At 35.8% G+C, this 57671-nt stretch carries 54 protein-coding genes, 2 pseudogenes and 3 riboswitches (1 of these 59 running past the window's edge); of the genes and pseudogenes, 43 read left to right on the forward strand and 13 right to left on the reverse strand.

Going from position 1 to position 57671, the window contains the following annotated elements:
• The first annotated feature begins 357 nt into the window (after positions 1–357).
• Both D2K40_RS06265 and D2K40_RS16355 read left to right on the forward strand, forming a co-directional pair.
• Positions 358–960 (forward strand): transposase, encoded by a 603-nt coding sequence (locus D2K40_RS06265; RefSeq protein ID WP_308422899.1) that lies wholly within the window; start codon positions 358–360, stop codon positions 958–960.
• A 309-nt stretch (positions 961–1269) separates the two neighbouring features.
• Positions 1270–1422, forward strand: a complete 153-nt coding sequence (locus D2K40_RS16355) for a hypothetical protein (RefSeq protein ID WP_162879150.1) — start codon at positions 1270–1272, stop codon at positions 1420–1422.
• A gap of 256 nt (positions 1423–1678) precedes the next feature.
• Positions 1679–1765: riboswitch (cyclic di-GMP riboswitch) on the forward strand.
• A 378-nt stretch (positions 1766–2143) separates the two neighbouring features.
• Positions 2144–2230: riboswitch (cyclic di-GMP riboswitch) on the forward strand.
• Positions 2231–2499: 269 nt separating this feature from the next.
• Here the strand turns inward: D2K40_RS16355 and D2K40_RS06270 are convergent.
• From D2K40_RS06270 to D2K40_RS06280, 3 genes are all read right to left on the reverse strand, one after another.
• Positions 2500–2886 carry a hypothetical protein gene (locus D2K40_RS06270; protein ID WP_162879151.1) on the reverse strand — a complete coding sequence of 129 codons (387 nt, stop codon included), beginning with the start codon at positions 2884–2886 and terminating at the stop codon, positions 2500–2502.
• Between the two features lie 244 nt (positions 2887–3130).
• On the reverse strand, positions 3131–4156 hold the full coding sequence (locus D2K40_RS06275) for a DUF3048 domain-containing protein (RefSeq protein WP_162879152.1): 1026 nt from the start codon (positions 4154–4156) through the stop codon (positions 3131–3133).
• Between the two features lie 186 nt (positions 4157–4342).
• The gene (locus D2K40_RS06280) at positions 4343–4945 is read right to left on the reverse strand and encodes a hypothetical protein (RefSeq protein WP_117154064.1); all 603 of its coding nucleotides are present in this window, start codon (positions 4943–4945) and stop codon (positions 4343–4345) included.
• Between the two features lie 261 nt (positions 4946–5206).
• Positions 5207–5299, forward strand: a riboswitch (cyclic di-GMP riboswitch).
• 155 nt (positions 5300–5454) lie between these two features.
• On the opposite strand from D2K40_RS06280, the gene D2K40_RS06285 reads away from it, so the two are divergent.
• The 12 genes from D2K40_RS06285 to D2K40_RS06335 all read left to right on the forward strand — a co-directional run bounded on the left by D2K40_RS06285 (position 5455) and on the right by D2K40_RS06335 (position 14166).
• Positions 5455–5799 (forward strand): DUF192 domain-containing protein, encoded by a 345-nt coding sequence (locus D2K40_RS06285; protein ID WP_117154066.1) that lies wholly within the window; start codon positions 5455–5457, stop codon positions 5797–5799.
• A gap of 19 nt (positions 5800–5818) precedes the next feature.
• On the forward strand, positions 5819–6004 hold the full coding sequence (locus D2K40_RS06290; RefSeq protein ID WP_117154068.1) for a Flp family type IVb pilin: 186 nt from the start codon (positions 5819–5821) through the stop codon (positions 6002–6004).
• 80 nt (positions 6005–6084) lie between these two features.
• Complete coding sequence (locus tag D2K40_RS06295) at positions 6085–6600, forward strand: A24 family peptidase (RefSeq protein WP_117154070.1); 516 nt, start codon at positions 6085–6087, stop codon at positions 6598–6600.
• Positions 6597–6980, forward strand: coding sequence for a TadE/TadG family type IV pilus assembly protein (locus D2K40_RS06300; RefSeq protein WP_117154072.1), 384 nt, complete (start codon positions 6597–6599; stop codon positions 6978–6980). Before D2K40_RS06295 ends, D2K40_RS06300 begins: the two co-directional genes overlap by 4 nt.
• A gap of 9 nt (positions 6981–6989) precedes the next feature.
• Entirely contained in the window at positions 6990–7907 is a 918-nt protein-coding gene (locus D2K40_RS06305) for a pilus assembly protein TadG-related protein (protein ID WP_117154074.1), read from the forward strand.
• 9 nt (positions 7908–7916) lie between these two features.
• Complete coding sequence (gene cpaB, locus D2K40_RS06310) at positions 7917–8591, forward strand: Flp pilus assembly protein CpaB (protein ID WP_117154076.1); 675 nt, start codon at positions 7917–7919, stop codon at positions 8589–8591.
• Positions 8592–8609: 18 nt separating this feature from the next.
• On the forward strand, positions 8610–9407 hold the full coding sequence (locus tag D2K40_RS06315) for a CpaE/TadZ family protein (RefSeq protein WP_117154078.1): 798 nt from the start codon (positions 8610–8612) through the stop codon (positions 9405–9407).
• 330 nt (positions 9408–9737) lie between these two features.
• Positions 9738–9902 (forward strand): hypothetical protein, encoded by a 165-nt coding sequence (locus D2K40_RS16360; RefSeq protein ID WP_162879153.1) that lies wholly within the window; start codon positions 9738–9740, stop codon positions 9900–9902.
• A gap of 109 nt (positions 9903–10011) precedes the next feature.
• Entirely contained in the window at positions 10012–11448 is a 1437-nt protein-coding gene (locus D2K40_RS06320; RefSeq protein WP_117154080.1) for a TadA family conjugal transfer-associated ATPase, read from the forward strand.
• The gene (locus tag D2K40_RS06325; protein ID WP_117154082.1) at positions 11445–12413 is read left to right on the forward strand and encodes a type II secretion system F family protein; all 969 of its coding nucleotides are present in this window, start codon (positions 11445–11447) and stop codon (positions 12411–12413) included. Before D2K40_RS06320 ends, D2K40_RS06325 begins: the two co-directional genes overlap by 4 nt.
• A gap of 4 nt (positions 12414–12417) precedes the next feature.
• A complete protein-coding gene (locus D2K40_RS06330; RefSeq protein WP_117154084.1) occupies positions 12418–13338 on the forward strand; it encodes a type II secretion system F family protein in 921 nt (306 codons plus the stop codon).
• A gap of 159 nt (positions 13339–13497) precedes the next feature.
• Positions 13498–14166, forward strand: coding sequence for a copper homeostasis protein CutC (locus tag D2K40_RS06335; protein WP_117154086.1), 669 nt, complete (start codon positions 13498–13500; stop codon positions 14164–14166).
• Positions 14167–14255: 89 nt separating this feature from the next.
• Here the strand turns inward: D2K40_RS06335 and D2K40_RS06340 are convergent, their stop codons facing one another.
• A complete protein-coding gene (locus tag D2K40_RS06340; RefSeq protein WP_117154089.1) occupies positions 14256–15170 on the reverse strand; it encodes a DUF7916 family protein in 915 nt (304 codons plus the stop codon).
• Between the two features lie 88 nt (positions 15171–15258).
• Positions 15259–16716, reverse strand: a complete 1458-nt coding sequence (nagE, locus tag D2K40_RS06345; RefSeq protein ID WP_117154091.1) for an N-acetylglucosamine-specific PTS transporter subunit IIBC — start codon at positions 16714–16716, stop codon at positions 15259–15261.
• A 489-nt stretch (positions 16717–17205) separates the two neighbouring features.
• On the opposite strand from nagE, the gene nagA reads away from it, so the two are divergent.
• The 13 genes and pseudogenes from nagA to D2K40_RS06410 all read left to right on the forward strand — a co-directional run bounded on the left by nagA (position 17206) and on the right by D2K40_RS06410 (position 30099).
• Positions 17206–18399 carry an N-acetylglucosamine-6-phosphate deacetylase gene (gene nagA / locus D2K40_RS06350; RefSeq protein ID WP_117154093.1) on the forward strand — a complete coding sequence of 398 codons (1194 nt, stop codon included), beginning with the start codon at positions 17206–17208 and terminating at the stop codon, positions 18397–18399.
• Positions 18396–19134, forward strand: a pseudogene (gene nagB, locus D2K40_RS06355) (glucosamine-6-phosphate deaminase). The gene nagA and the pseudogene nagB overlap by 4 nt, the downstream one beginning before the upstream one ends.
• 65 nt (positions 19135–19199) lie before the next feature.
• The gene (locus D2K40_RS06360; RefSeq protein WP_117154095.1) at positions 19200–19925 is read left to right on the forward strand and encodes a GntR family transcriptional regulator; all 726 of its coding nucleotides are present in this window, start codon (positions 19200–19202) and stop codon (positions 19923–19925) included.
• Positions 19926–19951: 26 nt separating this feature from the next.
• Positions 19952–20848 (forward strand): N-acetylmuramic acid 6-phosphate etherase, encoded by an 897-nt coding sequence (gene murQ / locus D2K40_RS06365; RefSeq protein ID WP_117154097.1) that lies wholly within the window; start codon positions 19952–19954, stop codon positions 20846–20848.
• Positions 20849–21277: 429 nt separating this feature from the next.
• Positions 21278–21643 (forward strand): CidA/LrgA family protein, encoded by a 366-nt coding sequence (locus tag D2K40_RS06370; protein WP_229666672.1) that lies wholly within the window; start codon positions 21278–21280, stop codon positions 21641–21643.
• Complete coding sequence (locus D2K40_RS06375) at positions 21640–22338, forward strand: LrgB family protein (RefSeq protein WP_117154099.1); 699 nt, start codon at positions 21640–21642, stop codon at positions 22336–22338. The genes D2K40_RS06370 and D2K40_RS06375 overlap by 4 nt, the downstream gene beginning before the upstream one ends.
• Before the next feature lie 94 nt (positions 22339–22432).
• The gene (locus tag D2K40_RS06380) at positions 22433–22702 is read left to right on the forward strand and encodes a DUF2642 domain-containing protein (RefSeq protein WP_229666670.1); all 270 of its coding nucleotides are present in this window, start codon (positions 22433–22435) and stop codon (positions 22700–22702) included.
• 439 nt (positions 22703–23141) lie between these two features.
• Complete coding sequence (locus D2K40_RS06385; RefSeq protein ID WP_117154101.1) at positions 23142–24389, forward strand: dicarboxylate/amino acid:cation symporter; 1248 nt, start codon at positions 23142–23144, stop codon at positions 24387–24389.
• A gap of 159 nt (positions 24390–24548) precedes the next feature.
• Positions 24549–25475, forward strand: a complete 927-nt coding sequence (locus D2K40_RS06390; protein WP_117154103.1) for an ABC transporter ATP-binding protein — start codon at positions 24549–24551, stop codon at positions 25473–25475.
• On the forward strand, positions 25468–26436 hold the full coding sequence (locus tag D2K40_RS06395) for an ABC transporter permease (protein ID WP_117154105.1): 969 nt from the start codon (positions 25468–25470) through the stop codon (positions 26434–26436). Before D2K40_RS06390 ends, D2K40_RS06395 begins: the two co-directional genes overlap by 8 nt.
• 89 nt (positions 26437–26525) lie before the next feature.
• Complete coding sequence (locus tag D2K40_RS06400) at positions 26526–27221, forward strand: response regulator transcription factor (protein WP_117154107.1); 696 nt, start codon at positions 26526–26528, stop codon at positions 27219–27221.
• Between the two features lies 1 nt (position 27222).
• Positions 27223–28608: a sensor histidine kinase gene (locus D2K40_RS06405; protein WP_117154109.1), complete on the forward strand. Its 1386-nt coding sequence runs from the start codon at positions 27223–27225 to the stop codon at positions 28606–28608.
• A 93-nt stretch (positions 28609–28701) separates the two neighbouring features.
• A complete protein-coding gene (locus D2K40_RS06410; protein WP_117154111.1) occupies positions 28702–30099 on the forward strand; it encodes a sodium/glutamate symporter in 1398 nt (465 codons plus the stop codon).
• A 66-nt stretch (positions 30100–30165) separates the two neighbouring features.
• On the opposite strand, the gene D2K40_RS06415 is transcribed toward D2K40_RS06410, so the two are convergent.
• Complete coding sequence (locus tag D2K40_RS06415; RefSeq protein ID WP_117154113.1) at positions 30166–30402, reverse strand: HPr family phosphocarrier protein; 237 nt, start codon at positions 30400–30402, stop codon at positions 30166–30168.
• Between the two features lie 389 nt (positions 30403–30791).
• Here D2K40_RS06415 and D2K40_RS06420 point away from each other — a divergent pair, with 389 nt between their 5' ends.
• The gene (locus D2K40_RS06420) at positions 30792–33575 is read left to right on the forward strand and encodes a glycoside hydrolase family 3 C-terminal domain-containing protein (protein ID WP_117154115.1); all 2784 of its coding nucleotides are present in this window, start codon (positions 30792–30794) and stop codon (positions 33573–33575) included.
• 94 nt (positions 33576–33669) lie between these two features.
• On the opposite strand, the gene D2K40_RS06425 is transcribed toward D2K40_RS06420, so the two are convergent.
• Positions 33670–34416 carry a DeoR/GlpR family DNA-binding transcription regulator gene (locus D2K40_RS06425; RefSeq protein ID WP_117154117.1) on the reverse strand — a complete coding sequence of 249 codons (747 nt, stop codon included), beginning with the start codon at positions 34414–34416 and terminating at the stop codon, positions 33670–33672.
• A gap of 171 nt (positions 34417–34587) precedes the next feature.
• Between D2K40_RS06425 and D2K40_RS06430 the strand changes: the two genes are divergently transcribed.
• The 8 genes and pseudogenes from D2K40_RS06430 to D2K40_RS06465 all read left to right on the forward strand — a co-directional run bounded on the left by D2K40_RS06430 (position 34588) and on the right by D2K40_RS06465 (position 43197).
• Positions 34588–35295, forward strand: a complete 708-nt coding sequence (locus D2K40_RS06430) for a ribulose-phosphate 3-epimerase (protein WP_117154118.1) — start codon at positions 34588–34590, stop codon at positions 35293–35295.
• Entirely contained in the window at positions 35296–35856 is a 561-nt protein-coding gene (gene hxlB / locus D2K40_RS06435; RefSeq protein ID WP_205417563.1) for a 6-phospho-3-hexuloisomerase, read from the forward strand.
• A gap of 45 nt (positions 35857–35901) precedes the next feature.
• Positions 35902–37068: a mannitol-1-phosphate 5-dehydrogenase gene (locus D2K40_RS06440; protein WP_117154119.1), complete on the forward strand. Its 1167-nt coding sequence runs from the start codon at positions 35902–35904 to the stop codon at positions 37066–37068.
• A gap of 36 nt (positions 37069–37104) precedes the next feature.
• A complete protein-coding gene (locus tag D2K40_RS06445; protein WP_117154120.1) occupies positions 37105–37542 on the forward strand; it encodes a PTS sugar transporter subunit IIA in 438 nt (145 codons plus the stop codon).
• 158 nt (positions 37543–37700) lie between these two features.
• Entirely contained in the window at positions 37701–39140 is a 1440-nt protein-coding gene (locus D2K40_RS06450; protein WP_117154121.1) for a PTS mannitol transporter subunit IIBC, read from the forward strand.
• Between the two features lie 70 nt (positions 39141–39210).
• Positions 39211–41217: a transketolase gene (gene tkt / locus D2K40_RS06455; RefSeq protein ID WP_117154291.1), complete on the forward strand. Its 2007-nt coding sequence runs from the start codon at positions 39211–39213 to the stop codon at positions 41215–41217.
• A gap of 299 nt (positions 41218–41516) precedes the next feature.
• Positions 41517–41918 (forward strand): annotated as a pseudogene (tnpA, locus tag D2K40_RS06460) (IS200/IS605 family transposase); the annotation flags it as partial.
• Positions 41911–43197: an RNA-guided endonuclease InsQ/TnpB family protein gene (locus tag D2K40_RS06465; RefSeq protein WP_117154123.1), complete on the forward strand. Its 1287-nt coding sequence runs from the start codon at positions 41911–41913 to the stop codon at positions 43195–43197. The pseudogene tnpA and the gene D2K40_RS06465, both read left to right, overlap by 8 nt.
• A gap of 106 nt (positions 43198–43303) precedes the next feature.
• Here D2K40_RS06465 and D2K40_RS06470 read toward each other — a convergent pair whose 3' ends face one another.
• Entirely contained in the window at positions 43304–46309 is a 3006-nt protein-coding gene (locus tag D2K40_RS06470; protein WP_117154125.1) for an efflux RND transporter permease subunit, read from the reverse strand.
• Positions 46310–46612: 303 nt separating this feature from the next.
• On the opposite strand from D2K40_RS06470, the gene D2K40_RS06475 reads away from it, so the two are divergent.
• Positions 46613–46807 carry a YwbE family protein gene (locus tag D2K40_RS06475; RefSeq protein WP_117154127.1) on the forward strand — a complete coding sequence of 65 codons (195 nt, stop codon included), beginning with the start codon at positions 46613–46615 and terminating at the stop codon, positions 46805–46807.
• Positions 46808–46915: 108 nt separating this feature from the next.
• Here D2K40_RS06475 and D2K40_RS06480 read toward each other — a convergent pair whose 3' ends face one another.
• Together D2K40_RS06480 and D2K40_RS06485 are read right to left on the reverse strand one after the other, a co-directional pair.
• A complete protein-coding gene (locus D2K40_RS06480) occupies positions 46916–48181 on the reverse strand; it encodes an L-lactate MFS transporter (RefSeq protein ID WP_117154129.1) in 1266 nt (421 codons plus the stop codon).
• A gap of 164 nt (positions 48182–48345) precedes the next feature.
• Positions 48346–49023 (reverse strand): CPBP family intramembrane glutamic endopeptidase, encoded by a 678-nt coding sequence (locus D2K40_RS06485; protein ID WP_117154131.1) that lies wholly within the window; start codon positions 49021–49023, stop codon positions 48346–48348.
• Between the two features lie 183 nt (positions 49024–49206).
• On the opposite strand from D2K40_RS06485, the gene D2K40_RS06490 reads away from it, so the two are divergent.
• The 5 genes from D2K40_RS06490 to D2K40_RS06510 are packed head-to-tail and all read left to right on the forward strand — an operon-like array spanning position 49207 to position 54199.
• Entirely contained in the window at positions 49207–50136 is a 930-nt protein-coding gene (locus D2K40_RS06490) for a hypothetical protein (protein ID WP_117154133.1), read from the forward strand.
• A 36-nt stretch (positions 50137–50172) separates the two neighbouring features.
• Entirely contained in the window at positions 50173–50832 is a 660-nt protein-coding gene (locus D2K40_RS06495) for a DUF4129 domain-containing protein (RefSeq protein ID WP_117154135.1), read from the forward strand.
• A gap of 1 nt (position 50833) precedes the next feature.
• On the forward strand, positions 50834–51967 hold the full coding sequence (locus D2K40_RS06500; RefSeq protein WP_117154137.1) for a DUF4350 domain-containing protein: 1134 nt from the start codon (positions 50834–50836) through the stop codon (positions 51965–51967).
• Positions 51964–52893: an AAA family ATPase gene (locus D2K40_RS06505; RefSeq protein ID WP_117154139.1), complete on the forward strand. Its 930-nt coding sequence runs from the start codon at positions 51964–51966 to the stop codon at positions 52891–52893. Before D2K40_RS06500 ends, D2K40_RS06505 begins: the two co-directional genes overlap by 4 nt.
• Complete coding sequence (locus D2K40_RS06510; RefSeq protein WP_117154141.1) at positions 52847–54199, forward strand: DUF58 domain-containing protein; 1353 nt, start codon at positions 52847–52849, stop codon at positions 54197–54199. Before D2K40_RS06505 ends, D2K40_RS06510 begins: the two co-directional genes overlap by 47 nt.
• On the opposite strand, the gene D2K40_RS06515 is transcribed toward D2K40_RS06510, so the two are convergent.
• Complete coding sequence (locus D2K40_RS06515) at positions 54171–55160, reverse strand: stage II sporulation protein M (RefSeq protein WP_117154143.1); 990 nt, start codon at positions 55158–55160, stop codon at positions 54171–54173. The genes D2K40_RS06510 and D2K40_RS06515 overlap by 29 nt on opposite strands.
• 103 nt (positions 55161–55263) lie before the next feature.
• On the opposite strand from D2K40_RS06515, the gene D2K40_RS06520 reads away from it, so the two are divergent.
• A complete protein-coding gene (locus D2K40_RS06520) occupies positions 55264–56073 on the forward strand; it encodes an RDD family protein (RefSeq protein ID WP_117154145.1) in 810 nt (269 codons plus the stop codon).
• A 41-nt stretch (positions 56074–56114) separates the two neighbouring features.
• Here the strand turns inward: D2K40_RS06520 and D2K40_RS06525 are convergent, their stop codons facing one another.
• Positions 56115–57476 carry a PFL family protein gene (locus D2K40_RS06525; protein WP_117154147.1) on the reverse strand — a complete coding sequence of 454 codons (1362 nt, stop codon included), beginning with the start codon at positions 57474–57476 and terminating at the stop codon, positions 56115–56117.
• Positions 57477–57491: 15 nt separating this feature from the next.
• Positions 57492–57671 carry the 3' portion of an ACT domain-containing protein gene (locus tag D2K40_RS06530; protein ID WP_117154149.1) on the reverse strand. It continues 93 nt past the right edge of the window, so 180 of the gene's 273 nt are visible here — the last part of the coding sequence; the start codon falls outside the window, past its right edge; it ends in the stop codon at positions 57492–57494.

The following is a 57671-nucleotide window of genomic DNA, read 5'->3' on the forward strand; positions in this document are numbered from 1 at the left end:
GAAGAGCTCCATTATAAGGTTCTGTGATAGATGAACTTTTTAAAAAATGATTTTAAGAGTTTTAATTAAGGTCGGTCTTTTTTAGGTGCAAATGAGAGTTGACTTATTTACCATTATACGCTGTCACTTCCCGGATTTTGTCGAATGATTTTTTTGCTAGGTCATTAAAACTTAAATCCTTATGTCATTCAATCTTTGGTATTTTAATTACTGGCTAAGGAAAAATCAATTATGTGGTTCTCTCTTAATCTTAAAAAAAGCTTTTCTTTCTTTTACAAGGTTTAAGCTTTCTTGCTATGCTCTAGAAAACATATAAGAAGTTATTAAACTAGAGCACTTAAGGAAAGTGAAGTGATTGTGTTGGGGAGAAAACCACGTATTTGGATGCCGGATCAATTTTATCATATAGTAGCCAGAGGAAACCGTCGTGAACCACTCTTTCATGATCCCGGTGACTACCATATATTTTGCTATATCATGAAACAGGTTTATTTAAATAATGCGTTTGAACTCGCGTCATTTTGCTTAATGACTAATCATTATCATTTGCAAATTCGATCTGTGGATCAGCCGCTGTCAAAAGTTATTGGGCTTTTTAATAAAAGGTATGCTGATTATTATAATACAAAATATAGTGTTACTGGTCATGTGTTTGAAAAGCGATACTTTGACTCTGTTATATTAGATAAAGAGGGTATGCTTAAAGTTAGTCGATACATTCATATGAATCCAGTTGAAGCGGGTATGGTAGATATACCTGAACAGTATCCTTATAGTAGCTACCAGACCATGTTCTCGGATGATAAGAGAATCACCATGCCATATTTTGATGTCAAACTAATTTTGGGTTATTTCTCAGGTAATAACAGAATCGAAAATGTACAAGCTTATCGAGCTTATATGGATGGAGTCGAACTTGAAAATAGTGGTGCCTGTGGTCACTTCTCAGATTTTGTCTAATAAATATAATTAACTGAAAGAAGCTTTTGTGGGGTTATCCCTTTCCACAAGGCTTCTTTTTTATCCCGGTGTAATCGTCCGTAAAACTCCCACTTCAAAACATCGAGAAAAATCAAAGTTGTTTAAGTGGGAGTAAACGGACGCTAACACTCCGAATGGTTCAGCTAACAATCAGTGGGGGAAGGACAAAAACCCCCACTGATTGAAGGTTCACTTTATGGGAAGGAGAAGCGTGTTAAGAAAAACCTATTTTAATGAGTAAAGTCAATTTTGTGTGGGAAACTTAATGTTACTAGGAGGCGATAGAAAATGATAAACGAAGATTTTGAAAAACTAATTAAGTACCAGGAAAAAGAAAAATCGAGCTATTTAGGTAATGGAGAACGTGGAAAGAATTTGGATCCTCAAACCAATAATCGAAAAAATGCCAATAAAAATCCTGGAGCATCCGGTCGAAACTAAGTAGGGCGTCAATAAAAAATGGATTTAAATATTTAAATGAAACAAACAAGATTGTTTCAGGATTTGGCGCCTTTGTTAAATGAACACTATTAAGAAAGAAGCATTTGTGGTCCCTCTCTGCAAATGCTTCTTTTTGTATTTATCGACAAAAAACGGGAAGTGACAGGCACCAAGGCCCGTAAAAAAATAAAATAAGAGTGTTTGTCGAATGTGTTGTTTGTTGGCGATATCTAAATATAATAGATTATATAATACAAATGGACAAAGGCAAACTCATCGAAAGGTGAGGACGCAAAGCTATGGACCTAAAGCTCTGTCAAGCTATGGTAGCCAAGTTACCGAAGATAATAGATCTAATGTAAATGATTGTTATTCTAAAGTTTCTAGGAGGCGAATTAGTATGATGGAGTTTTTTAAACGAATCGTTAAATGCCGTATTAGAGGAATTCATAAGATTAGTATAAGCAGTGGCATTTGTGTTAGATGCAATTATAATTCAAATGAGCACCATTAAAGAAAGTTGAGTCCTTAATTGCCCGGCTATCGCTACTGAATTTTTGTCGAATAATCTTTTTTGGAAAAAAGAAGGTTAAGTGAATTTACCGCTCTCTGCTGGGCTTTGTTTCGTATTTCTAGTGATTACTCATTCCGAAAAAAATGAGAGTCTTTGTCGAATCTGTTGATTTATAGGAAAAAATAACTACAATAAGCTATAGGGATAATTAGAAAAAGGCAAACTTATCGAAAGATGAGGACGCAAAGCTAAGGACCTAAAGCTATTTTTAGCTATGGCAGCCTAGTTACCGAAGTTAATAATAATTTATTATACGGAAGTTTCTAGGGGGCGAATAGTTTGGGTGAGTTTTTAAAACGTATTATAAAGTGCCGGATCAGAGGAGTACATAAAATTAGTATAAGTAGCGGCGTATGTGTCAGATGCAATTATAATTCAAATCAAAAACATTAAATAAAGTAGAGAGTTGCTATATAATTAGTAACTCTTTTTTATCGTGAGCGCGGACTCAAAATAATCGACAAAAAGCGGGAAGTGACAGGCACCATCCCCGCTTTCGTCTTTTAATATCTTTTAAAAGCTAGTCTTAAATTGCTCTTGTTGTTGTTACTTGGTTCTTTTGTAACTTTTGCGAAAATCTTTTGAAAAAGTGTTTCAATTTCTGGGTATTCAGCTTCTGTAAGAGGGTTTACTTTAGCTAAAGAGCCATCCTCTACAATACCTTCTACTAACATATACGGTTCTTCTTGTTTGTCCTCACGCTTAAGTGCCATAAATTGACGATTGTACCGAACGAAATTACATACTACCATGTACTTTACACATGTATTCGGCTTGCTCGGATCACCAACTTGTATTAAAGCCGGTTCATCAAAAAGCGGTTTATCTAATCCATTTCTTTTTCGTTTATAGTCGCTGAAATCAATAACATTGTCTTTCGCTGACATCATAAACTCTCCTCACTTTCTGGATTAGTCGTGAATAAATGAGACACTATAACTAGAAGGTATTAGAAGCTTATTTTTATTATACCATTTTATGCTTGAATAAGTTCGAGATATTACTATTAAAGGTGATAATCACCTATATTCAATTTAACTCCAATAAGGTCCACCATCTATTAAAAAAATATCCCAGCTAAAAATACTGGGATATTTCCTGCGCAATAATTAGTTGAATTTGTCGTTACGTGAACTAGTAAGAAACATTGCCTTTTTTACTAGCATTCACTACTTGGATCCAAGTCTTTCCTGGTGTTAAGGAGATAATCTCATCCTCTACATAATAGCGTATCTTGTTATCTTCATATTTCCAGGTACCTTCTACAACTTCACCATTAGAGAAGTATACTGCTTCTCCTTGTGTTGTTAGAGTTATATCAATTCTGCCTGATGAGTCACCAGGAATAGCTTGATGTGCTGCATACATAACGACCACGTTACTCACCTCAATTTGGTCGCCGGTTTCTCGGTCAACATGTGCAGCACCTTCTAAGGAACGCTGATAAATATTTTCTTCAGAAACATAATCATACGTTATGTGTGTGAAATTATTATAGGTAATGTTCAAAGCTTTTGCTGGAGAGGCATCACTATAATCGGTCTCTTTATTAAATTTAAACTTTCCGTTGATAGGTTCCATTTCAAAATCACGTAATTGATTTGTGTGTAGATAAGCGTTATGTGGTGCATATCTACTCGAGTCTCTTCTAAAATATGTTCCATTTGTCATGCCATCTATTGAAGGGACAGAGAGACTCTTTAACCTGTCATAAGCTTGTGGTGAACCGCCGTAATGAATGTAAGGTACATTCCATGATTCTACAACCGGTAAATAGTAATGTCTAGAACTTCGAACTGGTCCAATTTTATCAGGAATATCATCATTAAAAATAGCTAAAAAACGGGTAACATTACCTTCAACTTCCATCTCGTAAACAATATCTGCATTAGCTAATCCTGTGTGAGGACGTGCGTTAGGTGAGTTCTCAACCATTACAGCAAAACTATTTGATTCGGTGTCATCCTCATCAATAGGTAATCCGGTTGTTGTAGAAGTAGGGCCTTTAGGTTCTTGTACCACAGGTGGAATTTCTTTCGTTTCTTCTTTTATGTCAGCAGCTTTATGTACAAGTTCACTGGTTTTTAAAGTTTCCTGTTGATTACAACCGATAAGTATTACTGAGACTGCTAACATAATTAGTATGACTTTTGTTTTCATCTGCATCCTTTCCTTTCTTCATTTTTTCTGTAAGTTTTAAAGATAGATCGAATAATATTACTCTATACTTGCAATTCTATCATGAATCTACGCAAGATGAATATATTTCTCAAACAACCGACATAAAAAAGAGTAATCACCCTAATTGGTGATTACTCTGTTATCTGGTCACTTATATCCAAAAAATCAATTATAATAATCCAATGCTTTATTAAGGATGGAAGTTTTACTCTCATTTTTTGTCTTTTCATACCGTTCTTTAAATTCAGTCGCTGCATCTGGATCGTATCCATTCGCGCTCAGATCTTCCTGCAGTGCGCTGTATAGTTTGTCGAATGCAACATTTGTATTTTCTTCTAATTTTTCAGCTGCTGATTTGTATTTAATAAAAAATGAGTAATAGGCAATTTTTTCTCCACGTTCTTTTTTCTCTTGGAATTCATTAAATGCAGCAAGTAACAAATTGTTTACTTTTTCAAGTGTTTGTAACTCTAGACTTTGAAAAGCATCTCTATACTGTTGTTTAATCTCTTTCTCGGTTAATTGAGATGAAGGAAGGTTTACTTCTACATTCTCTTGCACCGTTTGACTATTCACCTCAGAATTAGGCTTTTCACTAATAGTAGATTGTTGAGCTAATTTAGGTGTTTCAATCGTATACTTAGACTCAGTGATATTTTTAACTCTTGGATCTTGTGGCATTTCATTAACAGAAAGGAGCGCCCATCCTCCAATCACAATAACGAATATAAGTCCTATGAAACTAAATAAGAAAAACAATTTTTTCATCTATGACAACCTCCAAATTAAAAATAAGACCTTCCTATTTAACGTAACCATATTCAGGAATATTCATACTTTTGAGGTATTTAAAATCTAAGTTACTTTCAAAAAATCCACCATTTAAAATAGGAGTATATCTAAATACCTATATTCCGTGAATTTATGTAGAAATTAGCTTGAAAATAGAGTAGTTTGTATCATTTCATCTTGTTGGAAAGTGTATTATTATGAAGTCAAGAGATCAGACGAATAATAAAATATTCTGAATCTCGATAAAGGCAAAGCTTGGCGCAAGCCAGTGACGCAAAGCTATAGGGGCTATGTGGATTATGATTACCACATTGCTAGCCAGTTACCGAAAGATCAGGGAATAGCAGAATCTATAAATAGAATGACTCGGGCAGTTGACCTATTCGTCATACTTGTTTAGAACATTCATTTTATAGAAAACTACTATTAAAATCCCCGCTTTCGGTGAAGGCGGGGTTATTTTGTGTCTAACGGAGGTGAAGTCTGTGAAGCTAGTTAACCTGAGCAATGATCAGGAAATTGCAGGTACAGTTAATGTAGCAGATAGCTTTTTAAAAAGATTAAAAGGCTTAATGTTTACAGAAAAACTAGACTCAGGTAATGGCTTATATATCAATCCCTGCCAATCCGTCCATACGTTTTTTATGAATTATGCAATTGATATTATTTATCTTAATGAAGAAAACGTTGTAGTTGCAATTGATGAAGAGCTCGTGCCAGGTAAAGTCGGGAGTCGATTTGTCGACGCAAAGTCAGTGGTGGAATTACCGTCAGGGACCGTTAAAGTCACGGACACAGAAATAGGAAACAAACTAGCATTTATTATATAAGGAAAAGGAGAGATTTATTATGTTGAACAAGTTAAAAGGCTTATTTTTAGAAGAAGAAGGACAAGGTATGACGGAGTATGCGATTGTACTAGGAGTAATTGCTGTTGGTGCTATTGCTGTATTAATAACTTTTGGAGATACAATTACAGCGTTCATTACAGATGTAACTGGTAAAATCACAACTGCAATCACTCCGGCACCATAAGCATTTGAATAATCAAAAATAGCTTTACATAGCGTAAAGCTATTTTTGTAATTAAAACCAAAAGAAAGGGGAGCATTGATGTGTTAAATGGATTATTGATCATTGTGTTAATTATTAGTGTTATAACAGACTTAAGAAATAGAAAGATCTATAATAAAGTTATTTTTCCATCATTGTTCCTTGCCTTTCTACTAAATGGCGTTTTTTCTGGATTCTCAGGTTTACTTGATAGTTTCTTAGGGTTTATAACCGGACTTGGTATTCTTTTGATTCCATATCTGATGGGCGGCATGGGAGCAGGTGATGTCAAACTGTTAGCATTAGTTGGAGCGGTTAAAGGCGCATCATTTGTATTTGTTTCAGCGATCTATATGGGTGTTTTTGGGGCAATCATTGGTTTAATCGTTTTGTTGTTTCGTAAAGGTTTCTTTAAGCGGTTAAAAGCAATGTTTCTTTCACTATGTGGCATCAGATATGGTTTGAAAATGACGGTTAACCTTGATAAAGATGGGTTACAAGCAACGATTCCGTATGGGGTTGCCATTGCTGGTGGAGTTTTCATGACATTTGTGTTTAATGGAGTGATTACGCCATGATTCATGAGGAAAAAGGACAATCTATTGTCGAGTTTGTGTTAGTAATCCCAATCCTTTTACTATTATTAATCGGTATTGTAGATATCGGGAGGTTAACGTTTGTCTATGCATCTCTTCACTTTGCTGGACAGGAATCGGTGCGTGTGGCGGGTTTAGGGGGAACAGATGAAAAGATAACAAATAGAGCTTACGAGAGTTTTTTTGTAGGTGATCCAACAGAACTAAACATAAACCCCTCTCTTCTACCAGGCGAACGTAAGTCTGGAGAATATATAACTGTAACATTGGAATACCCTTATACTCCTCTCACACCGTTTGTTAGTTCCCTTTTTTCAGAACCAATTAATCTTACTGTTGATTCAACTATTCGAATAGAGTGAGGGATCTACATGAAGAAAATTAAACAGCTTTTCACAAAACAAAATGGTAGTGTACTTGTACTTGTAGCGTTTGCATTTACCGGAATATTAGGAATGACGGGCCTTGCAATTGATGGGGGCATCGTATATATGAATAAAGCGGAATTACAAAAGATAGCTAATGCAGCAGTTTTATCAGGTGCTCAGGAACTAACATCAGATGGAGGAAACGTGAAAATTATTGCCCAGGAAGTAATTGCGCAACATGATGAAGCGGATACACTTCAGTCAACCGATGTAATACAGACAGAAATTGAACAGAGTGTGCGAGTTAGTTTGAAGAAAACAGTTCCACATTCTTTTTTGAAATTATTTGGTGTCCAGTCTGCTGATGTACATGCTGAAGCCAAAGCAGGCCTTGGTGTGATGGGAAGCGCTATTGGTGCTGCGCCATTAGGTATTGATGAAAGTCTTGAATTAGTCTACGGGGAAGAATATCCATTAAAAGTTGGTTCAGGAGATTCGGATACTGGTAATTTTGGTATTTTAGCTCTAATTGGAAGTGGTACTAATAATTATGAAGATGCACTAGAAAACGGATATCAAGAAGAACTAAAAGTTGGTGATGTGATTTATACGGAATCAGGTAACAAAATTGGTAACACACCAACAATTATCAATAATAAAGCAGCAAATAGCTGTACAATCAGTGACCGAGATTGTGAGAGAATACTATTAGTTCCTGTTTATAAACCATACATTGACGACGGAGGTAAAATTAAGCAAGTTAAAATTACCGGATTTGCTTATTTTTATGTTTTGGAATTCGTTAGTGATGGTTTGGGAAAGGGATCAATTAAAGGGAAGTTTATTAAAAGAACTGGTACTGGTTTTACGACAGCTGGTGCAGTAGATAAAGGTGCTTATAGTATCAAACTAATGGAGTAGGTGAGAGATATGCGTTCTAAGTTCGCATTCCTTTTAGCAATAATAATGGGAATCATAACAACAATTCTATTTTTTAATTATACAAAGCAACTTGAAACAGAAGAGGTCGTTGAGCAGGAAACGATTCAAGTCGTGAAGGCGAGCGAAACAATCCCAGAAGGGCAAGTTATTACTACAGATTTACTTGATCTGGTCACTGTAACAAAGGAAAACATCCACCCAAAAGCAGTCATAGAAACTGCAGAGGTTAAAGGTAAGTATGCAGCAGCAGTGATTGAACAAGGTGAAATACTGTTAAACCATCGAGTGAAAAGCCAACAGGAAGAGAAAGTACTTGTTTCTCGTAAAGTAAAACCTGGTTTTCGTGCTGTATCAATAGGTACACCTCGCGTGCAATCAGTAGAGTCAGTTACTAACTTAATAGAACCTGAAGATTATGTAGACATTGTTTTTACAGAAATAGATGAAAATGAGGAAGTCCAAACGGAACAGATCTTTTCCAATATCCGTGTGCTTGCTGTTGGGCGAAAAATGAACACCCCAATAAATGAGCAGTCAACCTATGTAGAGTACAGTGCAGTAACGTTAGAAGTAACCCCTAGTGATGCAATAAGATTAATAAATGCTTCCAACAGAGGGATGATCCACTTCACATTACATCCGAGTATCAAAGAGGAAGAATAGGATCAAGGAGGTAGCGTGATGGTAGACGCTGAAAAAAAACTCAAACAAAAAATGATCGCGGTATGCAGTGCAAAGGGTGGAGTCGGTAGAACGCTACTCTCTGTTAACTTAGCAATCGCTTTAAATAAAAAGAATTTAAACGTTAGTCTGCTTGATAGCAACTTCCAGTTTGGTGATGTTAGCTTGGTAATGGATTTACAGCCGTCTTTTACAATAAAAGATGTAATCGAAGAGTTAGCACGAATAGATAAGGACTCAATCGAAAATTATGTAACGTCACATGCATCTGGGGTAAAAGTATTACCTGCTCCTGATAAACCCGAATATGCGGAGCTAATTACAGATGAAGCTTCATTAAAAGTGGTTGATTTAATACGCCAACAATCTGATTACCTTGTTGTTGACACAGGTGTAGGTATTGTTGATCAGAGCTTAGATATAATTGATCAAGCAGACCAAATCTTGATCGTTACTAACTTAGAAATGACCGCGTTAAAAAGTACCAGATTAATGTTAGAAACGTTAGAGAAGTTAGGTTTAAGTGATAAAGTTGTTTTAGTAGTTAATCGGTATGATATGGAAAGTTTGATTAAAGCGGAAGATGTACCAGATATGATTGGTCATAAAAAAGTAATCTACTTACCAAATAATTTTAAGATTGCATCGCAGTCATTAAACTTAGGTGTACCTTTAGTAAGTGGACAGCCCAAATCGAATCTATCAAAAGCAATCTTCAAAATGGCCGAAACCTTACTATCTGATCAAGATGTCACCATGCCTAGTAATGTAAAGAAAAAAGGATTGTTTAGAAAATAGACTTTTTTGAGATAGTGTTATGTATGACAGAGTTTAAAAAAGCTGTGCATTAAAAAGAAACTCTAGACCCGCTCCTCAAATGAAATTGCCTCGCTTTCCGTGGGCAGGGCTTTATGATGGGGCGAGTAATCGCAGGCCCAAATAACGCTTCCGAGTGGATCTTCAGCTCGCGCTGTTCCCACAGGAGTCTCGCCAATTTCATTTGATACGCTAGATAGTGCAAAAAATAAATAATAGTTTATCACAAAGTAAAGCACAGACATGTCACTGCGTTTTATGTCTTAAACCTTTTTATAAAGAAATGCGCTATTTAGCGAAGGAGGCAAATGGATGACACTCCTTGAAAATACAAACCGATTTTCTGCGTGCGATGTCAATTCAAGAAGCTTTCCTTGTCCAGTGGGAACAGCTCAAGTCGAAGATCCACTTGGTGAAGTGTTTTTCTTTACCAAGTTAGCTGAGACTGAGCCCACGGAAAGGGAATCCATTTGGTGACGTAGCGGGTTAGTAACTTACGTTACTGATTAATGGAGATTTTATTTCAACTTCGTATATTAAAAAAATAGTTTCTTTAAAACATCTAAAAATAAAAGGGGACTTAGCTATGAGTCTTTTAAGCCGTATTCAAGAGAAAAATGGTGAGAAGGTACCTGCTACAAAAGTAGAAAATACCAGTAAACCAATTCAACAACCTGTTACAACGAGTCAAGAAGTTCCGAAAGAGAAAGTGCAGAAAAAGCAAGCTCCCCCTAGAAAAGCAGTGCCATCTAAAGCAGACGAAAAAAATAGACAATTGAAGCAGCTTCTTCATAAACAAATTTTAAACGAAATTAAGGAAGCGGATGATATTGAAAGCATCATTCCTAAAATAGATGAAATGGCAATTGAAATTATTAAAGAAGATGAATCATTTCGTGGTACGACAGACCGTAAAAGAATAGTTGATGAAATGATTAATGATTTAACTGGGTTTGGGCCAATCAACCCGCTTCTGTTAGACGAAGATGTCTCAGAGGTTATGGTTAATGGACCAAATCAGGTTTATTGTGAAAGGAAAGGAAAACTAATTTTAACAGATGTGACATTTCGAGATAATGAGCATGTAATGCATGTAATTGAAAAAATAGTTGCACCACTTGGTCGTCGGATCGATGAAAGTAGCCCGATGGTAGATGCGCGATTACCAGATGGATCGCGTGTAAATGCGATTATCCCGCCGTTAGCGTTAAAAGGACCGACGATAACAATTCGAAAATTTTCCGAAGATCCTTTTGTGATTGATGATCTTGTCCATTTTGGAACATTATCACAAGAAATGGCTGTCTTTCTAGATGCTTGTGTAAAAGCAAGTTTGAATATGTTTGTTAGTGGTGGAACAGGTTCAGGTAAAACAACAACACTTAATGTGCTATCCAATTTCATACCAAGTGATGAACGAATAGTAACGATTGAGGATGCAGCTGAGCTCCAGTTAGGGCAGGATCATGTTGTATCATTGGAATCACGCCCACCTAATATTGAAGGAAAAGGTGCAATCACCATTCGAGATTTAGTTCGAAATTCTTTAAGGATGCGACCTGATCGTGTTGTTATTGGTGAGGTTCGTGGTGCTGAAGCATTAGATATGTTACAGGCAATGAACACAGGACATGATGGATCCCTTGCAACTGGTCACTCTAACAGTCCGCGTGATATGATTTCCCGGTTAGAGACAATGGTATTGATGGCAGGAGTTGATCTTCCTGTTAAAGCGATCAGGGAGCAAATAGCTGGGGCAATTGATGTAATTATTCAACAATCGCGTTTAAAAGATGGATCAAGAAAAATCACCAAGATAACCGAAGTGCAAGGACTTGAAGGGGATATTATTGTATTACAGGATATTTTCAGTTTTGAACAAAAAGGTTTAGATGAAAATGGAAAAGTAATTGGTAAGTTAGTACCGACTGGTGTTCGTCCGAAATTCTATGAACGTCTCGAATCTTCGGGTATAACGATCCCTACAAACGTGTTTACAGAACAAGAGGAGTGGTTAGTATGATGAATCTAGTATTCTTACTTTTTTTTCTAACCATGTTCCTCCTGTTTTTATCAATTTTTATGCGTTTCAGTTCTACAAAAGGGCAAGTGATTAACAAAAGAATTGATCAGTATTTTTCAGGGGAGCAGCAGAAGCAAGAAGTTCCAGCAAAGAAAGTACGCTTTCGTTTGAACTTAGATCGCACCAAAAAAAGTGTGCGAAAAAAAATGTTAACCAAAACTAAAAATAATAAATTAGAAATAGTGTTGTATCGAGCGGGTGTCCCGTTAAAACCAGAGGAATATATTATCTTTAGGTGGATTTCTATTCTGCTTAGCACAGGCATACTCTATCTAATTGTGGAAAATGTTTTTATAATGCCTGTAGGTGGATTGATTGGCTATCTTATACCGAACATTATTATTCAAAAGAAACAACGCAATCGGGTTAAAGCTTTTAATGATGCTTTGCCAGAAATGATCTCATCGGTTGTTGGCGCGCTTAAGGCAGGATTTAGTTTTCCGCAAGCACTGAAATCTGTTGCAGAAGAGTCTGATTCCCCAATGAAAGAGGAGTTAGAAACTGTTTTACGCGAGATGCAGTATGGGACGCCAACAGAAGAGGCATTAAATCATTTGTATGAACGAATGCCTAGTGAAGATTTAGATTTAATGATTCAAGCGATTATTATTCAACGCCAAGTAGGTGGAAATTTAAATACCGTTTTAGAAAAAATCGTTAAAACAATTAGAGATCGGATTCATATTCAAGGGCAGATCAGTACACTCACAGCACAAGGAAGAATGTCTGGTATGGTTATTGGTTTACTACCGGTAGCTTTAGGTTTTTTTATTTATTTAATTCAACCAGAGTATATCGGTCTATTGTTCACACACCCGCTTGGGATTACGATGTTAGTAGCGGCGGTCATTTCATGTTCTATCGGTTACTTCCTTATCCAAAAAATAACGACAATAGAGGTGTGATGGGATGCTTATTGTGACATATACACTAACTGTTATGCTTTTGATCATAGGGAGCATTGCTTGGCGAAAAGAAAAGAAACAGCAAATTAAAAGCAGGATTTCATCAGCTTTTCAAACAGATCTACAAAATGAGGTAGTCAAACCTACTGATGAGATAAAGCGTCTCTCTTTCTCAAATCGAATTTTGCAGCCGATTATGAAACAATTAAAACAAACTTTTAACCAAAATATATCAAGTGAAAAGCGTGAGAAACTTGAAATGAAGTTACTTCAAGCTGGTACTCCATTAGGACTAACCCCAGTTGAGTATCGTATTGTGCAATTAGCAATCATTGTCCTGCTTCCGCTTATTTTTGGCTTGTATGGCCTATTACTTCAAATGTCAGGTGGCGCTATTCTATTTTTTGTTCTGTTTGGTTCACTGATTGGTGGCTATTTACCAAGATTTTATTTGAATCAGAAGACTGCTAAAAGAAACAAATTAGCACTTAGAGAACTACCAGATTTTTTAGATTTATTGACTGTTAGTATGGAGGCCGGATTAGGTTTTGATGCTGCATTAAGTAAAGTAGTAGCTAAAAACGATGGTGTATTATCCAAAGAATTTCAGCGTTGTTTAGAAGAAATGCGCCTAGGTAAAACAAGAAGAGAATCTTTATCAGGTGTGAGGAAACGTTTACTGATAGATGATATACATTCATTGATTGGCAGTATTCTTCAGGCAGAGCAACTAGGGATTGGTATGGTACAAATGTTAAATGTGCAGTCACTTGAAATTAGAGGGAAGCGCAAACAACGTGCCGAAGAGCAATCAATGAAAGCACCCATTAAAATGCTATTTCCACTTGTTTTATTTATCTTTCCATGTATCTTTATAGTGATACTCGGACCGGTTGTGATTAACTTGGTAGAGACACTGCTGTAGCGAAATTATACAATTGCAAGATGCTGTTCCACTTGTGTTTTCATGTATGAAAAGCACATATTTGCTATCTAACAACATTGTTTTGAACTTTTTCTTTTCATTCAGGTAAACTAAAGTCAGAAACTATGAGTTGGGGAAGGAAAAGGAGTGGTATCTGTTATGATAGTGGAAGTTATTGCTACAACTGTTGAAGATGCTATTGTTTGCGAGTTAAATGGTGCAGACAGAATTGAACTTATCTCGAGTATCAAAGAAGGCGGGTTAACCCCTAGTTATGGGCTAATTAAACAAGTAGTGGAACAGGTGGAAATACCGGTTCATGTCATGGTAAGACCTCATAGCTATTCCTTTTGTTATAGCAAGCAGGATATAAAAATAATGCTTGAAGATATCAAGCAGATTCGAAAACTTGGTGCAAGTGGTATTGTAGTGGGTGCGTTAACTAAAGAACATCAGATTGACATAGCAACTGTAGATAGACTTCTATCGGAAGTAGGTGAATTGAATGTTACATTTCACCGTGCATTTGATGAAGTATTAGATCAAGAAGTAGAATTAACCAAGTTGTTCCGTTTTTCTCAGATTAATAGAGTATTAACATCAGGTGGAAAGCCAAATGTGATAGAGGGTGCCGCTCAATTACAAAAGCTGGTACAATTGACGAATGATAAGCAACTCACTATTCTTGCAGGCGGTGGAGTAACGCATAAAAACGTAGATTCACTTATTGCTAAAACTGGGATAAAAGAAGTGCATGTGGGTTCTGGTGCTCGATTTTCTTCTCAAGCGCAAAATCCAATAGATCCCAATCTTCTAATGCAATTTTAGACTTATGTTATCACAGGGAATAAGCAAAAGGTGCTTAGGTGGTTAAACCACGAGAAGCACCTTTTTAAGATGTTAAATTATCATTACTGTCAGCGATTAATGGAAGCGGCCATTCTAATGTAAGTATGGCGTTTTCCTCTAATGGCTATCGAGTAGTCCATGATATTTTCTGGGATAGCAATGCCAGTGAAACCTGCATCACCAATATGGTGGATGTCAGCACCAACCATCTTATTTTGTAAGGCTATTTGTCGTATGGTATTAGGATCTGCCCCTTCTTGACTAGTTCCAATAGTTAACATTGCTAATGCACCAGATTGATGAACCAGTGATACCCAATGATGAGCTTGTTCAACTGTGATTCCTGGAACAGTTCCTGGTGAAGGTATTAAAATGACATCTGCACCCGCTTTAATGAATGCTTTAATAGTTTCTTCGTTAAGGATTTCATGTCCAGCTTCCCCTTTAACACCTGCCCCATGCATTTTTCCAGCGATAATAAAAGTCTCGTCTTGAAGGATCTCTTTTGCTTTATTGATAGCTTTTAAGATTTCATCATTTGTTACACCTGTTTTTGGGTTTCCAGTTAAGCAAACAAAATCTAGCCCTGCTTTTTTAATTTTTTCTAATGAATCTGAGGTAGCAATACGACCTTCTGGTAAAGAGAGTAGAGTTTCGGCAGCCATCGCATCAACATCTACTGGTTCCAAATTAACACCAATAGGTCTTCCGGTTAATTCTCTCAACCTATTAATAACTTCCTTGCCAGCTGCATCCACCCCTTTTATTTTGGGGTTATTAATGTCAAACATATTAAGCAGTAATAAATCAGCACCGAATGCCGCTGCTAACTCTGGATTAGATATCTCTGGGTAGAGAGGTTGAACTGGACAAACAATCTCAGAAACAATCGTTCTTCCTTCACTTGCTTGAATGGATTGTAAAAGCTGTTTTCCATATAATGCTTTAAAATCAGATGCATAACAATTTAAAATTCGTTTCAAATTACTCACCTCATTTGTAATTCTTTGTTATTAAAAAGTTCCCCAGTTACAATTGTAATTGGGGAACTTCCTGTAACTATTATCTAATTTAGTTTTTTCTAATTTTTTGAATCTCATCAGCAACGAATTGAACTTGTGTGCCAACTATTACTTGAATGTTATTTGCACCTACGACATTAATTCCAGGAACTCCAGTTGCTTTAATTTTATTTTGATCAACTGCATCCATATCTTTTACTTCTAGGCGCAAACGTGTAACACAGTTATCAACAGAAACAACATTTGCATCTCCGCCCAAACCATCGTAAATTTCCTTAGCCATTGTTGCTACTTCATCTTTATCAGCTGATACTTTGTCATCTTTGTCATTGTTTACAGCATCCATATCTTCATCTTCTCGACCAGGAGTTTTAAAGTTAAATTTTGTGATCAAGAAACGGAATAGGAAGTAGTAGATTAGAGCAAATACTACACCTTGTAATATCAACATATAAGGCATGTTGGCAAGTGGAAGTCTTGAGCTTAAGACAAAGTCAACAAAACCAGCACTAAAACCAAACCCTGCTGTCCATTCAAATAAAGAAGCAATAAATAATGATACACCTGTTAATGCGGCGTGCACAACATAAAGTGCAGGTGCTAAGAACATGAATGAGAATTCAATTGGCTCTGTAACCCCTGTGAAGAATGAAGCAAAGCCTGCTGCTAGTAATAATGAAGCAGCTTGTTTCTTCCTTTTTGTTTTAGCTGTATGATACATCGCTAAAGCAGCGGCTGGTAGACCAAACATCATTACTGGGAAGAAACCGGCTTGATACATTCCAGTCACACCTTTTTCCCCAGTTCCAGCCCAGAAGTTACCAATATCATTAATGCCAGCAACATCAAACCAGAACACTGAGTTTAATGCATGGTGTAAACCTGTAGGAATTAATAGTCTGTTAAAGAATCCATATAACCCTGCGCCAGCTGCGCCTAAATCACTGATTGATGTACCGAATGAAACTAAACCTGAATAAACAACTGGCCAAACATAAAATAATACTGCTGAAGCTACAAGCATAGAAGCTGCACTCATGATTGGTACGAGTCGTTTTCCACTAAAGAAAGCGAGTGCGTCTGGTAACTTAACATGACTAAAGCGATTATACATAATAGAAGCAATAATACCAGAAATAATACCAACAAAAGCGTTTTCAATTTTACCGAAAGCAGGATCTACTGCTGATGCGTCAACACCTTGTAATAAGGCAACTGTTCCGGTTGAAAGTAAGGTTGTTGTTACAAGGAAAGCAACTAAACCACTTAATGCGGCTGAACCGTCTTTATCTTTTGACATACCAAGTGCAACACCGACAGCAAAAAGGATCGGAATGTTATCAATAATCGACGCACCGGCTTTAATTAAAAAGGCTGCTATAACACTTCCAGATCCCCAACCTGAAGGGTCAATCCAATAGCCAATACCCATTAAAATAGCTGCTGCTGGTAACACTGCAACCGGTAACATTAATGAGCGACCGAGTTTCTGAACATAATTCATCATTTGACATGACCTCCTATAAATAATTGATAAAAAAGTAATACGTTAAAGCATTTGACAATTAATACACAATCTGAGATAAGTACTACAATTAAGATAATTGCAAAAAAATACACTACTAAATTCCAACTCATCTCCTTTCATGTAGTTATGTTAATCAATAAATCCATAATAGCACAACACTGTTTAAGTTGTCTATACCAATAATAGATGTTTTTTTATTTTTATTAGGGTGAATTGATTAAAGTTTCGTTCTGCAAAGAGTTGGAATCCTAATATAACTATATTCATTAGAATAGCTTTAATGACAAATACTTGTACTGTTTTAGAAAAAGAGATTAAAGAACTCCTTAAGATCATATAAAACACTATTTAGTTGTATATACCAATTAGGATTATATGTGTTAATGTTAATTAAACACAAAGTTATCTAGACAACTATACAATAAAGTGGTATTCTTATTTTATATTAAAATTACTGGCGGTGAGAAAATGAGTGCTCAGAACATACTACTTACCAATTTGGAGATTTATACAGAAGATGGCACGGTTAAAAATGGTTATATAAAGGTAGTAGATGAATTAATAGCAGAAGTCGGAGAAATGACTAAACTTACAACCAATCAAGGATTTGAGTTAATAAAATTTCCGAATAAATCCAAGGTTATTCCTGGAATGATTGATGTGCATATTCATGGTGTAAATGGTGCAGATACAATGGATGCAACTAAGGAGAGTATGCAAACAATGGTTGATTCTCTTCCTGCTGAAGGCACCACTGCTTTTCTTGCGACAACAATTACCCAAGGTGAAACAGCGATAGAAAATGCATTGCGTAATGCAGGTGAATTCATTGAACACCATCAAAAGGTTGGGCAAGCTGAGTTATTAGGTGTTCATTTAGAGGGGCCTTTTATTAATCAGAAAAGAGCTGGTGCACAACCGGTTGATCATATTATAAACCCGAAATTGGAATTGTTTGAAGAATGGCAGGATATTGCTAATAATACCATTAAGCTTGTGACATTGGCCCCTGAACAAGACGGTGCTCTTTCACTGATCAATTACTTAAAAGGATCTGATGTTATCGCCTCTGTCGGTCATTCAGATGCGACGCTTAAAGATATTGATCAGGCAATTGCAGCAGGCCTTTCGCATGTGACGCATTTATATAATCAAATGCGTGAACTTCATCACCGCGAACTTGGTGTTGTGGGAGCGGCTTTACTAAGAGATGAATTAATAACTGAAGTGATTGCAGATGGGGTTCATGTACAACCGGAAGCCATTCAGTTAGCTTATCAACAAAAAACAGCAGAACGACTGATATTAATTACTGATGCTATGAGAGCTAAGTGTTTAAAAAATGGGAGCTATGATTTAGGCGGACAGCAGGTAACGGTAAAAGACGATAAAGCAATACTTGCAGATGGTACATTAGCAGGGAGTGTACTTACGATGGGGCAGGCTTTTAAAAATATAATTCGCTACACGAATTGTACAATAGAAGAAGCAATAAAAATGTCTTCCACTGTTCCAGCAAAAGAACTTAAAGTTTTTGACCGTAAAGGGAGTATTTCGACTGGTAAAGATGCTGATCTTGTTATTTTAAATGAACAATTAGATATTACGATGACATTATGTCGGGGGAAGATCGCGTATAGAAAGGAGAATAATAAAGAATGAGACTAATTACAGCAACTAACTATACTGACATGAGCAAACTTGCTGCAGAAATAATTCTAAAACGAATTAAGGAAACGAATAAAGTCACGCTAGGTTTAGCTACTGGCAGTACGCCAATTGAAACGTATAAATATATGATTGAGGACTATCAACAGAATAAAACGGATTATCACCATGTAACAACATTTAATCTAGATGAGTATGTAGGGATAGGCCCAACTGATCCGAACAGCTATTATTATTTTATGCAGACGAAATTGTTTAACGCTATTCACATACCAGAACAACAAACACATATCCCAAATGGATTAGCAAAAGACCTGAGACAAGAATGTATCGCGTATGAAGAAAAGATTAAAAATCATGGTGGAATAGATTTACAAGTACTTGGTTTAGGGAGTAACGGGCATATTGGCTTTAATGAGCCTGGTACTAAATTTGATACAAGAACGCATGTGGAGCAGTTAACTGAAACAACACGTCGTGCAAATGCGCGGTTCTTTAATACGCTAGAAGAAGTACCAACACATGCCATTACAATGGGAATTGATACAATATTACAGAGTGATGAAATCCTTCTTCTCGTATCTGGGGAAGAAAAGAGTGCTGCACTTACACAATTACTAGAAAGTAAAAAAAAGTGATCCAACATTTCCTGCCTCTGCATTGATTGGACACCCTAATGTAACAATTGTTGCAGATCAAGAAGCATTGCAGTATGCTAATGTTAATTAAGTAGAGGTGTAAAGAATAGGTCTGGCTAGCCAGGCTTTTTCTTCGCTTGAAAGGGGCGAACGAAAATGATTGATAAGAATTCACCGGTTCCAATTTACCACCAATTAGAAGAGCATATTAAACAATTAATTGAAAGTGGTGATTTAAAACCGGGTGATATGATTCCCTCAGAACGGGAGTATGCTGACAAATATCAAGTTAGCAGAATGACAATACGACAAGCGATTGTAAATCTAGTGAATGAGCGCTACCTTTATCGTGTAAAAGGAAAAGGCACATTTGTGATGGATCAAAAATTAGAGCAAAGTTTACACGGCTTGACGAGTTTTTCTGAAGATATGAAATCAAGGGGAATGAAGGCAAGTAGTAAATTAATTAGTTTCGAAATTATTCCTGCAGATCCTAAACTAGCAGATCAGTTAGGTATACAAGAGCATGGTCCAGTGTATGAAATTAAGCGCATTAGATTGGCGGAAGAAGTACCTATGGCACTAGAACGAACGTATATTTCAGCCAATAAAGTAAAAGGGTTAACAGAGGAGATTGTCCAATATTCTTTATATGAATATATTGAAGAAAAACTGAATCTAAAAATTGCAAAAGGAACACAAGTAATTGAAGCGGCGATAGTAAATAGTGAAGAAGTTGAATATCTGCAAGTTCCGGAGCAATCACCAATCATGTTAATTCAACGTAATACAAGTCTTGAAGATGGGACAATTTTTGAAGTAGTAAAATCTTCTTATCGTGCAGATAGGTACAAATTTATGATAGATCTAACGCGCCCTTAATTTTCTTTGTATCGGAGTGAGTCCAAATGAAAGATATTCCTATTACAGAAACAGTTAATCAAAATAGTATAGCTATAGATGAAATGAAGCCTATAGAAATTGTAACGTTAATGCTTGAGGAAGACCAAGCGATCTATCAAGGAGTCAAACCTTGCTTAACTCATGTAGCAAGTGCCGTAGATTTAATTGTTACACAGTGGAAAAAGGGTGGGAGAGTATTCGTAGTTGGAGCTGGGACAAGTGGTAGAATAGGTGTGCTTGATGCAGTTGAATTAGGTCCGACCTTTTCTGTTCCAGTTGATCGATGGATAGGTATTGTTGCTGGTGGACAGGAGGCGATGTGGCAGCCGCTTGAACAGCATGAGGATGATGAAACTAAAGTAGTTGATGAATTGAGAAAGTACGAATTAAATGAGTGTGATGTTGTAATTGGAATGACTGCAAGTGGTTCAACAGCTTTTGCGCTTGCAGCGATTCAATATGCAAACGACATGAATGCAGCGACGATAGGAATAAGTTGTAACTATAATACTCGTATTTCCGATGTTAGTGATTGTGCGATTGAAGCGGTTGTGGGCTCAGAAATAATCCGTGGCTCAACTAGATTAAAAGCAGGAACAGCACAAAAAATGATCATCAATATGCTATCTACAGCTACGATGATTCGACTAGGAAAAGTCTATCAAAATCAAATGATTGAAGTTCAACTTATAAACGATAAACTAAGAAAACGCGCGGAACAATCATTAATGGATATTGCTGAGGTGTCAGAATTTGAAGCACAAGCACTTATGCAAGAGACAAAATATGATCTTAAAAAAGCCATATTTATCAGCATGACAGACACAAACATAGAAGTAGCCGAACGATATCTACAACAAGCAAACGGCCACCTCAAGAAAGCAATCCGAAACTTCCTTTGAGGTGCCTGTCACTTCCCGGTTTTTGCGGAATTTTGTCGATGAAGTACATATAATGTTTAGGTGACTAGGAAGTCCTTATTTTATATAGGGGCTTCTTTTTTATGCAGTCATAACAAATTATTATGATAAATCAATGTTTCTGTTCATATTAGACATAATTCGCGCTATAATAGTAGGTTGTATGTATTGATTTATCTTCAGATTTAAAATACTAGATTTATCCCGGTGTAATCGTCCGTAAAACTCCCACTTCAAAACATCGAGAAAAATCAAAGTTGTTTATGTGGGAGTAAACGGACGCTAACACCCCGAATGGTTCAGAGGCCTTTAGGTCATCCTTTAGGGCTAACAATCAGTGGGGGAAGGGCAAAAACCCCACTGATTGAAGTTTCACTTTATATAAACTTTCTTAAAGAAGTAGGTTTGAGTATGTTAATGAAAATAGTAACGATTTTTCTTCAAATAGCATTAATATATAGTTTCTTATTATTGGCGATGGGTTTAAAGCAGGTGTTTGCAATCCCATTTCCAGCAACATTAATTGGTTTGTTTTTATTATTTTTTGCTTTAGTATTAAAGATTGTTAAGTTAGAGTGGGTTGAAAAAGGAGCGAATTGGTTAATGGCTGAATTGTTGCTTTTCTTCATTCCGTCTGCTGTTGGAATTGTGAACTACGATGAAATTGTAAGTTGGCAAGGAGTTAATATCGTGTTATTGATCGGTTTTAGTACGTTTATTGTAATGAGTTTAACAGCATTAATCGTAACTAGGTTCAAGGGAGCTGATGCAGCGTGATTTTTCTTTTCGTGACCATCTTGACATATGGCTTGTACAAATTAGCGAAGCAATTAACGAAAAAAGTAGACTTTCCATTGTTTCATCCATTGCTATTAACGCCGGCTTTATTGATCGGAGCCATTTTCACGTTAAATATATCGGTTTCTGATTACACAGAAGGTGCATTTTTGCTCACACATATGTTAGGGCCTGCAACAATTGCATTTGCAATCCCTGTTTACAAACATTTGTCAGTTTTAAAGAAGCATATTGGGCTGATCTTGATTAGTGTAACAGCAGGTTCTTTAATTGCCATTTTTTCCTCTTTTGGACTAGCAATCTTGTTAAAGATGGAGCACCATTTCCTGATAAGTTTACTACCGAGGTCGATTACAACACCACTTGCAATGGAAGTTTCAACCGGTATTGGAGGGCAACCATCCTTAACAATCATATTTGTCATTATGACAGGTATTTTAGGTGGGGTAATGGGCCCAGCAGTCTTTAAACTTTTTGGAGTCAAGTCTCCAATCGCAAAAGGACTCGCGCTAGGTATGAGTGCGCATGCTGTTGGTACAAATAGAGCAATAGAATATGGGGAAGAAGCAACAACGTTTTCCACTCTAGCTATGATACTAGCAGGCGTAATTACTATTCTTATTTTTGAAGCTGTGCCTGTCACTTCCCGGTTTTTGTTATTTTTTGTCAATTAGATGTATTTACATAATTTGATGCTTTAGCCTATGGCAAATGACCTATCTCTTACATAACTTATTCTTGTAGTAAGTAATTGGGAGGGGTATAAAGATGAATTATATGTATCGTAATAATATGCCACAGCAAATGATGGGGCATAATCAAATGGACCATTCTGAAGTTATGCACGTTATGGTGATGGAGCCATTTGTATTTAAAGCAGCAAGTAGCCTGATTGAAAAGTATGTAGTAATTGAAACTACACGCGGGTCAATTAGTGGTGTACTTACAGATGCTAAACCGGACCATGTAGTCGTTAAGCAACGAGACTCTCTATTTTTTATTCGGTTATGTGAAATTATTTGGATCATGCCAGAGTGAAGAAGTGCCTGTCACTTCCCGTATTTTGTCGAACCAAAACTTAATGGAAAGGAAGTACCTGTTTGGAATAGGTGCTTCCTTTTTTTAGGTTCACTCAATGGTATATTTTTTAAACTCTATGGTTTATAATCTGAGTGTTTTTAATGATATCTAATGAAATATAGTGTTAGACAGCGTAATTTAATGTAAAAGTATCATTTTTTACTTGTCAAAACTATATAAGGTCAATTTTTCGTCCTATATAGCTGTTATTTTAGATATTGACAAATTGTTAATTTTATATTTTAATAATAGAGTCGCATATTTTCAATTTCTTTTACTTTCTCTTATAAGGAAATGAAAGGAAGCTATCAATCTGTAAAGCTATCACGATAAACAAATTCTAGAAATTAAAGAGGTGTTGTTAGGCAAGCGCTTACAAAAAACGGGAGGTTATACGATGAAATTAAATTTAACAACAAAAATATTTATTGGTCTTATCCTTGGTGCAACAATTGGATTAATATTACACTTTACGTCCCCGGACTTATTTGACACAATGGACGCTTACTTCTTTGGTCCACTTGGAACGATTTTTCTTAACTTAATTAAGATGCTCGTTATTCCAATTGTGTTCTTCTCTATTACTTTAGGAACTGCTTCATTAGGCGATCCTAAGAAGTTAGGTCGAATTGGTGGTAAAGCACTTGGTTTCTTCCTTGTAACAACCACTGTTGCTATTACAATTGCCCTTTCTTTAGCTTATATTTTCCAACCCGGTAATACAGGTATTGATACAACTGGCGCTGAATATGAGACAACAGCTGCTCCATCTGTTGTCGATACATTTACAGGAATTATTCCTACTAATCCAATTCAATCTATGGTAGATGGAAATATGTTGCAAATTATTGCTTTTTCTATGTTTATTGGCTTTGCACTAGCGATGCTAGGCAAGAAAGCAGAAAATGTGTACCGATTTGTAGAGCAAGGTAACGAAATTATGATGTATCTGGTAAATATTATTATGAAATTCGCGCCATATGGTGCATTTGGGTTATTAGCTTCTGCGATTGGAAGAATGGGACTAGATGGTGCTCGTGCGATGGGCTCGTATATGATCGTTGTATTAGTTGCGTTATTGATTCATGCAATTGTGACTTATGGTTCAGCTGTTATGTTCATTGCGAAAAGAAATCCATTCACATTCTTTAAAGATTTCTTCCCAGCTATGACAGTAGCATTTAGTACATCAAGTAGTAGTTCAACACTACCAATTTCTATGAAAACTGCGCAAGAAAAACTTCGTGTGCCAGAACCAATCAGCAGTTTTGTTCAACCTTTAGGTGCGACAATTAACATGGATGGTACTGCAATTATGCAAGGGGTAGCAACGATTTTTATTGCTCAGGTTTACAGCACAGAATTATCATTTACACAATTACTAATGGTTGTATTAACAGCCGTATTAGCTAGTATTGGTACTGCTGGTGTTCCAGGAGTAGGGCTTATCATGCTAGCAATGGTATTGAATCAAGTTTCATTACCAGTTGAAGGAATTGCGCTTATAATCGGTATTGACCGTTTACTTGATATGGCACGAACTGCTGTTAACATCACTGGAGATGCAGCATGTGCAGTTGTTATAACTGAGACTGAACAAAAACATGAGACGGAAGCTCCTTTACAAGAGTCCGCATCTTATTAATTAAATGTATTTTATCTATTGAACTAAATCACAAATCACTCATGTAAATGAGTATTTGTGATTTTTTTTGTTTTTTAATACTTTTTTAATAATTCTATAATTAGTACTTAAGCTTTTTTGGCCATAATAGCAGTAGAAGGAAACGAGGAGGTACTAATGATGGAAAGAGAACCGATTATACAATTAAAAGATCTTAAAAAAAAGATAGGCAGAAAAACGATCATACATGGCATTTCTTTGGACTTATACCCTGGAGAGGTTTTTGGTTTTTTAGGTCCTAACGGGGCTGGTAAAACAACAACTATACGTATGATGGTAGGCTTAATGAAAATTTCTGCTGGAGAAGTTTTGATTAATGGTCATAGTGTGCAAGACAATTTTGAAAAAGCAATTAGCTATGTTGGTGGGATTATTGAGAATCCTGAGATGTATAAATATCTTTCAGGGAGAGACAATTTAATTCATTATGCAAGAATGATTCCGAATATAAAAAAAGAGAAAATAGACGAGATTGTAAAGTTAGTTGGTTTAGAAAAAAGAATTCATGAAAAGGTGAAAACATACTCATTAGGGATGCGACAGCGCTTAGGTTTGGCACAGGCTTTATTACATTCACCTTCGATATTAATTCTGGATGAACCGACAAATGGACTCGATCCTGCTGGTATTAGAGAAATTCGTACCTACATTCGTAGAATTGCACGAGAAGAGAATATAACTGTTTTTGTATCAAGTCATTTGCTATCTGAGATGCAATTAATGTGTGATCGAATTGGTATTATTCATCACGGAAAATTAATTAGTGTAGAAGATGTTACAACAATGAAGGAAGATAATTTAGATATTTCAGTTCATTTTGATGTTACGCCATCACAAAAAGCTTTAGATATAGTAAAAGAGGTGCAGCCAGATACGCAACCTTCCATTAAAGAAAACTGGTTGACTGTGCAACTGAAAAAGGATGAAATCGCTAATTTAAATAAAGTTCTTGTTGATCAGGGAATAGATGTTTCAGGGATATATGCTGAACAAAAAACATTAGAGGAAAAATTCTTAGAAGTAACTGGAGGCGATAGCCATGTTTAATATCCTGCGACTTGTTCAAAACGAAAATTTAAAAATATATAAGCGTATGAGTACGTGGATTATGATCAGTTTGCTCATTTTATCAGTTGTGATTGGTGGTATTGCAACAAAATTTTTAATGAATCCGAATGATGGTAATCCAGAAACAAATTGGAAAGAGGAATTACAAGTACGTAACGAGCAACTCCAAATGGATATTGAACAAATAGAAAATGCAGTTGGAGCTGGAAGTGCGACGAAACCACTGGAAGAAGAAGTTTTAATAAATAATTATCGAATTGAAAACGATATTGCGCCAGTGGAATCAGAAACATTATGGGGATTTATGATTTCAGCTCCAAACTTCACAACATTTGCATCGTTATTTGCAATTGTTATAGGGGCGGGGATAGTGGCATCTGAATTTTCTACAGGAACAATTAAATTACTATTAATACGACCTGTTAATCGCTATAAGATATTATTATCGAAATATCTTGCAACACTCCTATTTGCTTTTTTATTAGTACTGTTAATATTTATAACCGCCTTCATTGTTGGAAGTATTATGTATGGTTTTCAAGGAATTGACTTACCTTATCTTGTTTACACAGAAGGACAATTTGTTGAAAAAAACATGCTTAATCATATTATTACGTTATTTGGACTAAATAGTGTTAATTTAATTATGATGGTTACTTTTGCATTTATGATCTCAACAGTATTTAGAAGTAGCTCATTGGCAATTGGCTTATCGTTATTTTTAATGTTTACTGGCCAACAAATTGTCATGTTACTAAGTCAATATGATTGGGTTAAATACATTCTTTTTGCTAATACGGATCTCACTCAATACTTTAGTGGTAGTCCAGTGGTAGAAGGTATGACGCTAACCTTTTCTGTTACAATATTAGCTGTATATTTTCTCTTCTTTAATGTTGCCTCTTGGGTAATCTTTCAAAAAAGAGATGTAGCAGCATAACCTATTAAAGATATTAGGAAACCTATTGTGTGTTAGGTTTCCTTTATTTTTTTAACGCTATATAATGAAAGGAGACGAGGAGGATCAGCATGTATGAAGACAGAATATTAATTGTAGAAGATGAAAAGGAAATTGGTGATTTAGTAAGGGATTATCTTCAAGCTAGTGGCTATGAGGTAATGCTAGCACATGATGGGGAAGAAGGCTTACGTCTATTTCAGAAGAGCCAACCGATTTTAGTTGTGCTAGATGTCATGCTTCCCAAAATAAATGGAATTGATGTTTGTCGTTCGATTCGAGAGGAATCCACTATTCCTATCATCATGATTAGTGCTAAAAAGAGTGAGACAGATAAAATTATTGGTCTTGGGATTGGCGCGGATGACTATATTGCCAAACCGTTTAGCCCTGGTGAACTAGTAGCTAGAATAAAGGCACAGCTACGCAGGTATAAAGATTTTGCTACCTCTAAGGAAAGTTCTTTGAAATTTGGTGATCTTGTTATAGATGAAAAAGGATTTATGGTCATGCTAGCTGATAAGAAGGTAGAACTTTCGGCAAAAGAGTTTCAAATTTTGATTTTTCTGGCTAAGCATAAAGGTCAAGTTTTTTCAAAAGAGCAACTCTTTGATAAAATTTGGGGCTTTGATAGCTATGGTGATATGAGTGCTGTAACAGTTTATATTCGGAAAATAAGAGAAAAGATTGAACAAGAGCCATCAGACCCACAGTATATAAAAACTGTGTGGGGGGTTGGGTACAAATTTGACGGGAGTTCTAAGTAAGATGGGTTTAAAAGGAAGACTATTAACTGCATTTACCACAATCATATTGTTACCTATCTTAACAGTAATAGGAATATTTAATTACTTTTCTTTTACGATGGACGAGGTCACTCAAGAGGAAAATGAAGCGATTGATACCTTTCATACGTCTATCAATCAGATAGTCATTGACCACTTTGACCAATTAGATAATCAAGAAGTTTTTTATCAAACTATTAAGCCAACGATGGACAAGTATAATGTGCAAATCATCGTGCGTACTTCTGATAATAATGAGGTGTTATTTCGATCTTCCAACTTTGATACACAAGACTCTAATTCATATCTCTTTACAATAAGACAATCTCAGATACAAACAGCAAACGGCTCAATAGCTAATATTGAAATGAAATCAGTTTCTCCTGAGTTAGAAGGAACGCAATCATTTAAGGACGTTATTACAAACATTGTTATTGGGTTTGGAAGTGGACTCCTTGTCTTGATTATACTAGTAGTTGGATGGACATTTTACATATCACGAACAGTATTAAATCCAATAAAACAAATATATACTGCGACAGAAGAAGTGCAAGAAGGGAATATGGACTATCCTATTCGCTACTACAAAAAAGACGAAATTGGCCGATTTATCCATGGTTTTAATTTAATGAGGGACCACCTAAAGCAATCCTTTGCGAAACAAAGGCAATACGAAAAAAATAGAAAAGAGCTAATCGCAAATATCTCTCACGATTTACGAACACCATTACAATCAATTAAAGGATATGTAGAAGGTATTAATGATGGCATTGTAAAAAATGAGGAAATGAAAAAAAGATACTTGCAAGTTATCTTATCAAAAACAGAACAGTTAGATCGATTAATAGATAATCTGTTTGAGTTTTCTAAGATAGATTTAGATCAGTTTGTTGTTGATAAAAGATTAGTAAATAGTGAAGCCTTTTTTACAGAATTGTTATCAGACGCAGAAACGGATCTAGCACAGAAAGAGGTAAAGTTAATAGTTGAAAAACCTATTCCCTCTTTAATACTTGCTATTGATAGCATGCGAATTGAACAAGTTATAACCAACCTTTTAGATAATGCTGTTAGCTATGGTGGGACTCTTGTTCAGGTCAGCATACAAGAAGACAAACAAAAGGAATCTCTTCATGTACACATAAGAGATGATGGAAACGGTATTGCAACGGAAGATTTGCCAAACATCTTTACAAGATTTTACCGTGGAGAAAAATCAAGATCTAGAGAGCTTGGCGGTACGGGTTTAGGTTTAGCTATTGTAAAAACTATTATTGAGGCTCACAGTGGAACAATTTCAGTTGAAAGTGAAGAAGGAGTAGGGAGTGAATTCACGTTCTCGCTTCCAGTTATTGATAAAACAGAATAAAACAAATACCAGTTAGGTTTAATGCAACTAGTAGTGGGAATGTTATATGAAATATCTGTTGAATTGTAAGTTGTCAGTAAGGAGGCTGATTTTTTGGAATTTCAGCCGTTTCTTATTGCTCTTTTCTTCTTAAGTCTATTAATATTGATAGGTAAATGGCTTAAAATAAAATTAACTATATTTCAAAATTACTTCATTCCTACCTCAATTATTGCGGGATTTATTGGTTTAATCTTAGGACCCCAAGTTCTGGGTACATATGGGCCTAGTAACCTTCCTTTTTTAGAAGATGGCTTATTTACAGCTGAAACAATTCGTATATGGCGTACCATGCCAGAGATTCTAATAACAATTATTTTTGCTGCCCTTTTTCTAGGTAAGTCTATTCCTAATATAAAGGAAATTTGGATTAAGGCTGGTCCTCAAGTTTCATACGGACAGACTGTTGCTTGGGGACAATATGTGGTAGGGATCATATTAAGCCTTGTAGTATTGACGCCATTTTTAGGATTACCACCTGCAGCTGGCGCCCTGATTGAAATTAGTTTTGAGGGTGGACCGGGGACAGCGGCAGGTTTAGCGAGTACATTCGAGTCGATTAATTTTTCTGAAGGGGCAGACCTTTCACTAGGTTTAGCGACAATTGGTGTTTTATCTGGTGTGATCACTGGAGTAATTGCAATAAACTGGGGAGTTCGTAATAACAAAACTAGCTATGCAAAGCCACCTTCTGAATTGTCATCAGAAGAAAAACAAGGAATTATTACCAATGAAGATACGGCATCAGCAGGTTCATTAACAACGTTTTCTCAGTCAGTAGAGTCACTTACTATTCATACAGCATTTATTGCATTCGCAATTGGTGTAGGGATGTTAATTCAAATTATTTTAGTACAAACCGAAGAACTAATATGGGGATCCTTGTTCAACGTATACATTATTGAGTATGTTCCTTTGTTTCCTATGGCCATGCTAGGTGGTATCATTACACAGGTGCTTTCAACGAAGGTGTTCAAGTATAACATTATTAATCGAAGACTGATTGAGCGTCTACAAGGTCTTTCGCTTGATTTATTAATTGTGACAGCTGTATCAACATTATCGCTTACGGTTATAAGTGAACATATTGTTGCTTTTTTAATAATCGCTGTTACTGGTATAGCATGGAATATCACAGCATTTGTGTTGTTGGCACCGCGGATGATACCAAGCTATTGGTTTGAACGTGGTGTTGTCGATTTAGGGCAATCAATGGGTATGACAACAACAAGTTTATTGTTATTACAAATTGTTGATCCTGAAAGAAAGACGCCTACGTTTGAAAGTTTTGGCTATAAGCAACTTCTGTTTGAGCCAATAGTTGGCGGCGGTTTGTTCACTGCCTCATCATTACCGTTACTCGTTCAGTTTGGACCATATCCTGTTCTTATCATTACAGGCGTGCTATTTGTATTCTGGCTTATTGTTGGATTACGTCAGTGGGGTTATTAAGGTTTACTAAAAAAGATGGACGAAGGTTTTTAAGCCTTGTCCATCTTTTTGTTTCACTACAGTATATTACTTACGTCGTTTGACAAAGAGTCTCATTTCCTCAACCAATAATCTTGAATTGACATCATTATCAAATACTAATTTAAGCTCTTTGTTAAATGGAAGTGTATAAAGTGCAAGAATCGTTTTTGCATCAACCATTTGATCGTCGTTATGTATCCAAATGTCAAAAGAGTAATTTGTTGCGATCTTGTTTAATTTGACAACATCATCTTTTTCTTTAAATTGAAATGGAATAATCATTGTTTAATCTCCTTTTATAAAATTATTATAATTTAAATAATGCTATCTTAATATGACACATTAATGTCTATTTATACATACCCTTTTTGTTGAGTAATAAAACAATTTAAAATGTGCTGATCACAGGTATTTGATTTAATGATAGCATGAGAGATACATGGCTTGTTTTATCCCGGTGTAATCGTCCTTAAAATTCCCACTGATTGAAGGTTCACTTTATATGATTTTTCATTTTGTTTTGTAGCTGTCATATGTAATCGTTTTCTGTTAATATAAATAGTAGAATTAAATAATTTAGGTTGATTTTAACCTAGCTATTCGCTTTAGGATAGCAACACAAACAACTAGAACATTGATGCGAGATGCATTAAAAAGTCGGAGGGAACAAAGTGAACAACAACAAAATAGGTGTTCCGTTAGAGGGTTTTGCTGAATTTAGTAGAAAAGCTGCAGCAGAAGGTGCTGTTCTACTGAAGAATGAAGGACAAGTTCTTCCTATTAAAGAAGAGGAAAGTATTTCTGTTTTTGGTAGAACACAAATCGACTATTATCGAAGTGGAACAGGTTCAGGTGGTAGTGTAAATGTTACATACACGACGAATCTTTTAGATGGGCTTCGAAATAAAAGTAAAATAGCGGTAAATGAAGATTTGGCAAATACATATGAAAAGTGGATTGAAGAGAATCCATTTGACAACGGTGGTGGCGGCTGGGCTGCAGAACCATGGTTTCAAAAAGAAATGCCTTTAACAGACGAACTGGTAATAGATGCAAGAAATAAATCTGATAAGGCTATTGTTGTTATTGGGCGTACCGCTGGAGAAGACCAGGATAATGCTGATTCTCCAGGTAGTTATCAATTAACAGAAGAAGAAAAAGACATGTTACAACAGGTTACGAAACACTTTGATCAGGTAGCTGTTGTATTGAATGTATCGAACATTATTGATATGAATTGGGTCAATGATCAAAATCATGTTAATCCAATTAAGAGTGTTATTTATACTTGGCAAGGTGGTATGGAAGGTGGTAATGCTGCAGCTGATGTATTAGTTGGCGATGTTACACCGAGTGGTAAATTAACGGATACAATTGCTTATTCTATTAATGACTATCCGTCTACAAGTAATTATGGTAACGAGCTGGTTAACTATTATCAAGAAGATATTTATGTAGGATATCGTTATTTTGAAACTTTTTGCCCTGAAAAGGTCCAGTATGCATTTGGTTACGGGTTATCTTATACAGAATTTGAGATAGAGCCGATGGAAGCAAGAAGTGTTACGAAAGATGGAGAAAAGTATATTGAATTTGACGTTACAGTTAAAAATATCGGAGAAATGTTTGCGGGTAAAGAGGTTGTACAAGTTTATTATGAAGCACCACAAGGAACACTAGGTCAACCATCTAAAGTATTAGGCGCATTTGATAAGACAAAAGTGTTGCAACCAGGAGAAACACAAAAACTAACTATCGACTTAGCTGTTAATAGTATGTCATCGTATGATGATAGTGGCATAACTGGTAATCTATCTGCTTATGTCTTAGAAAGTGGTGTGTATAACCTTTATGTAGGTAATAGTGTGAAAGACCTTGTGCAAGTTGGAATCGATGGTGAAACAGGTTATTTAGTAGAAGGACTTGATGTCATTGAACAATTAGAAGAAGTATTAGCACCAACTGCAGATTTCACCAGAATGAAACCTGGTGTACAAAAAGAAGATGGTTCATATGAAATAACATATGTAGAAGTTCCTAAACAAAAGACATCCCTAGCTGAGCGTATCAATGATAATCTTCCTGAAACGATTGAACAGACTGGAAAACAAGGTTATACACTAAGTGATGTATATGATAAAAAGATAACTATGGAGACCTTTATTGCACAGTTAACAGATGATGAATTAGCTACAATTGTTAGAGGCGAAGGAATGAGTAGTCCTCTAGTTACACCAGGAACTGCTTCAGCTTTTGGTGGTGTGAGTGACAGTTTATTTAATTATGGTATTCCGGTTGGTTGTTGTGCAGATGGTCCGTCAGGTATTCGTATGGATAGTGGGCATAAAGCAACGCAAGTTCCAATTGGCACATTACTAGCTGCTACTTGGGATGTTAAGTTAGTAGAAGCACTGTATGAAATGGAAGGTCAAGAATTATTAAGTAATAATATAGATATGTTATTAGGACCTGGATTAAATATTAGACGGAGTCCATTAAATGGTCGTAACTTTGAATACTTTTCAGAAGACCCACTGATTACGGGGGCTTTTGCTGTGGCTAACGCTCGTGGAATTGTAAAAGGTGGAGCGCACGCAACATTGAAACATTTTGTTTGTAATAACCAAGAACATGCGCGTCACAAAGTGGATGCGGTTGTTTCTGAACGTGCATTAAGAGAAGTTTATTTAAAAGGATTTGAAATGGCGGTTAAACATGGTGAAGCTAAAGGTGTTATGACATCATATAACCCTATTAATGGACATTGGGCAGCTTCTAACTATGATTTAAATACTACTGTTCTTCGTAAAGAATGGGGATTTAAAGGCATTGTTATGACTGACTGGTGGGCAAAAATGAATGATTGTATTGAAGGTGGTCCAGAAGATATAAAGAATACAAACTTTATGGTTCGTGCACAAAATGATTTATATATGGTAGTGAATAATTATGGAGCAGAAGTGAATGCGTCCGATGATAATACGATTGCATCTTTAAAAAATGGAACACTAACACGTGGAGAATTACAGCGTAATGCCATGAATATTTGTGATTTCTTAATGCATGCACCTGTATTTTTCAGAAAACAAGAGGTTGAAGAAGTGGCTAAGTTTAAAGCAAATTCATCTCTCGCGCCAGAAAAAGTGCAAAATATATCTCAAAACGCAAAAGTAAGCACTTCATCATCAGGATCAACTTTTATGAAAGTAGAAAATCCAGGTGAATATCGTATTATTGTTAAAGTAATGTCACCAGGTAGTGATTTAGCTCAAACGGCCTGTAACGTTCTCGTAAATGATCAGTTGATGACAACAATTCAAACCAATGGTACAGACGGAAAATGGATTAAACAAAAGCTTATCAAAGTTGAACTTGAAGAAGGGTTATATGAATTAAAACTCGATTTCATCAAACCAGGTATGCAAATAGATTGGATAGAATTCAAGAAAATCTAGTAATTGATAGAAAAACCTAATTGAATAATTAAAATAAGTCCTACAACAGAATGTTCTTTGTTGTAGGACTTATTTGGTTAATGTCGTTTAATTGTTAAATTACGGTTACTTGCTGACTGTCGTATAACTTTTTAATGTCTGGGTTAACATCTTCTGTTATTAAATAAGTTAATACATTAGTTGGAGTTATAATGTGATTTGAAAAGGTACCTAACTTATCTGAGGTTACCATCCCTAGAATCTCATTGGAAATGGATACCATCTTTCTTTTAACTGATGCTTCAGATAAGCTTGGTACGGTTATTCCAATGCTAGGATCTATCTTATGTATCCCCATTATATATAAGTCTGCCCGCATATTATTTAGAGCGTCCACGGTATCTATTCCTAAATTCACCATAGATTCCTTAAATAAAGTTCCACCAATCATAATAACTTCAATTTGTTCGTGATTAGATAATGCCATAGCTATTGGTGGACTATTTGTTATAATAGTTGCCTTTAAAGTGAGGGGAAGTTGATTGACTAAATTTAAATTAGTTGTTCCACCATCAATTAATATAACCATGTCTTCATTTATATATTCTAATGCTTTTGCGGCTAGCTTTGTTTTAACTTCATTAAGCATATGTTGCCTCGTTGAAAAGTCCACAACTGGTGGTCCTATTCTGAGAGCTCCACGGTGTACTCTTCTAATTAAACCTATATTATCCAATTCTTTAAGATCTCTTCGAATAGTATCCTCTGAAACCTCTAGTCTTTGACTTAAATCACTAGCAATAACTTTTTGTTCTTCATTTAAGATTTTTAAAATTATTTGTTGGCGTTCTTCTTTTAACAAGGACTTTACACCCTCTATCATTATTTTAGTATATCTATATATTAACACCAAATTGAAATAATTAAAAACATGCACGTACATGCAAAAATAACATATAAAAAATGCAAGAAACCCTTTACATTTTAAAATAATCGTTTTATAATTAAAAAAACAGCAAAGGGAGGCGTAAACGTGCATAAAAACGAAATAGTTATAGCACCTTCAATAATGTGTGCAGACTTATGCAATTTAGAAAAAAGTATTAAGGAAATTGAGAGTGAGGGTTTAAATACTTTACACATAGATGTGATTGATGGGGCGTTTAGTCCTAGTATGCCATTAGGAATTGACACCATTAAACAGTTAAGAAAGATTACAGATATGGATTTTGATGTTCATGTTATGGCAAATGACAATGAATATTTTATTCAAGAGATGTTAGAAATCGGTGTTCAACAAATCTCTTTTCACATTGAAAGTAGCACCCATATCGATCGATTTGTAAATTTAATAAAAAAGAAAGGTGTAAAAGTTGGCATTGCACTTAATCCAGCGACACCATTATCACAATTAGAATACTTATTACCTCAATGTGACACTGTCCTGTTAATGTTAATTAATCCAGGATTTGCAACTGATAAAAATGAAAAGCAAGTATCATATGCAAATGAAAAAGTTAGAGACCTTTATAAAATGATAAAAGAAAAGGGATTAGATACAAGTATTGAAGTTGATGGTCGAGTATCTTTAGAATCTATTCCAAATTTAATTGAATCTGGTGCTGATACATTAGTTGCCGGCAGTACAAGTTTATTTATTCCTAACAAAAGTATAAAAGAAAATAAAAAAGTTATGGAAGAGTCAATTCTAAAAGGATTATCACTAAGGGAGGAAAAGTAAATGATTAATTACGAGGATATCCAGAAAGAAATTACAAGTGAAATTTCAGATACATTAGGTCAAATTAATAATGATGACGTTATCAAGTTATTAAGAAAAATAGAAAAAGCAGAAAAGGTATTTTTTGTAGGAGTTGGAAGAGTAAAGTTATCTTTAGAAGCAATCGCAAAACGCTTAGCCCATTTAGGAATAAAGACATATGTTGTGGGGCAAATTACTGAGCCGGCGATCACTGAAAAAGATCTATTGATTGTTGGATCAGGAAGTGGTGAATCTGCTTTCCCGCTAATTATTGCAAAGAAGGCAAAACAATATAAAGCTGAAGTTGCTCATATTGGTGCGAACCCAGACTGTTCTATGAAGCAGTATTCTGATCATTTTGTAAGAATTCCTGTTAGTACAAAACTTCAATTACCAAATGAAATTCCTTCTGCTCAACCAATGACAAGTCTATTTGAGCAAAGTCTACTATTGTTAGGGGATACTATTGCATTAATGATGGTTAAAGAACAAAATATCGATATGCATAAACTCTGGGAGTATCATGCAAACTTAGAATAATAGCAAATAAATTTAATTAAATAAATTGCTATAGGGGGGGTAACGGTGCAAGCATTACACTTTGGAGCGGGGAATATTGGTAAAGGCTTTATAGGTAGTTTATTGAATAAAACAGGTTACGATGTTTGTTTTGTTGATGTGAATCAAGAAGTGGTTGATAATTTTAATCGCAATAACAGATATTTAGTAGAAATATTAGATGATAATCATACAATTGAAGTTGTTTCACCAGTTACAGCATTAAATGGTGCTTTGCAAGTAGAAGAGGTTGTTGAAGGTGTTATAAACGCGGATATTATTACAACCTCAGTAGGGATTGATAATCTTTCTCGTATAGCAAAAGTTATTGCGACAGGCCTTTTAAGACGTCTGAAAGAAAATAAGGATAAATTAGATATTATTGCAAACGAAAATGCTGTTAATGCTACAACTACTTTGAAACAAGAAATAGCAAAACATGTATCAGAGAAAGATATGGAGGAAATCATTTTAAATGTAGGGTTTCCAAATTCCGCAATTGATCGACTAGCTTTATCTAAGGAAAGTGATACAGATGAAATTGCTTTAGTTGAACCTTTTTATGAATGGGTTATTAATAAAAAAGAAATGGTTAATTTGAATTCACCTCCAATAAAAGGTGCTCTATATGTTGATGACTTAAATCCGTATATTGAAAGAAAATTATACTCTGTGAATATGGGGCATGCCACAGCTGCATATATAGGATTCATTAACAATGAGAAAACTGTTCAAAGCGCATTGAGTAATCCAGAGATCGAGGAATTTGTTAGAGGTACATTAAATGAAACAGCTCAATACTTGATTAGAAAATTTGAGGTTAATGAAAAAGATATGAATGATTATATTGAAAAGACATTAAGTCGATTCAAAAATAAAAATGTTAAAGATGATGTCTTAAGAGTAGGAAGATCACCTATAAGGAAATTAGGTTGTGGTGAACGTTTAGTAAAGCCAACACAAGAACTGTTAAAGCATGAGTTACCGGTAAATCATCTGATAAAAGTAATTGCAGCTGCATTTTTGTTTGATAATCCAAAAGATGAAGAATCGAAAACTTTAAAACAATATGTTAGAGATAACGGAATAGATAACGCGATAGTTCATTTTACTAAAATAGAAAATGAGAGAATAAGAAATGCAATAATAGAAAATTACAATCATTTTAAAAATAATAAGGAAATGTTAATATAAATATCTTATATCTTACTTTAGAAAGGATATGTTGTAATGTTAAGTAAACATTTGGAGAGTAATGTTGTGTTCTCAAAAAGAGTGTCATCATGGGAGGAAGCGATAAAAGTAGCTTCTGAACCTTTGTTAAATAAAGATTTTATTAATCAAAGTTATGTTCGAGACATGATTGAAAATGTGCACAAGTATGGACCATATATAGTGATTATGCCTGGAGTAGCAATGCCCCATGCAAGAAATGAGGGTGGGGTTATCAAAACAGGGATCTCCTTTTTGAAATTAGACACTCCTGTTTTGTTTCCGGAAGAAAAAGAGGTTGGCATCGTAATAGTTTTAGCAGCTGAAGACAGTTCAGGGCATATGGATTTGTTATCCGATTTATCTTCTTTATTAATTGAAGAAGATATTAAATATAAATTGGAGAATGCTCAGAGTGAGGAGGAGATAATTAACTTAATTAAAATGGTAGAGTGATTCTGTGTTTTGAAATTCTTATAATAACGGGGAGGTTTTAGTTTAATCATCTAATTATTTTATATTTGTAATAGAGTATTAAGTATTAGAGTTATATCTTTAATCGTAGGTACCTGTTTTCATAATTAACTTATAATAAAATTGAAAGGATGATATAAATGTTAACTGAAACGCCAGTAACACAGAATTCTAAGTCGAGTCCATCAATCCGTGCGCGTATCCAAGCAGGAGGCGGTTTCTTAACGAATATGGTACTGCCTAATATTGGAGCATTTATAGCATGGGGTATTCTAACAGCGTTGTTTATACCAACTGGTTGGATTCCAAATGAAACTTTAGGTTCAATGGTTGGCCCAAGTATAACATATCTACTACCACTATTATTAGCTATTACTGGAGGTAAAATGGTTGCTGGGCAAAGAGGGGCTGTAATGGGTGCTATTGGTGCCATGGGCTTAATCGTTGGATCAGATATTCCGATGTTTTTAGGAGCAATGATAATAGGTCCATTGGGTGGATTACTTATTAAAAAGTTTGATAGATTAATAGAGAATAAAATTCCTGCTGGTTTTGAAATGGTTATCAATAATTTTTCAATTGGTATTTTAGGTTTTCTATTAATGCTAGTTTCATTTTCTTTTATTGGCCCAGTTATTGAATCTGCAAATCAATTTGTTACATCTGCAATTGAAGCTTTAGTGGCAACTGGTTTTCTACCATTACTTTCTTTAATTAACGAACCTGCAAAGGTATTATTTTTAAATAACGTAATTGACCAAGGGATTTATTACCCACTAGGTATGCAACAGACTCTTGAAGCAGGAAAGTCTATTTACTTTACCGTAGCTTCTAACCCTGGTCCTGGTCTTGGCTTACTTTTGGCATTCACCTTTTTTGGTAAGAAAGTATCTAGAAGAACTGCACCGGGTGCAATCATAATTCACTTCTTTGGTGGTATCCATGAACTATATTTTCCATACGTACTAATGAAACCACTTACAATTTTAGGTATGATAGCGGGTGGAATGTCTGGTATTGCAACGATTCAACTATTTGGAGCTGGACTTGTTGCTGGACCTAGCCCAGGGTCAATATTTGCATATCTTGCATTAACGCCTAATGGAAGCTTTACAGGCATTATTTTGGGTGTAATAGTAGCTACTATAGTTTCTTTCATTGTTACTTCTATAATATTAAAACTAGACAAAAAACCTGAGGTTGAAGAAGAGTTAACTAATTCAATCGAAAAATCTAAAGCTATGAAATCAGAAGGAAAGAATATTCTAAACTCTTCTGAAGATGTTTCAAATCAAAGTAGTGGAGTTGAAAAAATTTCTTTTGCCTGTGATGCAGGTGCTGGAAGTAGTGCAATGGGTGCTACAACCTTCAGAAAAAAATTACAAAAAGAAAATATAAATGGTATTGAAGTCAAGCACTATAGGATTGAGGATGTTCCTAAAGACTCTGATATTATAGTCGTACACAAAAACCTCTTAGATAGGACAAAAATGTCATTCGCTGATAAAAAAATTATAAGTATTGAAAATTATATAGGAGATCCAAAGCTTGAGGATTTAATTAACGAGCTTAAGGGGTAATCTTGCAATGTTTATAGAAAGACAAAAATGTACTAATGCATATTAGATAGTAAGTGAAGGGATGATGTTATTGTTCGATAAGACAGATCACTTAGCGGTAAATACGATAAGAACATTAAGTATAGATGGTATCCAAAAGGCGAATTCAGGTCACCCAGGCTTACCCCTGGGGGCTGCGCCTATGGCATATGTTCTATGGACGAAGCATTTGAAAGTAAATCCTAAAAATTCAAATTGGTTTGATAGAGATCGATTTGTTTTATCTGCAGGACATGGATCGATGTTGCTTTATAGTCTGTTACATCTTTCTGGATATGATGTAACCATCGAAGACCTTAAAAATTTCCGGCAATGGGGAAGCAGAACACCAGGGCATCCAGAAGTCAATGATACTGATGGTGTTGAAGCAACTACTGGTCCACTAGGACAAGGGTTTGCTAATGTCGTTGGCATGGCTATGGCAGAAGCTCATTTAGCTGCATTGTATAATAAAGAAGATTATAATATTGTTGATCATTATAGTTATGCACTTTGTGGTGACGGGGACTTGATGGAAGGCGTATCGTCAGAAGCGGCAAGTTTAGCTGGGCATTTAAAACTAGGGAAACTAATTGTTCTTTACGACTCAAATGATATTTCTTTAGATGGTCCAACTTCCAAAGCATTTACTGAAGATGTTGGAAAACGTTTTGAAGCATACGGTTGGCAATATCTATTAGTTGAAGATGGAAATAACTTAGAAGAGATCAATGCAGCTATTGAGATGGCAAAGTTAGAATCTAATAAACCAACAATCATAGAAATAAAAACAGTTATTGGCTTTGGTGCACCAAATGCAGGAACCAACGCGGTGCATGGAGCGCCATTAGGACATGAGGGTATAAAAACTACAAAGGAATTCTATGGTTGGAAAGATGAAGATTTCTTTGTGCCAACAGAAGTGCAAGACCGATTTAAAGCAACGGTCGAAGATAGAGGACTAGACGCTGAATTGGAATCGGAAAAGATCAGGGGTGCATATCGGATAGATCATCCTACTCTATCCAAGCAGTTTGAATTATCACTGACCAATCAATTGCCTAATAATTGGGACAATGAATTGCCAGTATATTTAGAAAGTGATCCTGGTGTGGCCTCTCGCAAATCTAGTAATGAAATATTAAATATACTTGCAAGTAGGGTTCCTTTTTTATGGGGCGGATCAGCTGATTTATCATCCTCTAATAATACGATGATTGCTGATGACAAAGATTTTAGTGACGATCAGTTTGAAGGTCGAAACATTTGGTATGGTGTACGGGAATTTGCGATGGGCGCAATCGCTAATGGAATCATGCTTCATGGGGGAACTAGAACATATATTGGAACGTTCTTTGTTTTCTCAGATTATCTTCGGGCGGCTGTCCGTTTAGCAGCTATATCGCACTTGCCTGTTACTTATGTCATGACTCATGATTCTGTCGCAGTTGGTGAAGATGGAGCAACTCATGAACCTGTTGAACAGTTATCAAGCTTTCGTTCTGTACCGAACTTATCTATCATTCGTCCTGCTGATGGGAATGAAGTCACAGCAGCATGGCGTATTGCGTTGAAAGCACAAGATCATCCGACTATGCTTGTGTTGACTCGACAAAATTTACCGGTTTTACCTGGGACGGGTGAATTAGCAAAAGAACATGTCGAGAAAGGTGCGTATGTTCTTTCTGCTCAACAAGGAGATAAGCCAGAAGGAATCTTGATAGCTACAGGATCAGAAGTACAGCTTGTACTTGAAGCACAAAAAGTATTAATAGAAAAAGGACATGACGTTTCTGTTGTTTCTATGCCTAGTTTTGATTTATTTGAAAAGCAAGAAAAAGCGTATAAAGAAAGTGTGTTTCCAAGCGATGTGATAAAGCGTGTTTCTGTCGAAATGGGATCAACATTTGGATGGGAGCGGTATGTTGGACTTGGTGGCACTACAATAGGTATCGATCGGTACGGTGCTAGTGGCCCTGGACCAACTATCATAGAGAACTATGGATTTACAGTTGAAACAGTTGTAAACGCCTATAAAAATTTATTTAAGCAAATCTAGTAATTGAATAATTTAAATAAGTCCTACAACAGAACGTTCTGTGTTGTAGGACTTATTTGGTTATTGTCTATATTTTAGGCAATAGTCGATTCATCTCGTGACTTCAGTCATGAGATGAATCGACTTCGGACAAGGGTTAGCTTCTGCTAACTCAATTGTCCGACATTTTATTTCGGAGCAAAAGCCACATGTGATATTTAAAAGAGAATAAAAACCATTCATAAATCAACGCTTTTCTATATTCATGTGATAAAATGAACATGAGGTGATAGCCGTGTCAAAAGTTATTTACGGCATTAGGATATGTCTATTCGCTTCAATACCATCTCGTGTGTTGTGTAAAGTACAGAAGAAAGGTCCTTGTCGATGAGATTGAACAATCGTTGAAAGACATTCTTAGTGAACTTTGCAAAGACCACGAGATAACGATTGAAGAAATGGAAACGGATAAAGACCATATTCATATGTTGATTTCCCTAAAGCCCCAGCATTATATCCCCACTGTTGTGAAAACCTTAAAGGGGCATTCAGCTAGGAGATTATTTAAACGCCATCCTGAAATCAAGGAATTTCTTTGCAGAGGTCATTTGTGGAATCCTAGCTATTTTATCGCAACAGTTAGCGAAAATACCGAAGAACAGGTTCACGGATATATCCAAAACCAAAAAGAAAAAATGATTGGAGGTGAAACCAATGCTTGAATTAGTAAACCGTGGCTATGTGTATCGTGCTATCCCTATTTCTGATGAAGTAGAAACGTATTTGCGACAGTGTTTTGGTGCAGATAGAAAGATGTATAACCTTCACGTTGCCTATCTATATAACTACTTGGAAAAGAACGAGTATCAAATTGGTGACAAACTACCTTCTTTAAAGAAGATGGGTATGCCGACTGTTTCTGCATTTAAAAAACAATCCGTAAGTGACGATAATCTAGCCTACTTGTATCTTGTAGATGCCTTTGCTTCTAACGAAGCAAAGCAACACTTCAACAAGGCAATTACAGCCTTTAATAAAATTGCTTATAAAAAACAATACAAAAAAGCTGCCTTGAAACGTCAGAAGAAACTAGGGATAGAACCGACATTTCGTGATTTAAAAGGAATGCCCAAATTCCATGCTCGTAAAGGTAGCAAAGCTAGCTACACAACATTTAACCAAAACGGAAATATCTATATGGAAAATGACATATTATATCTTCCATCGGCGCAAAAGTCTTCTGTGAAAGCCGTTGGGTTGAAGTTACATACACATAGACCATTGCCACAAGGTAGTAAAATTAAAAATGTAACGGTTACTATGAATACGAAAGGACAATTTGACGTGTCTATTTGTGTTGAATTTTCAAAGGAAATTACAAGCATTGGCGCACCAATTCGCATTATGGGACTAGATTATTCTCAATCTCATCTTTTCGTAGATAGCGAGGGTAAGAAAGCCAATTATCCGCAATATTATCGAAAAATGAAAGAACGTCTAGCCAAAGAACAACGCATATTGTCACGCAGAGTGAAGGGCTCTAATCGTTGGGAAAAACAGCGACTAATTGTTTCAAGCCTACAGAACAAAGTTGCAAACCAACGAAAAGATTGGCTTCATAAGAAAGCCTATGCTCTTGCGAATCGCTATGACATGATTATAGTAGAAAACATAGACCTTCGTGCGATTGGACAAAACAAGCATTATGCCAAAAATCAGCAAGATAATGGGTTTGGTAACTTCCGCTTGTATATAAAATACAAACTGGAACAGCAAGGAAAATACTACGTCAAAGCACCGAAAGGTTTTGCGTCTACACAATTATGTTCCACTTGTAGTCATAAGAATACGGCACTAAAAGGCAATGTAGCTGTTCGTGAATGGGATTGCCCTTCTTGTGGCGCACATCTTGACCGAGATATTAACGCTGCGTTCAACCTTAAACAATATGGGGAACGGTATACTAAAGATAAAATTCTACCACAAATAGTTGTGGCTTAAATTATAAAAAACAGGTTGCTTGGAGCCTAAACAGTACCTCTAGCGTGGTTTAAAGGGCAAGACACTAGTCTTGTTGTCCGCTGTGAATTCTAAAGGTCTTAAGACCTTACAAGCCCGTGACTTCAGTCATGGGTTGTTGACTGACTAATCGATAAACTGCTGGGATTAGTAATAATGTTATAAAGGTTGCAAACAATAAACCAGAAATTATTACCGTAGCCATAGGAGCTTGGTAGTTACCTGAAGTTCCCCCTGCTAGTGCTAGTGGAAGCATGCCGCCAGCTGTGGTTAAGGTTGTCATTAAGATTGGACGGATTCTATCTTTACCAGCATTGATTAGGGCACCTTGAACGTCATATCCATCCTTTCGTAATTGATTGGTTCGATCGATAAATAGGATAGCATTATTTAAAACGATTCCTATTAACATGACAATCCCCATACCAGAAAGAACACTAAGTTCACGTTGCGTCAAGAAGAGTCCTCCAATGACTCCAACTATTGTCATTGGAATGACAGACATAACGATAAGTGGCTGAATTAAGTGGTTAAATTGTACTGCCATTACTAAATAAACTAAGAAAACGGCAATTGCTAAAACAATAATCATTTCTTGCATTAATTCTTGTTGTTGCTCTAAGCCTCCAGAAACAGTAATGCTATAACCTGTTGGTGGCTCAAATTCATCGATTAGTGCTTGCACTTCACGGTTGATTGATCCGAGGTCTTTATCCTCAATATCTGCTGAAATAGACAGATAGCGTTCACCATCGGAATGGTTTATTACATTCGGTGTGTTTACTTCTTTAAGCTCTATAAAGTCTTGTAATTTTTTCTCTCCTAAAAGGGTAGGGATAGTTAGATTGAGCACATCCGATTTTGTTTTTGTTTTTTCATCCCACTTTATAGTGACCGGTATATTCTCTTCCATATAGCTCATTTGTGAAATAGGTATGTCTAAAAATGCCTGTTCCAGATACTGCTTTACTTGATTCTGAGTTAAGCCTGCTTTTTCTATTTCACTTTGATTTAGTTTAATCACTTGTTCTGGAGAAGTACGCTCCATGGAGTTGGTAATACCAACAAGCCCTTCTATACTATTAAGCTCTTTAATAAACGTTGCCGCAAGTGTTTCTAACTTTTCAAAATCATTTCCTGTAATATTAACTTGAACAGGGTTACCAGCACCTCCGCTCATTGCATTTTGGACACTTTTTATAGGGTATTTGTCTTTAAGACCCCGTAGTGAACGGAATATCTCATCATTTACATCTGCTTGCTTTCTCGTAATATTGTCCTCTTTTGTCATATTAATGATGGAGTACAGCATGCCTCCACTATCCATCACATAATTGGTTTTAACATCTTGAACCGTACTTAGTTCTTCATTTATTTTTTGAACTAGTTGCTCTTTTTCTTCAGGAGAGAGCCCTTTTTCTACATCGATCATTATCTCAGCATAACGATTAAAGAAATCAGGCATGATGGTCATTGGGATTTTAGTGACCAAAAATAATGAACTAACGAATATAACTATAAAAGTACCAATAATCGCTAGGCTATGACGTTTTTTTCTTACTGCCCAAGAAACAAGCTTACTGTAGACTTTAATAAAACGATTATGACTTTTCACTTTTTTCCTGTTACTTAGTTTCAAAAAGTTCTCGGAAAGAGCGGGTATTAGTGTAAATGATACAATTACGGAACTTATTAATGTAATTGCCACAACAATGGATAGTATAATCATAAACTGCCCGATGTCCCCACCTAACATGGCTATAGGTAAGAAAACAACAATAGTTGTTAACATAGATGCTATTACTGCGGTTGCAACTTCTTTTGTTCCACGAATAACTGCAATAAATGGTTCTAAGCCTTGTTCTTTTTTGCGATAAATAGATTCAAGTATCACAATGGATGAGTCCACCATCATGCCAATCCCTAAACCTAATCCAATTAAAGTAAGGATATTAAAGCTATACTCAAAAAACCACATTGCTGTAAAAGTAAGTAACACAGATGTTGGAATAGCAATACCCACAATAAAAGTGGCGCGAATGTTCCGTAAGAAAAGGAGTAAAATCACAATTGCAATAACGCTACCTATTATGATGTTTTTAGATACACCATTAATTGATTCGCTGACATAATCGGCTTGTGCCACCATTTCATTTAAATCAAAGTTTTTAACTAGATTTTCTTGTCGTATAATGTTAACCTCTTCACGAACTGCTTCAGCCATGTCAATTTGGGTAACTTCTGAAGTTCGACCCACTTGAACAAAAATTAAATTCTTAGTTCCGTCCTTCCATACATATGAGGATCCTTCGATTGGCTGAAAAGTTATTAGAGCAATGTCTTCTAATGCTATAAAACCATTTTCGGTACGGATTTTAATATTTTTGATATCGTCAATATCATTTAGTTTTGTAGTCCAACGAAGGGAAGATATCTCATCACCAGATTGTATCTCACCAATTGTTGCCTCGTTATTTAATTGTTGAATTGTTGCTATCACATGGGTGATATCGAGGCCATGTGTGTTTATTTTTTCACGGTTAAGTTCAATTGCTACTTCGTGTTCTATGCCCCCGTCCAATAAAACATCATGGACTTCAGGTAGAGCTTCTAGTCTGGGTTCAAGTACATCTTTTGCAAAGGATGTCATCTCTTCCATTTTTCCGTTAGAGATATCCATAAAAAATTCATAGTTCTGAGTAGTTCCTGACTGACCAGTTTCAATCCATTGAATTCCTGACATTTGAGTAGTTGAAGAGTTAACAACTGCTTCTACTTCTTCATAAATTTTAGAACCTTTGCCTTTTTCTAAAGTGAGCTGTAATGAACTCGTTCCAATATTGGTAGTTGATATAATCCCCTCAACTCCCTCAATGGATAATAGTTCTTGTTCTAGTGGGTTTGTAATGTTCCGTTCCACTTCGATCGCCGACATTTCACCTGCACCAATTATGACATATGCTCCATCAAACACGATAGCTGGCAATAATTCTTTGTCTGACTTAAATACTGCGAAACTTCCGACTATTAGTGTTAAAACAACTATTAATCCAATTAATATTTTCTTTTGTACAATAAACTTCACCACATTCATATGATTCCTCCATCCATTATCAAACTTATTTTTGCTCACTAAACTACATTTACGCATTACCTTTATCCAATATGTATCTTACCTCTAACATGTCAGCATAAGAATGTACTTAAGTTGTATTTTTGTTAAGTCTTTAGACGTAGACTGCAAGATATGGTGTGGTGATTTAATGATTAGCGTTTTCTCGATTTTAGATCTTATTGTGTTTTTAATTTAAAAGTGTAAAATAAAAGTTTAATTGTATTTATGATTTTGTTAAAAGATTTAATTTAATAGTAATTGATAACAGAAAGGTGACTCATTATGGAAGGTACGAAACGAAGTAATATAGCAATAGGCACTAAAGTAAGAGTAGTTCAAAAGCAAGATCAATCTTCTGGCAAGTTAACAGAAGGCGTTGTCGCACGACTTCTTACCAATTCACAAACCCATCCACACGGTATTAAAGTAAAACTTGAAGATGGTATTGTAGGTAGAGTAAAAGAAATAATAGGGTAATACTAAGATATCTGTGATCCTTTGGTTATATTTCTATAGGATTGCAGATATTTTTACATAGTAAAAAGCAGGCTGCCAATTTGGCGCCTGCTTCGTTTAACATCTTAATTATCCAGCTGCTTTAGTTGTTTCTAAGTTTTTCTTCTTAACACTGTTAATGCTAAATTTCATTCCAATGGAAGTAGCGAATGCTACAATTAGTAATCCAGCAAATACGTAGAATGTTATATTATAGCTTTGCGTTGCATCTTTAATAGTTGCTACTAACATTGGACCAAATACGCCCGCAGCAGACCATGCTGTTAGAAGGTAACCGTGAATCGCCCCGAGTTGCTTTGTTCCAAATAAGTCTCCAATAAATGCTGGTAGACAAGCAAAACCTCCACCATACATAGAAAGAATAATGAAAATAAATACTTGGAATAAAATTGGACTTGAAATATTAGGTAATAAGAAAAATAATACAAATTGAACACCAAAGAATAGTGCAAAAACATTACTTCTTCCAAGGTAATCAGAAATAGATGACCAAGCGATTCTTCCGCCACCATTGAAAAGTCCCATGATTCCTACCATAGAAGCGGCAGCAATAGCAGTCATTCCAACTTTATCTTGCGCTAATGGTGATGCAACAGAAATAATCATGATTCCAGAAGAAATGTTAATAAACATCATCACCCATAATAACCAAAAACGTGGTGTTTTTACTGCTTCGTTAGCAGTTAATTGAGCTAAGTCAGTTGATACAGTTTTTTTCTTTTTATTATCAGCTGTTGCTTCTTGTTGCATGCCTTTTGGTAACCAACCTTCAGGCGGACGAGCGATATAAGATGCACCACTAAGCATTAAGACTAAGTAAGTACCTCCTAAAATTAAAAATGTTGTAGATAACCCAACTGATTGGATAAGTGCACTTGCTACAGGACTTGCAATTAATGCACCTGCACCAAAGCCCATTACAGCCATACCAGTTGCAAAACCACGTCTGTCCGGGAACCATTTTACTAAAGTGGAAACAGGAGCGATATAACCAATACCAAGTCCAATCCCGCCAAGTACCCCATAAGTTACGAAGTATAGTGGAAGTGATTCAATACTGATTGCTAGTCCAGCACCCAATAACCCTGCTGAAAATAAAATTGCTGCAATTGTTGCAGATTTTCTTGGTCCCCATTTTTCTACTAATCTACCAAAGGTTGCAGCAGATAATCCTAGAAAAGCAATTGCGATTGTAAATGATAAACTAACTTCTTTACTATTCCAACCTAATTGATCTGACATTGGATTCTTAAAAACGCTATATGCGTATACAGATCCAATCGATAAATGAATCGCAATAGTAGATAAAGCTATAAGCCAACGATTTTTATTCATAGTAACCTCCAAATGATGTGTATTTATATTTTCCTTTATTACTATATCAAAAAAATACATACAATGGGTGAACATTATGTGAATTTAATCACTATATATTTATTGATTTAACCAACTTTTGTAAAAACATCAATAACTTGTAACTTTTAATATCTTGAAATTAGTTAAATGATCCCAAACAAGATAAATCCAATGGTGTTAATTGCTAGATTTGCACTTAAATGCACCATCCAGGAAGGATAGATTGTGTTATTTTTTTCGTTAAGCCAATTGAATAATAAACCGGCTATGAAAAGACTGACAACAAGTAGAACAAACAACATCGGGCTGAACCAGCTTGTCATGATTGCAACATGATAAAGAGAGAAGGCACCAGCACTAAAGATGTAAGCAATTTTTCGTGAAGAGACCTTTTTAAGTGATAAAAAAGCAAAACCGCGAAAGAAAAACTCTTCCAGTAAGGAATTAACAAATGATATGTATAGAGCGACAAAAACAAAGTTTGATTTTGATACACCAATGTTGTTCTCCAAAGATACAGTAATATTGGAAAGGTCAAAGAATGGGCCGACGAGAAAGTAAGCTCCAATGATAAACGCGTAAACTCCCACACCAAGTAATAACGGGAATAGGATTTCCCCCTTTTCTAGCTTGAATAGTTGCCGGAAGGAAGTTGTCCGATCAAGTAATGCATAACTAGCAGGAATCAATAAAAAAAGTACAAGTTTGATGGAAGATTTGATTGTATAATCGGGTGATAAAATAGCGTCTATCCAGGCCATGATCACGCAAGCTACTGTAACAAGTAATAAGATCACTACTAAGCTTCTTCTTGTCTCCATTTTCTACACCAACTTTTCATAAATCGCATGATTAATAATTAAAATCATTATAGCATACAAGTATGGCAATTTTTAACACAATTGTTGTTAGGAATTTTAAAATAATTCCATTTCTGAATGCTATTTAAAACAATTTAATGATAAAATGGTTAAAATATGTAATTTTTTTGGAGGGATATATTTATGAGTAAAATACGATTGAATGAGCCGAAAAGAATTGGAGAAATTCTTGATCTAACTTTTCAAATCACCAAAAAACATTTTTCAAGTTTATTTCTTATCTTATTTGTTTTTATGGGTCCAGTATTTTTAATACAAGCACTCACACAATTGATGAGCGGTCGCAATTTTTTCCGAGATTTAGCCGAGGGGGAGAATTGGATTGACCAGATGATAAAAACATATGATCAAACAGCTAATCAAACAGCTGTAACGGTAGAAACTTCATTTGTAGAAGGTTTTGGAGGCCTTTTTGTTGGTTTACTCTCACTCATCTTTTATCCAATTGCAAGCGCTGCTATTTTTGTTTTAATAAAAAGACTGAAAGACAACGAATCTTATACAGTTGGTTCTGTTATTAAAACAGCTTTTTCTCGTTTCTGGCCAATTTTATGGAGTAGTTTGCTGTTTGGTCTTATTGCTTTTGCAATTATCTTTATTCCATTAATGGTAGTTCTTACGGGTGCACTTGTAACATCTATGGTAAATCCTATTACTTCTATAGCTTTTATTTTACTTTTCTTAATAGGTGGTTTTATCGGAATTGGTCTTTTATTAACACGTTGGGGTTTTTATCTACCAGCTGTGTTATTTGACAGAGTTGCACCTGGTTTAGGTAAGAGTTGGGCACTAACTGAAAAAAGAACATGGAAATATTTTTGGATATACATTGTGTTGGGATTAATTATGTTTGTTTTTAACCTTGCGTTTGATGTTCCTGCTAGCTTTTTAGGTGTAAGTGTTTTATACACGATTATTATGAATTTTGTTGCTTTAATTACAACATTGTTCTTTACAGTAGGTCATGCTGTTATGTATTTTGATGCGGAAGTACGAAATACAGCAGGGGACTTAAAAGGATTAATTGATGATTATCAAAAAACGGATAGTTAATAACGGGCATTGTGATATCAGTTAGGGTGAGTGTAGATGAAAAATGTGAACCAGGCAAAAGATTCGTTAGAAATGATTTTAAATCAGTCTGAGTATCAAATTTATTTGCAAGATAACCGAAACTTTATCCAGATTTGGTGGGATAAGTTTAAAAATTGGATTATGGACTTATTTTCGAGTTGGTTCTCTTCCCTTCAACCATCAAGTAGTGTTGGTGATGCATTAGTTGTTTTGTTGTTAATAGCAGCTATCATACTAGTATTCTTCTTTATCTTTTTATCAAGTCGAAATTGGATAAGAAAGAGGAACTTAAAAAATTACCAACCAATGCATCAACTAAAGGAGCAAGATTTCTCGAGTTTAGACCATTTAAATGAAGCGAATCGATTAGAAACGAAGCAAGCATATGCAGAAGCAACGCGTCATCTGTTTCTAGCTTTCTTATTGGCCTTACATGAGAAAGAGTTGTTAGAAGCTAGAATGTGGAAAACAAATTGGGAGTATTATGCGGAACTGCAAGTTGCAAATAGTGATCTTGCAAGTGAGTTTTATCAGTTAGCCCTTATTTTTGAAGAAGTAACGTATGGTGAGAAGTGGATATCAGAAAAGGCCTTCTTCTCTTACCGTGAACGAATCACAAAAGGCTTGAATGACTTTAAGCTTACGATTGTTGAGCTAGATAGGGAGGGAGATTGAGATGTCACAAGCATTGAAACAAAAAAGAACCTGGATTTGGCTTGTAAGTCTAGTCTTTCTCTTTACTGCTTTCAGCATTGTTCTGTTTGAAGAAGAGCCAGCTGAATACCCAGCCTATGTTTCTCATTCACCGGCTCCAATGGGTACAAAGGCTTTTTATCAGTTTTTAGAAAAAGAATACACAGATGTAGAGCGTTGGGAAAGTATGTCACGATCGCTCCCAACTAATGAAGAAAATGGATTACTTATGATGATAGAACCTCCTTTGTTCTCTGAAGAGGCTACTCAAGAAGCATATCAGCGTTATATGGAAGCTGGTAATACAATTGTATTACTAAAAAGAAATCCTGATGGCATGTTTGATTTGAATACAACTTTTGCAGAGGCGATTAATGAGCAAGCAATCATCTTAGATGGAATCGGTAATTACCAGGCGAGCGTCCAATCATCTCAGAGATTAGTTACTAAAGAAAAAGATGAGGTTTTGCTTGTCGATGAATCAGATGATCCTATAGCAATAAAGCGGAATTTTGGTGATGGACAATTAATCGTGATGACAGAACCCGATTGGTTGACAAATCAGATGATACTTGAGCATGATCATCTTGCTATTGCTCTGTCACTAATAGATTTCTCGCATTATTCTTCAATAAAGTTTGATGCATATACATATGAGACAGCGGGAACCCTATCGGCCTTTTCTGTATATCCAAAATGGCTTTTAGTCGCGACATTACAATTATTTATACTGAGCCTGTTATGGTTATTGCTAAAAGGTAAACGGTTTGGACCAGTCGTTGAGCCTCGTGAAGCTACCGTCCGATTTAGTGATGAACGCCTAAAGGCTTTAGGATTATGGTATCTCAAAGGGAAAAACTATCAAGATGCCGTCCGTATTCAATCAAATTACTTAAAACAACTGTTACAAGAAAGGTATGGCATACCCTACCACAAGAGTTGGTCTACTAGTTTAGATGCAATAGATCGTTCATTAAAAGGGATGGACAGAAAAGAAATTGAGTCAGTGATCACTGGTTTACAGGAAATTTTAATACAAGATAAAGTAACAAAACAACAATTTTTAGTATGGTCAGAAAAAATTGATCGCTTACGGAAAGAGGTGGAACAAGGATGAGAGAACAATTGACGTCCTTATTGGAACAATATGAGACACGAATTATTGGTCAAAAAACTAACCTTCGTTTACTGCTTACTGCGCTGTTAGCAGGGGGGCACGTGTTAATTGAAGGTGTGCCAGGTACAGGGAAAACCCAGATGGTAAAAGCATTGGCGAAGCTTGTAGGTGGCGACTTTAATCGTATTCAATTCACCCCAGACTTACTGCCAAGTGATATAACAGGAAGTACAATTTATAACATGAAGGAGAGTAAATTTCAGACGCTACAGGGACCGATCTTTACCAATGTTTTATTAGCTGATGAAATAAATAGGACACCTGCGAAAACACAAGCAGCACTACTAGAGGCAATGGAAGAACAACAAGTAACGATACAAGGGGAAACGTACGCATTACCTGAGTTATTTTTCGTTGCGGCTACACAAAATCCAATTGAATATGAAGGAACATACCCCTTACCAGAAGCGCAACAAGATCGTTTTTTGTTTAAGTTATTAATCGATTTTCCAAGTTTAGCAGAAGAGACACACGTTTTAAAACAAGTGATCGAAGAAAAAATAGAAATTACTAATATGGAGGCGTTATTTACGCCAGCCACTTTAATAAAAATAAAGCAGGATGTAAAGAGAATCGTTTTACAGGATAGTATTGCTGATTACATTATGCAGATTGTCCGAAAAACGAGAGAAGTAGAGGCGATTCAATTTGGTGCGAGTACACGTGCTGCAATTGCGATTGGAAAGACAGCACAAGCATGGGCGTATCTGGCTGGAAGAGAGTATGTTACACCTGATGATGTTAAGATAGTTGCTCGACCAAGCCTTCGTCACCGTCTACAACTATCCCCTTATGCAGAATTGGAGGGTACAAACCTTGATGAAATTATTCAAGAATTGGTGGGGGCGATTCCTGTTCCAAGATAGGGGGATTGTTCCAACTTTCAAGTTGCTTTTCATTCTATTAATTTCTGGGTTGCTGATCACTGGGTTAAGTCTTTTAGGTGCATCGTGGATTTTTATTGGTTTTCTTAATGCTGTGATTTTACTCATCAGTTTGGTAGATTTGTTCTTTTCACCTAATCGCAATCAATTGGATGCGAAAAGAGTGATGCCGAAAGAAATGGAGCGTTACGCTAATCAAACGATAACTGTTGAAATAAATAATTATAGCAAATTCTCATGCGAAATACGGTTTGTAGATGGGATCCCAACTTCATTTCAAACGATTTTTCCGGTTAACTATAAAATTACTACTGGCATTAATGGCATTAATTATCAGGTCTTTCCACTTGTACGCGGGAAGTATGGGCTTGAAAAACTTTATGTGCGTTATAAAAGCCTGTATGGGTTATGGGAAAAACAAATTACCTTTAAAATAGAAGAGACGGTTAAGGTGATTCCGAATTTAACGGAGGCAAAACAGTACCTAGCGAGTTCACAACGTTATTTGTTACATGAGGGATTAAAGATACGTAAACAAAAAAGTGGAGTCGGTGAATTCGCTAAAGTGCGTAATTATGTTGTTGGAGATGACCCACGAAAAATTAATTGGAGACAATCTGCTAAATTACAAGAAGTAATGACAAACGATTATGAGCCAGAGCACGGTAAGTACGTCACAATACTTATTGATTGTGGCCGAATGATGGGCGTGGAATTACAACATGGTAATCGATTAGAAAAAGCAATGGAAGCTGCCATTACCTTGGCAGCAGCTGCATTAAAGAACGGTGATTATGTCTCAGTTGTTGCTTTTTCAAAAGGTATTAAAGCTTATGTACCGCCTGCAAAAGGTTTGGATCATTTAGATGTGATTTTAAAATCGATTTATCACATACAAGTAGATGCTAGTGAATCAGATTATGTGAATGTGGTGCAATACCTCCAAACACTTCAAAAGAAAAGAAGTTTGTTTTTGTTATTTAGTGATGTGCATACATTTATCCATGAAGATCGCACATTATTATTTATTAAACGAGTTCGAAAGAAACATCTATTTATGATGATTGGCATTGAGGATGAGCTTTTAAAGGAAAGGATAAAAATCTATCCGGAAACACAAGTTATTGCAATGGAAAAAACGATGGCACAGAAAGAGGTACAATTTAAAAAACAGCAAGTGCTCAAATGGGATAATCAAGGCATTATTATGCTTGAAGCCCCAGAAGACAAACTTGCTGTTACAGCGGTGTCACATTATATTAATCAACTAAATCGTGGTTTGCTTTAGCATTTTGCTTTTTCAAAAAATAGTTCCCTACTAACATATATAAAATAAAACCAACAAATGTCAAAGTTGCAAAGGCGTATTTTATTTCAAGAGATAGGTCTGCTGGTGTAATAAACCCTTCGATAATTCCTGCAAGAATGAACAGTGGAATGGTACCAAGTAAAAGCTGCACTGATCGAACCGCCTGCACTTTTAGTTGATAGAGTCTTGATAAATTGCCAGGAACGAATAACTTATAGCCCATTAACAGACCTGCACCACCAGCAATAAATATTGCAAGTAATTCAATAATACCATGTGGCACAATATAGGCCCAAAAAACATAAGAGTTTCCAGAAGTCCAGAATAGACCTGCAAGTGCACCGATTAAGATCCCGTTATATACTAAAATATAAAGCGTTAGAATACCAAATGTAATTCCGCCAGCAAAGGCGAGGAAAGCAACTTTAATGTTATTTGTCATAATTTGAGCTGACATTAATGAAGTGTTTACACTATCAGAGACATTTTCTAATTCACCTGGATCTGCTATCGATTGTACCATTTCAGCAGGTAATATACGGTTTATATGTAGGGGATTATCGATTACAGACAAGAAGCTAGCTAACCCACCTAACAAAAGTAAAATCATAGCGAATACGATAGCTTTCCATTGTTCGAGTAACAAGCCAATAAATTTGGTTGAAAAAAAGTATCGTATTTGTTTCCAAGATGATTGTTGTTCTTGATATAACACATTGTGTGCTTTCGAAACGATCTCGTTTAAATGCTCTGTTACATCCTCATTAGGGAAGTAGGTTTGACTATAGGAAAGGTTTTGTGCAACCTTTTGGTAAAGTTGGTCGAAATTATCAATAGTAGTGCTTGTGAGGTTTTTCTTTCTCTTTTGTAAGGTACTTGTTAATTGATCAAGTTCCTTCCAGTCTTTACGGTATTGCTGGATAAATTGCCTTAATTGCATGGAATCACCTACCAGTATAATAATATGACTTCTATTATACGGCTAATACATTAAAATGAATAGGTTTTTTGGAATAATTTAACTTGGAAGGAGGCTTTAATAAATGACTGAAGAAGAGCAAGTTGATATAAAAACACCGGAATATGTATCCCTTCAGTTTTCTGTTGCGGGCTTAGGTAGTAGAGCTGCAGCTTTAATTATTGATCAAGTCGTACTGTTTGTTTTAAATGCACTCTTAGTTCTTGGTTTATTTTTTCTAGTGGAATCTGATTTAAATTATATGTTTTTAGCAACAAATTTTGAGATGTTATTAGCTATCACTATTATTCTTGTTTTTGTTCTAAATGGTGGTTACTTTTTGGTGCTTGAATTTTTCTGGGGCGGTCGCACAATTGGTAAAAGAGCACTAGGGCTTCGAACGATTCAAGATAATGGCCACCGGATCACATTGTTATCAAGTTTTATACGTAATTTGTTACGATTAATTGATTCGCTCCCTGCTGGTTATTTAGTGGGTATGTTAATGATATTCTTTCATCCAAAGCATAAACGGTTGGGTGATTTGGCTGCAGGTACACTAGTTGTACATGAAAAGATTACACAGCATAAGCGAAAGAAAAAAACCTCGATCGAGAAGATTATTTCCGCTCGTGGTTTAACAAAAGATGATCTAATCTTTGATAGTTGGCAATTGAAAGCATTAGATCAAAAAGGTTGGCAGTTATTACGAACGTTTTGTCAAAGGTATGAGCAACTGCCTTTACATGAAAAGCATCAATTAACCAACAGTGTTGCAACTATTCTCTTACCAAAAGTGGGGCTTACTTTTGATAAGCACCGTGTAACAGAGATGGAGAATACATTATTTGTTTTGTATCTACATGTGAAAGATGAATGGGAATATGATCTTTAAAAAAACCTACCTCCTGAGAATATGGAGGTAGGTTTTCTGGGTTAATTTATCAATGCTTGTAACGGTGCGGGAATTCTGCCGCCTCGTTTGATCATTTTTTCTGAACTGTACGGATTGACTCCCATTACTGGTGCGCGTCCCAATAGGCCGCCAAATTCAACTGTGTCGCCTTCTGTTTTTCCGATAACTGGAATGACACGAACGGCAGTTGTTTTCTTATTAATCATACCAATTGCTGCTTCATCAGCAATAATTGCTGATAATGTTTCTGGTGTTACACCTCCAGTAAGTGCGATCATATCAAGTCCAACAGAACAAACACAGGTCATTGCTTCAAGTTTTGCGAGGCTTAGTGCATTATCTTCAATACCACGAATCATTCCGTTATCTTCACTAACTGGAATGAAAGCGCCACTTAAACCACCAACATAGGAACTAGCCATTGCTCCACCTTTTTTGACTGCATCATTCATTAATGCCAATGCAGCAATGGTGCCATGTGTTCCGACTCTCTCTAAACCGATCTCTTCTAATATCTCAGCAACACTATCATTCATCGCATTTGTTGGTGCTAATGATAAATCCATAATACCAAAAGGAACGTCTAAACGGTCCGCAACAACCCGTCCTAATAGTTCACCAGCGCGCGTGATCTTAAATGCGGTTTTCTTAATAATATCTGAAACCTCTCCAAGGTCTGCATCTGGATAACGTTTTAATGCATGCAAGACAACACCAGGACCACTTACACCAACACTTAAAACCGCTTCTCCTTCACCAGCGCCATGGAATGCACCTGCCATAAATGGGTTGTCTTCAACTGGATTACAGAATACAACTAACTTTGCACAGCCAATACTACTATTTTCTTTAGTAAATTCGGCCGTTTGTTTGATGATCGTTCCCATTTGCTTAACAGCATCCATATTGATGCCTGTTCGTGTTGTTGCGATAGAAATGGAAGCACAGACACGTTCGGTAACACTGAGTGCTTTAGGAAGTGCGTCGAGAAGTGTTTGATCTCCTTTACTGATTCCTTTATGTACTAAAGCAGAGTAACCACCAATAAAATCAACACCTAACTTAATTGCAGCTTGATCCAACGTTTGTGCTAATTCAACTGCTTGGTCAACTGTAGCTTTACCTAATATTTCTGCAATCGGTGTAATAGCAATTCGCTTATTAATAATTGGTATGCCATATTCTTTTTCTACTTGTTCTGCAACGGGTTTTAATTGTGCTGCATAAGAAGTGATCTTATCGTATACATTTTTTTTAACTTTTTCAAAGTCGGAATCAGCACAATCTCTTAGGTTAATCCCCATTGTAACTGTGCGGATATCAAGACTTTCCATTTGCACCATGCGTATTGTTTCTTGAATTTCATCAAAAGCTAATGACATTATAATCCACTCCCTTTATATCCGATGCATTGATTGAAATACGTCTTCAAGCTGAATGTTGATCGTTAATCCCAATTCGTTTTCAATTGCTTCAAAATGATGGTGTAATGCATCTATATCTTCACCATCTTTAACCTCTACTAACATCATCATTGTAAAAAAATCTTGGAGAATTGTCTGGCTGATATCGAGAAC

Source organism: Paraliobacillus quinghaiensis (genome assembly GCF_003426025.1).
GTDB classification, from domain to species: domain Bacteria; phylum Bacillota; class Bacilli; order Bacillales; family Amphibacillaceae; genus Paraliobacillus_A; species Paraliobacillus_A quinghaiensis.

Excerpts from the sequence above, each read along its gene's own strand:
- D2K40_RS16355 (WP_162879150.1), top strand. The coding sequence starts at position 1,270 with ATGATAAACGAAGATTTTGAAAAACTAATTAAGTACCAGGAAAAAGAA.
- D2K40_RS06270 (WP_162879151.1), bottom strand. The coding sequence starts at position 2,886 with ATGATGTCAGCGAAAGACAATGTTATTGATTTCAGCGACTATAAACGA.
- D2K40_RS06275 (WP_162879152.1), bottom strand. The coding sequence starts at position 4,156 with ATGAAAACAAAAGTCATACTAATTATGTTAGCAGTCTCAGTAATACTT.
- D2K40_RS06280 (WP_117154064.1), bottom strand. The coding sequence starts at position 4,945 with ATGAAAAAATTGTTTTTCTTATTTAGTTTCATAGGACTTATATTCGTT.
- D2K40_RS06290 (WP_117154068.1), top strand. The coding sequence starts at position 5,819 with ATGTTGAACAAGTTAAAAGGCTTATTTTTAGAAGAAGAAGGACAAGGT.
- D2K40_RS06300 (WP_117154072.1), top strand. The coding sequence starts at position 6,597 with ATGATTCATGAGGAAAAAGGACAATCTATTGTCGAGTTTGTGTTAGTA.
- D2K40_RS06305 (WP_117154074.1), top strand. The coding sequence starts at position 6,990 with ATGAAGAAAATTAAACAGCTTTTCACAAAACAAAATGGTAGTGTACTT.
- cpaB (WP_117154076.1), top strand. The coding sequence starts at position 7,917 with ATGCGTTCTAAGTTCGCATTCCTTTTAGCAATAATAATGGGAATCATA.
- D2K40_RS06315 (WP_117154078.1), top strand. The coding sequence starts at position 8,610 with ATGGTAGACGCTGAAAAAAAACTCAAACAAAAAATGATCGCGGTATGC.
- D2K40_RS16360 (WP_162879153.1), top strand. The coding sequence starts at position 9,738 with ATGACACTCCTTGAAAATACAAACCGATTTTCTGCGTGCGATGTCAAT.
- D2K40_RS06320 (WP_117154080.1), top strand. The coding sequence starts at position 10,012 with ATGAGTCTTTTAAGCCGTATTCAAGAGAAAAATGGTGAGAAGGTACCT.
- D2K40_RS06325 (WP_117154082.1), top strand. The coding sequence starts at position 11,445 with ATGATGAATCTAGTATTCTTACTTTTTTTTCTAACCATGTTCCTCCTG.
- D2K40_RS06330 (WP_117154084.1), top strand. The coding sequence starts at position 12,418 with ATGCTTATTGTGACATATACACTAACTGTTATGCTTTTGATCATAGGG.
- D2K40_RS06335 (WP_117154086.1), top strand. The coding sequence starts at position 13,498 with ATGATAGTGGAAGTTATTGCTACAACTGTTGAAGATGCTATTGTTTGC.
- nagE (WP_117154091.1), bottom strand. The coding sequence starts at position 16,716 with ATGATGAATTATGTTCAGAAACTCGGTCGCTCATTAATGTTACCGGTT.
- nagA (WP_117154093.1), top strand. The coding sequence starts at position 17,206 with ATGAGTGCTCAGAACATACTACTTACCAATTTGGAGATTTATACAGAA.
- D2K40_RS06360 (WP_117154095.1), top strand. The coding sequence starts at position 19,200 with ATGATTGATAAGAATTCACCGGTTCCAATTTACCACCAATTAGAAGAG.
- murQ (WP_117154097.1), top strand. The coding sequence starts at position 19,952 with ATGAAAGATATTCCTATTACAGAAACAGTTAATCAAAATAGTATAGCT.
- D2K40_RS06370 (WP_229666672.1), top strand. The coding sequence starts at position 21,278 with ATGTTAATGAAAATAGTAACGATTTTTCTTCAAATAGCATTAATATAT.
- D2K40_RS06380 (WP_229666670.1), top strand. The coding sequence starts at position 22,433 with ATGAATTATATGTATCGTAATAATATGCCACAGCAAATGATGGGGCAT.
- D2K40_RS06385 (WP_117154101.1), top strand. The coding sequence starts at position 23,142 with ATGAAATTAAATTTAACAACAAAAATATTTATTGGTCTTATCCTTGGT.
- D2K40_RS06390 (WP_117154103.1), top strand. The coding sequence starts at position 24,549 with ATGGAAAGAGAACCGATTATACAATTAAAAGATCTTAAAAAAAAGATA.
- D2K40_RS06395 (WP_117154105.1), top strand. The coding sequence starts at position 25,468 with ATGTTTAATATCCTGCGACTTGTTCAAAACGAAAATTTAAAAATATAT.
- D2K40_RS06400 (WP_117154107.1), top strand. The coding sequence starts at position 26,526 with ATGTATGAAGACAGAATATTAATTGTAGAAGATGAAAAGGAAATTGGT.
- D2K40_RS06405 (WP_117154109.1), top strand. The coding sequence starts at position 27,223 with ATGGGTTTAAAAGGAAGACTATTAACTGCATTTACCACAATCATATTG.
- D2K40_RS06415 (WP_117154113.1), bottom strand. The coding sequence starts at position 30,402 with ATGATTATTCCATTTCAATTTAAAGAAAAAGATGATGTTGTCAAATTA.
- hxlB (WP_205417563.1), top strand. The coding sequence starts at position 35,296 with ATGATTAATTACGAGGATATCCAGAAAGAAATTACAAGTGAAATTTCA.
- D2K40_RS06445 (WP_117154120.1), top strand. The coding sequence starts at position 37,105 with ATGTTAAGTAAACATTTGGAGAGTAATGTTGTGTTCTCAAAAAGAGTG.
- D2K40_RS06450 (WP_117154121.1), top strand. The coding sequence starts at position 37,701 with ATGTTAACTGAAACGCCAGTAACACAGAATTCTAAGTCGAGTCCATCA.
- D2K40_RS06465 (WP_117154123.1), top strand. The coding sequence starts at position 41,911 with ATGCTTGAATTAGTAAACCGTGGCTATGTGTATCGTGCTATCCCTATT.
- D2K40_RS06470 (WP_117154125.1), bottom strand. The coding sequence starts at position 46,309 with ATGAATGTGGTGAAGTTTATTGTACAAAAGAAAATATTAATTGGATTA.
- D2K40_RS06475 (WP_117154127.1), top strand. The coding sequence starts at position 46,613 with ATGGAAGGTACGAAACGAAGTAATATAGCAATAGGCACTAAAGTAAGA.
- D2K40_RS06480 (WP_117154129.1), bottom strand. The coding sequence starts at position 48,181 with ATGAATAAAAATCGTTGGCTTATAGCTTTATCTACTATTGCGATTCAT.
- D2K40_RS06485 (WP_117154131.1), bottom strand. The coding sequence starts at position 49,023 with ATGGAGACAAGAAGAAGCTTAGTAGTGATCTTATTACTTGTTACAGTA.
- D2K40_RS06490 (WP_117154133.1), top strand. The coding sequence starts at position 49,207 with ATGAGTAAAATACGATTGAATGAGCCGAAAAGAATTGGAGAAATTCTT.
- D2K40_RS06495 (WP_117154135.1), top strand. The coding sequence starts at position 50,173 with ATGAAAAATGTGAACCAGGCAAAAGATTCGTTAGAAATGATTTTAAAT.
- D2K40_RS06500 (WP_117154137.1), top strand. The coding sequence starts at position 50,834 with ATGTCACAAGCATTGAAACAAAAAAGAACCTGGATTTGGCTTGTAAGT.
- D2K40_RS06505 (WP_117154139.1), top strand. The coding sequence starts at position 51,964 with ATGAGAGAACAATTGACGTCCTTATTGGAACAATATGAGACACGAATT.
- D2K40_RS06510 (WP_117154141.1), top strand. The coding sequence starts at position 52,847 with ATGAAATTATTCAAGAATTGGTGGGGGCGATTCCTGTTCCAAGATAGG.
- D2K40_RS06515 (WP_117154143.1), bottom strand. The coding sequence starts at position 55,160 with ATGCAATTAAGGCAATTTATCCAGCAATACCGTAAAGACTGGAAGGAA.
- D2K40_RS06520 (WP_117154145.1), top strand. The coding sequence starts at position 55,264 with ATGACTGAAGAAGAGCAAGTTGATATAAAAACACCGGAATATGTATCC.
- D2K40_RS06525 (WP_117154147.1), bottom strand. The coding sequence starts at position 57,476 with ATGTCATTAGCTTTTGATGAAATTCAAGAAACAATACGCATGGTGCAA.